This is a genomic window from Mesorhizobium sp. M0761 (genome assembly GCF_040320205.1).
Classification (GTDB): Bacteria; Pseudomonadota; Alphaproteobacteria; order Rhizobiales; family Rhizobiaceae; genus Mesorhizobium.
In genome coordinates, this window is record NZ_JAMYPF010000007.1 from 55,562 (window position 1) to 111,482 (window position 55,921).

The 55,921-nt window shown below is 64.7% G+C and carries 54 protein-coding genes (2 of these 54 cut by a window edge); 29 read left to right on the plus strand and 25 right to left on the minus strand.

Annotation, left to right across the window (positions count from 1 at the left end; translation table 11 throughout):
* On the minus strand, window positions 1–153 hold the start of the coding sequence (locus NKI32_RS13770) for a cation:proton antiporter domain-containing protein (RefSeq protein WP_353002839.1). Its footprint begins 2,142 nt before the window's first position; 153 of the gene's 2,295 nt are visible here — the first part of the coding sequence; the start codon lies at window positions 151–153; the stop codon falls past the left edge of the window.
* Window positions 154–392: 239 nt separating this feature from the next.
* Here NKI32_RS13770 and NKI32_RS13775 point away from each other — a divergent pair, with 239 nt between their 5' ends.
* On the plus strand, window positions 393–1,124 hold the full coding sequence (locus NKI32_RS13775) for a DUF2270 domain-containing protein (protein ID WP_023673885.1): 732 nt from the start codon (window positions 393–395) through the stop codon (window positions 1,122–1,124).
* A gap of 37 nt (window positions 1,125–1,161) precedes the next feature.
* Here NKI32_RS13775 and NKI32_RS13780 read toward each other — a convergent pair whose 3' ends face one another.
* The gene (locus tag NKI32_RS13780; RefSeq protein ID WP_023685493.1) at window positions 1,162–1,506 is read right to left on the minus strand and encodes a PQ-loop domain-containing transporter; all 345 of its coding nucleotides are present in this window, start codon (window positions 1,504–1,506) and stop codon (window positions 1,162–1,164) included.
* Between the two features lie 284 nt (window positions 1,507–1,790).
* On the opposite strand from NKI32_RS13780, the gene NKI32_RS13785 reads away from it, so the two are divergent.
* On the plus strand, window positions 1,791–2,096 hold the full coding sequence (locus NKI32_RS13785) for a hypothetical protein (protein ID WP_023689804.1): 306 nt from the start codon (window positions 1,791–1,793) through the stop codon (window positions 2,094–2,096).
* A 52-nt stretch (window positions 2,097–2,148) separates the two neighbouring features.
* On the opposite strand, the gene NKI32_RS13790 is transcribed toward NKI32_RS13785, so the two are convergent.
* The gene (locus tag NKI32_RS13790) at window positions 2,149–2,781 is read right to left on the minus strand and encodes a Vgb family protein (RefSeq protein WP_023730380.1); all 633 of its coding nucleotides are present in this window, start codon (window positions 2,779–2,781) and stop codon (window positions 2,149–2,151) included.
* Window positions 2,782–2,810: 29 nt separating this feature from the next.
* A complete protein-coding gene (locus tag NKI32_RS13795; RefSeq protein WP_353002840.1) occupies window positions 2,811–4,031 on the minus strand; it encodes a helix-turn-helix domain-containing protein in 1,221 nt (406 codons plus the stop codon).
* Window positions 4,032–4,420: 389 nt separating this feature from the next.
* Here NKI32_RS13795 and NKI32_RS13800 point away from each other — a divergent pair, with 389 nt between their 5' ends.
* The 3 genes from NKI32_RS13800 (at window position 4,421) to NKI32_RS13810 (ending at window position 6,585) form a co-directional block, all read left to right on the plus strand.
* On the plus strand, window positions 4,421–5,173 hold the full coding sequence (locus NKI32_RS13800; RefSeq protein ID WP_023695474.1) for a DUF899 domain-containing protein: 753 nt from the start codon (window positions 4,421–4,423) through the stop codon (window positions 5,171–5,173).
* Between the two features lie 86 nt (window positions 5,174–5,259).
* Complete coding sequence (locus NKI32_RS13805) at window positions 5,260–5,532, plus strand: hypothetical protein (RefSeq protein WP_353002841.1); 273 nt, start codon at window positions 5,260–5,262, stop codon at window positions 5,530–5,532.
* A 48-nt stretch (window positions 5,533–5,580) separates the two neighbouring features.
* Complete coding sequence (locus NKI32_RS13810) at window positions 5,581–6,585, plus strand: zinc-dependent alcohol dehydrogenase family protein (protein ID WP_023708699.1); 1,005 nt, start codon at window positions 5,581–5,583, stop codon at window positions 6,583–6,585.
* Window positions 6,586–6,603: 18 nt separating this feature from the next.
* On the opposite strand, the gene NKI32_RS13815 is transcribed toward NKI32_RS13810, so the two are convergent.
* From NKI32_RS13815 to NKI32_RS13825, 3 genes are all read right to left on the minus strand, one after another.
* Window positions 6,604–8,466, minus strand: coding sequence for an ATP-binding cassette domain-containing protein (locus tag NKI32_RS13815; protein ID WP_084566284.1), 1,863 nt, complete (start codon window positions 8,464–8,466; stop codon window positions 6,604–6,606).
* Window positions 8,467–8,537: 71 nt separating this feature from the next.
* Window positions 8,538–9,683, minus strand: a complete 1,146-nt coding sequence (locus tag NKI32_RS13820; RefSeq protein WP_032895848.1) for a sugar ABC transporter substrate-binding protein — start codon at window positions 9,681–9,683, stop codon at window positions 8,538–8,540.
* A gap of 158 nt (window positions 9,684–9,841) precedes the next feature.
* Entirely contained in the window at window positions 9,842–10,498 is a 657-nt protein-coding gene (locus NKI32_RS13825) for an SGNH/GDSL hydrolase family protein (RefSeq protein ID WP_023695479.1), read from the minus strand.
* A 166-nt stretch (window positions 10,499–10,664) separates the two neighbouring features.
* On the opposite strand from NKI32_RS13825, the gene NKI32_RS13830 reads away from it, so the two are divergent.
* The 3 genes from NKI32_RS13830 to NKI32_RS13840 all read left to right on the plus strand — a co-directional run bounded on the left by NKI32_RS13830 (window position 10,665) and on the right by NKI32_RS13840 (window position 15,013).
* Entirely contained in the window at window positions 10,665–11,900 is a 1,236-nt protein-coding gene (locus NKI32_RS13830) for an ROK family protein (RefSeq protein ID WP_023695480.1), read from the plus strand.
* Window positions 11,901–12,143: 243 nt separating this feature from the next.
* Window positions 12,144–14,693 carry a caspase family protein gene (locus NKI32_RS13835; protein WP_023695481.1) on the plus strand — a complete coding sequence of 850 codons (2,550 nt, stop codon included), beginning with the start codon at window positions 12,144–12,146 and terminating at the stop codon, window positions 14,691–14,693.
* A 14-nt stretch (window positions 14,694–14,707) separates the two neighbouring features.
* Entirely contained in the window at window positions 14,708–15,013 is a 306-nt protein-coding gene (locus tag NKI32_RS13840) for a hypothetical protein (RefSeq protein WP_023695482.1), read from the plus strand.
* A gap of 24 nt (window positions 15,014–15,037) precedes the next feature.
* Here the strand turns inward: NKI32_RS13840 and NKI32_RS13845 are convergent, their stop codons facing one another.
* Window positions 15,038–15,400, minus strand: a complete 363-nt coding sequence (locus tag NKI32_RS13845; RefSeq protein WP_023695483.1) for a hypothetical protein — start codon at window positions 15,398–15,400, stop codon at window positions 15,038–15,040.
* A gap of 134 nt (window positions 15,401–15,534) precedes the next feature.
* On the opposite strand from NKI32_RS13845, the gene NKI32_RS13850 reads away from it, so the two are divergent.
* Window positions 15,535–17,631: an alpha/beta fold hydrolase gene (locus NKI32_RS13850; protein ID WP_031195131.1), complete on the plus strand. Its 2,097-nt coding sequence runs from the start codon at window positions 15,535–15,537 to the stop codon at window positions 17,629–17,631.
* 9 nt (window positions 17,632–17,640) lie between these two features.
* On the opposite strand, the gene NKI32_RS13855 is transcribed toward NKI32_RS13850, so the two are convergent.
* A complete protein-coding gene (locus NKI32_RS13855; RefSeq protein ID WP_023709407.1) occupies window positions 17,641–18,258 on the minus strand; it encodes a TetR/AcrR family transcriptional regulator in 618 nt (205 codons plus the stop codon).
* A 442-nt stretch (window positions 18,259–18,700) separates the two neighbouring features.
* Here NKI32_RS13855 and NKI32_RS13860 point away from each other — a divergent pair, with 442 nt between their 5' ends.
* From NKI32_RS13860 to NKI32_RS13870, 3 genes are read left to right on the plus strand one after another with little or no spacing between them, the layout of a single operon-like run.
* Window positions 18,701–19,195 (plus strand): (2Fe-2S)-binding protein, encoded by a 495-nt coding sequence (locus NKI32_RS13860; protein ID WP_353002842.1) that lies wholly within the window; start codon window positions 18,701–18,703, stop codon window positions 19,193–19,195.
* Entirely contained in the window at window positions 19,192–20,175 is a 984-nt protein-coding gene (locus tag NKI32_RS13865; protein WP_353002843.1) for an FAD binding domain-containing protein, read from the plus strand. The genes NKI32_RS13860 and NKI32_RS13865 overlap by 4 nt, the downstream gene beginning before the upstream one ends.
* The gene (locus tag NKI32_RS13870; protein ID WP_353002844.1) at window positions 20,172–22,472 is read left to right on the plus strand and encodes a xanthine dehydrogenase family protein molybdopterin-binding subunit; all 2,301 of its coding nucleotides are present in this window, start codon (window positions 20,172–20,174) and stop codon (window positions 22,470–22,472) included. The genes NKI32_RS13865 and NKI32_RS13870 overlap by 4 nt, the downstream gene beginning before the upstream one ends.
* Before the next feature lie 182 nt (window positions 22,473–22,654).
* On the opposite strand, the gene NKI32_RS13875 is transcribed toward NKI32_RS13870, so the two are convergent.
* Window positions 22,655–23,665: a zinc-dependent alcohol dehydrogenase family protein gene (locus NKI32_RS13875; RefSeq protein ID WP_353002845.1), complete on the minus strand. Its 1,011-nt coding sequence runs from the start codon at window positions 23,663–23,665 to the stop codon at window positions 22,655–22,657.
* A 106-nt stretch (window positions 23,666–23,771) separates the two neighbouring features.
* On the opposite strand from NKI32_RS13875, the gene NKI32_RS13880 reads away from it, so the two are divergent.
* On the plus strand, window positions 23,772–24,743 hold the full coding sequence (locus NKI32_RS13880; protein ID WP_353002846.1) for a LysR family transcriptional regulator: 972 nt from the start codon (window positions 23,772–23,774) through the stop codon (window positions 24,741–24,743).
* 69 nt (window positions 24,744–24,812) lie between these two features.
* The gene (locus NKI32_RS13885) at window positions 24,813–25,313 is read left to right on the plus strand and encodes a hypothetical protein (protein WP_245259886.1); all 501 of its coding nucleotides are present in this window, start codon (window positions 24,813–24,815) and stop codon (window positions 25,311–25,313) included.
* A 140-nt stretch (window positions 25,314–25,453) separates the two neighbouring features.
* On the opposite strand, the gene NKI32_RS13890 is transcribed toward NKI32_RS13885, so the two are convergent.
* The 3 genes from NKI32_RS13890 to NKI32_RS13900 are packed head-to-tail and all read right to left on the minus strand — an operon-like array spanning window position 25,454 to window position 28,214.
* Window positions 25,454–26,344 (minus strand): ribokinase, encoded by an 891-nt coding sequence (locus NKI32_RS13890; protein WP_023747838.1) that lies wholly within the window; start codon window positions 26,342–26,344, stop codon window positions 25,454–25,456.
* A complete protein-coding gene (locus NKI32_RS13895) occupies window positions 26,341–27,216 on the minus strand; it encodes a MurR/RpiR family transcriptional regulator (protein WP_353002847.1) in 876 nt (291 codons plus the stop codon). The genes NKI32_RS13890 and NKI32_RS13895 overlap by 4 nt, the downstream gene beginning before the upstream one ends.
* A complete protein-coding gene (locus tag NKI32_RS13900; RefSeq protein ID WP_353002848.1) occupies window positions 27,213–28,214 on the minus strand; it encodes a TIM barrel protein in 1,002 nt (333 codons plus the stop codon). Before NKI32_RS13900 ends, NKI32_RS13895 begins: the two co-directional genes overlap by 4 nt.
* Window positions 28,215–28,447: 233 nt before the next feature.
* Between NKI32_RS13900 and NKI32_RS13905 the strand changes: the two genes are divergently transcribed.
* Genes NKI32_RS13905 through NKI32_RS13930 form a run of 6 tightly spaced genes read left to right on the plus strand, consistent with a single transcriptional unit; the run spans window position 28,448 to window position 34,334 of the window.
* On the plus strand, window positions 28,448–29,050 hold the full coding sequence (locus NKI32_RS13905; RefSeq protein WP_023685467.1) for a CDP-alcohol phosphatidyltransferase family protein: 603 nt from the start codon (window positions 28,448–28,450) through the stop codon (window positions 29,048–29,050).
* A gap of 41 nt (window positions 29,051–29,091) precedes the next feature.
* Complete coding sequence (locus NKI32_RS13910) at window positions 29,092–30,873, plus strand: bifunctional alpha/beta hydrolase/class I SAM-dependent methyltransferase (RefSeq protein WP_502897955.1); 1,782 nt, start codon at window positions 29,092–29,094, stop codon at window positions 30,871–30,873.
* Between the two features lie 4 nt (window positions 30,874–30,877).
* Entirely contained in the window at window positions 30,878–32,248 is a 1,371-nt protein-coding gene (locus NKI32_RS13915; protein ID WP_023742398.1) for a phosphatase PAP2/dual specificity phosphatase family protein, read from the plus strand.
* Window positions 32,249–32,258: 10 nt separating this feature from the next.
* Complete coding sequence (locus NKI32_RS13920) at window positions 32,259–32,693, plus strand: hypothetical protein (protein WP_023693832.1); 435 nt, start codon at window positions 32,259–32,261, stop codon at window positions 32,691–32,693.
* 3 nt (window positions 32,694–32,696) lie between these two features.
* Entirely contained in the window at window positions 32,697–33,365 is a 669-nt protein-coding gene (locus NKI32_RS13925) for a lysophospholipid acyltransferase family protein (protein ID WP_023672504.1), read from the plus strand.
* A gap of 39 nt (window positions 33,366–33,404) precedes the next feature.
* Window positions 33,405–34,334, plus strand: coding sequence for a phosphatidate cytidylyltransferase (locus tag NKI32_RS13930; protein ID WP_031193489.1), 930 nt, complete (start codon window positions 33,405–33,407; stop codon window positions 34,332–34,334).
* A gap of 10 nt (window positions 34,335–34,344) precedes the next feature.
* Here the strand turns inward: NKI32_RS13930 and NKI32_RS13935 are convergent, their stop codons facing one another.
* From NKI32_RS13935 to NKI32_RS13960, 6 genes are all read right to left on the minus strand, one after another.
* Window positions 34,345–35,952: an FGGY-family carbohydrate kinase gene (locus NKI32_RS13935; protein WP_023742397.1), complete on the minus strand. Its 1,608-nt coding sequence runs from the start codon at window positions 35,950–35,952 to the stop codon at window positions 34,345–34,347.
* 104 nt (window positions 35,953–36,056) lie between these two features.
* Window positions 36,057–36,785 carry an SDR family oxidoreductase gene (locus NKI32_RS13940; protein WP_023754634.1) on the minus strand — a complete coding sequence of 243 codons (729 nt, stop codon included), beginning with the start codon at window positions 36,783–36,785 and terminating at the stop codon, window positions 36,057–36,059.
* A gap of 28 nt (window positions 36,786–36,813) precedes the next feature.
* Window positions 36,814–38,073 (minus strand): sugar ABC transporter permease, encoded by a 1,260-nt coding sequence (locus NKI32_RS13945; RefSeq protein ID WP_023695496.1) that lies wholly within the window; start codon window positions 38,071–38,073, stop codon window positions 36,814–36,816.
* Entirely contained in the window at window positions 38,070–38,894 is an 825-nt protein-coding gene (locus NKI32_RS13950) for an ATP-binding cassette domain-containing protein (protein WP_023695497.1), read from the minus strand. Before NKI32_RS13950 ends, NKI32_RS13945 begins: the two co-directional genes overlap by 4 nt.
* Before the next feature lie 151 nt (window positions 38,895–39,045).
* Window positions 39,046–40,110 (minus strand): ABC transporter substrate-binding protein, encoded by a 1,065-nt coding sequence (locus tag NKI32_RS13955; RefSeq protein WP_023672498.1) that lies wholly within the window; start codon window positions 40,108–40,110, stop codon window positions 39,046–39,048.
* Between the two features lie 229 nt (window positions 40,111–40,339).
* Window positions 40,340–41,224, minus strand: coding sequence for an AraC family transcriptional regulator (locus NKI32_RS13960; protein WP_023702911.1), 885 nt, complete (start codon window positions 41,222–41,224; stop codon window positions 40,340–40,342).
* A gap of 308 nt (window positions 41,225–41,532) precedes the next feature.
* Between NKI32_RS13960 and NKI32_RS13965 the strand changes: the two genes are divergently transcribed.
* From NKI32_RS13965 to NKI32_RS13980, 4 genes are all read left to right on the plus strand, one after another.
* Window positions 41,533–42,594, plus strand: coding sequence for a maleylacetate reductase (locus NKI32_RS13965; protein WP_353002850.1), 1,062 nt, complete (start codon window positions 41,533–41,535; stop codon window positions 42,592–42,594).
* A 232-nt stretch (window positions 42,595–42,826) separates the two neighbouring features.
* Window positions 42,827–43,708: a metal ABC transporter solute-binding protein, Zn/Mn family gene (locus NKI32_RS13970; protein WP_353002851.1), complete on the plus strand. Its 882-nt coding sequence runs from the start codon at window positions 42,827–42,829 to the stop codon at window positions 43,706–43,708.
* 26 nt (window positions 43,709–43,734) lie between these two features.
* Window positions 43,735–44,529 (plus strand): metal ABC transporter ATP-binding protein, encoded by a 795-nt coding sequence (locus tag NKI32_RS13975; protein WP_023735454.1) that lies wholly within the window; start codon window positions 43,735–43,737, stop codon window positions 44,527–44,529.
* Window positions 44,513–45,340, plus strand: a complete 828-nt coding sequence (locus NKI32_RS13980) for a metal ABC transporter permease (RefSeq protein WP_023685454.1) — start codon at window positions 44,513–44,515, stop codon at window positions 45,338–45,340. The genes NKI32_RS13975 and NKI32_RS13980 overlap by 17 nt, the downstream gene beginning before the upstream one ends.
* 763 nt (window positions 45,341–46,103) lie before the next feature.
* Here the strand turns inward: NKI32_RS13980 and NKI32_RS13985 are convergent.
* Entirely contained in the window at window positions 46,104–46,457 is a 354-nt protein-coding gene (locus NKI32_RS13985; RefSeq protein WP_023688994.1) for a cupin domain-containing protein, read from the minus strand.
* 298 nt (window positions 46,458–46,755) lie between these two features.
* On the opposite strand from NKI32_RS13985, the gene NKI32_RS13990 reads away from it, so the two are divergent.
* Window positions 46,756–48,711 (plus strand): acyltransferase family protein, encoded by a 1,956-nt coding sequence (locus NKI32_RS13990; protein WP_353002852.1) that lies wholly within the window; start codon window positions 46,756–46,758, stop codon window positions 48,709–48,711.
* A 50-nt stretch (window positions 48,712–48,761) separates the two neighbouring features.
* Here NKI32_RS13990 and NKI32_RS13995 read toward each other — a convergent pair whose 3' ends face one another.
* Entirely contained in the window at window positions 48,762–49,754 is a 993-nt protein-coding gene (locus NKI32_RS13995) for an HNH endonuclease (protein ID WP_352638774.1), read from the minus strand.
* A 242-nt stretch (window positions 49,755–49,996) separates the two neighbouring features.
* Between NKI32_RS13995 and NKI32_RS14000 the strand changes: the two genes are divergently transcribed.
* Both NKI32_RS14000 and NKI32_RS14005 read left to right on the plus strand, forming a co-directional pair.
* A complete protein-coding gene (locus NKI32_RS14000) occupies window positions 49,997–51,271 on the plus strand; it encodes a DUF763 domain-containing protein (RefSeq protein ID WP_353002853.1) in 1,275 nt (424 codons plus the stop codon).
* Between the two features lie 117 nt (window positions 51,272–51,388).
* Window positions 51,389–52,186 carry a COG3904 family protein gene (locus NKI32_RS14005; RefSeq protein WP_353002854.1) on the plus strand — a complete coding sequence of 266 codons (798 nt, stop codon included), beginning with the start codon at window positions 51,389–51,391 and terminating at the stop codon, window positions 52,184–52,186.
* A 56-nt stretch (window positions 52,187–52,242) separates the two neighbouring features.
* On the opposite strand, the gene NKI32_RS14010 is transcribed toward NKI32_RS14005, so the two are convergent.
* Complete coding sequence (locus NKI32_RS14010) at window positions 52,243–53,127, minus strand: NmrA family NAD(P)-binding protein (protein ID WP_353002855.1); 885 nt, start codon at window positions 53,125–53,127, stop codon at window positions 52,243–52,245.
* Between the two features lie 204 nt (window positions 53,128–53,331).
* Here NKI32_RS14010 and NKI32_RS14015 point away from each other — a divergent pair, with 204 nt between their 5' ends.
* A complete protein-coding gene (locus NKI32_RS14015; RefSeq protein ID WP_353002856.1) occupies window positions 53,332–53,646 on the plus strand; it encodes a hypothetical protein in 315 nt (104 codons plus the stop codon).
* Between the two features lie 65 nt (window positions 53,647–53,711).
* Here NKI32_RS14015 and NKI32_RS14020 read toward each other — a convergent pair whose 3' ends face one another.
* From NKI32_RS14020 to NKI32_RS14030, 3 genes are all read right to left on the minus strand, one after another.
* Entirely contained in the window at window positions 53,712–54,317 is a 606-nt protein-coding gene (locus tag NKI32_RS14020) for a DUF6456 domain-containing protein (protein ID WP_353002857.1), read from the minus strand.
* 94 nt (window positions 54,318–54,411) lie between these two features.
* The gene (locus tag NKI32_RS14025) at window positions 54,412–55,107 is read right to left on the minus strand and encodes a GcrA cell cycle regulator (RefSeq protein WP_353002858.1); all 696 of its coding nucleotides are present in this window, start codon (window positions 55,105–55,107) and stop codon (window positions 54,412–54,414) included.
* An 85-nt stretch (window positions 55,108–55,192) separates the two neighbouring features.
* Complete coding sequence (locus NKI32_RS14030) at window positions 55,193–55,567, minus strand: hypothetical protein (protein WP_353002859.1); 375 nt, start codon at window positions 55,565–55,567, stop codon at window positions 55,193–55,195.
* An 80-nt stretch (window positions 55,568–55,647) separates the two neighbouring features.
* Between NKI32_RS14030 and NKI32_RS14035 the strand changes: the two genes are divergently transcribed.
* On the plus strand, window positions 55,648–55,921 hold the 5' portion of the coding sequence (locus NKI32_RS14035; protein ID WP_353002860.1) for a LexA family transcriptional regulator. Its footprint extends 389 nt past the window's final position; only the first 274 of its 663 coding nucleotides appear in the window; the start codon lies at window positions 55,648–55,650; its stop codon lies off the right edge, out of view.

Genomic DNA, 55,921 nt, shown 5'->3' on the forward strand with positions numbered 1-55,921 from the left:
GCGGCCGACGAGAAGCAGAAGGAGGATTTCGAGAACGAAAATGCCCTCGCTGGACATGCCGGTCTTTTCGGCTGCCAACGATGCGGCCGGCATGAATGCGAAAGCTGCTGCGGCAAGCGCGACCGACCGGCGCCGGTTGACCACGAAGGACATGCACCCCCTCATTGTGCCCGGTATAACGTTTTGAGGGCGAGATCGGTTGCACGCCACGCTCCCTTAGCGCGCCGCAGGTTCCTCCTTACCTGAATCGCATAACGGGCCTATCTGACTGCGGATAAACCGCCGAGACCCGGGCCGGCGACGGAACATTTTCAACCGATTGCGCGTTGCGCGGATGGGGATGACCGGCGTCGTTTCGGCCGGCCATGGCGTTGGGAGGCGCGTGGCAAGGGATGTCCCAGGTCAAGACCGTGAAAACCGACGAAGCGGCTGCAGCGCCGCGGGCCTCTGATGCGTTCGCGCTGAAGCTCACCTCATCGGAATTCGTGGCCACCATGTCGCATTTCCACCGCGCCGAAATCGCCCGCATGGCCGGCTGGCGCGACCGGCTGGACCGTACCAGCAACTGGGCGATTACTGTCGTCGCCGCCATGCTCTCAGTCTCACTCTCGACGCCCAGCGCCCATCACGGGGTGCTGCTCTTTGCCATGCTGCTGACCACGCTGCTGCTATGGATCGAGGCGCGGCGCTATCGTTTCTTCGATGTCTACCGGGCCAGGGTGCGCCAGTTCGAGCGCTATTATTTCGCGCAGATCTTCTCGCCGCAGCCCGACTACGCCTCCAACTGGCTGGCCATCGTCGGCGAAGGCCTGCGTTCGCCGCGCTTCCTGATCTCGCAACGCGCGGCGTTGGTGCGCCGGCTGCGCCGCAACTACATTTTCATGTACACGATCCTGATGCTGGCGTGGGTGCTGAAGATCACGACGCCCAGTCTGCAGCGCGAAGGGTCGCCGATAGGCTTGGGCGCGTCATTTCTCGACGCCGCGCGCGTGGCGCAGCTCGGCCCGGTTCCAGGCATCTATGTCGTGTGCATGGTCGGGCTGTTCTATGTCGGCCTGCTCGCAGCCGCTTTCCTCATCTCAAGCGACGAGGGCGAGCTTTCGCATGGCACCGTGCATGTCTGAGAGCGGCCTCGAAAAGCGCAATCTGCCGCGGTGATCTTCAGCAGACATTGTCGACCAACAGAGCGGTCGCTTCCGACCGGCTTGCGGCTTCCTCAACCGGAAGCCGTGCGCGATGGCGCTTGTAGGCGGTGAGCGCGATGACCAGCACGCAGCATACGGCGTTCAGCCAGTTGATCGCCGCCAGAGCGGGATCGTTCAGATTGATGTGGGCGTAGAGTCCCGTCGTGGCGTTGGCGCCTGTCCACAACAGCCAGGTCGCGTAGGAAATCGCCGACGCCCCGTGCCTGTCCCGGGCCACCCGCACGATCTGCGGCAGGTAGGACACCACGCGCAAGCCATTGAAAATAGTGAAGAGATAAAAAGACAGATCTGCAAGTGTCATCCGAAACCCCTGTCATGGCCGGACGTCCCATAGCGTTCCTTGCAGTGGCGGCATGTGAGCCCGTTCACATGCCGGCTTCGATTTTCCTGTTGCGGCCCGGCACCCGGATTCTTTGGCCATGTGGGCGTTCGCCGTGAGCCAGCCCGACGAGGTCGACATGAACCAGATCCTGTTTCGGCCGACGGCGCGGGAGTACTAAACAGATCTCGTGCTTGGGCAAAGTTCGGGTTGACCGCTGCCAAGAGCGCGGCGACTATCCCTGCAACGTGCAGGAGGACATGAGAATGGACGAACCCGATCGCTGGCGGCACATGGCGAGCGCGCCCAAGGACGGCAGCCGCATCCTGGTCACGGTCAGGCCATCGGAACAGGGGCCGGCCGAGGTCGACCTCGCTTACTGGTCGCGCGCCGACCAGTTCGGCACGGAGGGCTGGCGCTCTTCCGATTCGTCGCCAGGACGGGTGATCGAATACCCCGAACCGGAGTTGAAATGCTGGATGCCGCTGCCGACGGCCAATCTGAGCCGGGCTTCAATGCCAAGTCCGTGGCAAGGCGAAGACGTCCCGCTGCTCGACGGCTCCGGGATATGATCTCGGCGGGATGACCGTAGGAAATACGCTGCCGGCCCAATACTTGACGGCCTTACTTCGGCCGACGCACCGATCGCACCATGCCGCCGGGGCCGCTGCCGCAAAAGAAGCGGTCGCCGCCGTCGGATTCGAGCCCGGAAACGCCCACCCCCGCCGGCATGTCGAGCCGTTCCAGCACCTTGCCAGTTTGCGGATCGACGCGCCGGACATCGCTCTGGTCGCCTTCCCAGGTGCCGTGCCAGAGCTCGCCATCGACCCAGGTCACTCCGGTGACGAAGCGGTTTGAGTCGATGGTGCGCAGGATTTTCCCGGTCTCGGGATCGATCTGGTGGATCTTGCGCTCCCGGTTCTGCCCCACCCAGAGCGTGCCCTCGGCCCAGGTCATGCCGGAATCGCGGCCGCCGCCGGGCGCCGGGATGGTGGAGAGCACCTTGCCGGTATCGGGGTCGATCTTCTGGATGCGGTCCCCGGCGAGCTGGAACAGATGCCGGCCGTCATAGGCGGTGCCGGCATGTGCCGCGACATCGATCGAGCGCAGCGTCTCGCCGCTTGCCGGATCGAAGGCGGTCAGCCGCTCGCCCGTCGCAAACCAGACATTCTGTCCGTCGAAGCTCACGCCGTGCACGGTGTCGACATCAGGAAAGGGCCCGTATTCGCGCAGGATTTCCGCTGCTGAATGTTTCATGTCCTGGTCCTCGATCATGGTCACCTTTCCTAGCCGTTCGGCAGCGGCGACGGGAGTAACAAGGTGGTCGTGAAACCAGCGACCGGTGGCGTCATCCAGCGCCGCGCCCGGCCGTGGCCGAAGGACTGCACTTTGCCGGTCTCGGCCAACTGCTCGAGCGCCCGCTGTACGCTGCGCTGTCCGGCGCCCAGCGCCAGCGCCAACGCCGAGCTGGCCCAGGATTCACCATCGGCCAGGAAGGCCAGCACCGCGGCGTGCCGCTCCTCGATCGGCCGCGCCAGCACCGCCACGGAGCCTGCTTCGCGCGGCTTTAGCGCAAAGCCCTGGCTGGTCGCGCCGATGCCCGCCAGCGGCCGCAATTCGGCGCGCAGCCGGCCGATCTCGACCCGCAGCCTGGCGCGATGCGATTCATCGGCATGCCGGCCGCCAAAGGCGCGGGCAATCAGCGTCGCCCTCGGCACATCCGCCGGCCAGGCTTCGGCAAGCGCGCGCGCCAGCGCAAACAGCACCGGCCGCGTTGCCAGCGAGATCGTTGTTTCCTGCTTGTGCACGATATAGCGGAACGTATCGACGACCAGCGCGCGCGACGCCTGCAGCGCCTCGACTTCTTCGAGCAACAGCGGATGCTCCTCGCCGCCTGCGATCAGCCGCGCCGCCGGCGTCTCCAGCGCCAGGAAGGCGCTGTCGACCTCCGCCATGAGACCCGGAATGCCGGCCCGGCGGGCGGCATGGCGCGCCCACTCAAGGGCTGCGCGCGCGGCCTTCGTCTTCAGGCGCCGCATGGCGATGCCGGCAACCGCGAGTTCATGCGCGGCGCGTGAGGCCGGCGGAAGCGGCGACGGATCGAGCCCAGCCAGCACGTCTTCAGCTTCGTCGAGGCGGCCGATCAGCAGCAGGCGGCGCACTTTGAGATGCCCGGCATGCGCCGCGTTCAGCCGGTCGCCATGCTTTTCCAATGTCGACCGCGCCGCGTCGAGCGCCTTGGACGGCCAGCTGAGATCACGCGAAACAAGCGCGATCTCGGCTTCGGCGACAACGCACCTGGCGCGCGCCACCGCCTCCTTTGGACCGAAGGCACGGCCGGCCCTACGCAACAGTACTTTGGCGCGATGGAAATCGCCGAGCTGCGCCATGGCAATGCCGCGCAACGCCAGCGCCGGGGCATCCTCGCGCAAGGCGACGCGGTCGAGTGCCGCCAGCGGGTTGCCCGCCGCCAGCGCCAGCCCTGCCGCGGTGATCAGCGAGTCCATGCAAATCCCGTCACATTTGTAACTCCCACCGCTCCCCTTACCGGCCCTAACTTAAGTCACCACCGCCAAGCAGCAAGCCGCGGACGGCGACCTAGCCATCTGGACTGGTTGAAGACGCCCAGGCCTGCGTTGACGGCAATATTCGCATTCGCTAGCCTGAGCATCTCAGACAGTCGCGTTAAGCTTCTCAATAAGGAAAAACCGACCATGCCTGCTTCCGAGGACCTCGAGCCCACCGTGCGGCCTCGCCACCCCTGCTGCGGTGGCCCGCCTGCAAATGCCGTCACATTTGTAACTCCGCCCTCTCCGCCTCGCGGCCCTAGCCTGCCTCACGATCAACAGGCAACGACAAGCCACAACGGCTCAACAACTGGCAAAGGAAACAAGCGATGACCAAGCACGTGGCAATGAAGACCCCACCGGTCGTTTCAAGGCAGGAATGGGAAGCCGAGCGCGAAAAGATGCTGGTGAAGGAAAAGGCAACGATGCGCGCCAGGGACGCGCTGTCGGCCGAGCGCCGGCGCATGCCATGGATGGAAGTAGACAAGGCCTATGTGTTTGAGGGTCCCAACGGCAAAGCGAGCCTGCTCGATTTGTTCGAGGGCCGGCGCCAGTTGATCGTCTACCGCGCCTTCTACGAACCCGGCGTCCACGGCTGGCCCGAACATGCCTGCCGCGGCTGTTCGCTCGGCGCCGACCAGGTCGGCCATCTCGCCCATCTCAACGCCCGCAACACCACGCTTGCCTACGCCTCTCGCGCGCCGCAGGCCGACATTGCCAGCTTGAAGCAGCGGATGGGTTGGGAGATGCCCTGGTACACAATCACCGACAGTTTCGACAAGGATTTCGGCGTCGACGAATGGCACGGCCACAACGTGTTCATCCAGGACGGCAAGAAAGTGTATCGCACCTACTTCATCAACAACCGCGGCGACGAGCAGATGGGCACGGTCTGGAGCTACCTCGACGCAACGCCGCTCGGCCGCCAGGAAATCTGGGAGGATTCGCCCGAAGGCTATCCGCAGACCGAGCTCTACAGCTGGTGGAATTGGCACGACAATTACGACGCCGCACCCGACAAGACGTGGGAGGAAGTGTCGGCGGCCGGCGAAGCCGCGTTCCGCAACAAGGACGGCAAGTAAGGACCTGGAGCGGCGCCCATCCAGCTTGGTTTCCTGTCCCTCACGGGACAGGAAAGCCGGGCATTGATCATCAAGGGATTATGACCATGAGCGATATCAGCACAGGCACCGGCAGTGAGGTCCCTCAACGCTCCGATGCAGTTTCTCTCCGCACCGCCGAGTGGCTATGCCTCGCCGCGGCCCCTGTTTTCGCCGTGATGGCGCTGCTCACCTGCATTCACGCTGGCGACGGCGCCATGTCGTGCCTGGGGGCCGATGCCTCCCCGCTCACCGGCATGCCGCTGATGTATCTCTTGATGAGCGCCGTCCATCTGGCGCCTTGGCTGCGCGTGATTTCCGGCCGGCCGGTCCGGCGATAGGCTGGACCGCCGCCGCCATGCTAACGCTCTTTACGTCGGAGAGAGACAATGAAGCTGGTCAGGCTGAGAGCGCCGGGCGGGTTGGACAAGCTCGACCTGGTCGAGGAGGATCAGCCCCGGCCTGGGCCGGGCGAAATGCTGGTCAGGATTCGCGCCTGCGCGCTGAACATGCGCGACGATTTCGCCGTACAAGGCAAGGTGCCGCTCGCCGACGGCCGCGTGCCGCTGTCGGATGGCGCCGGCGAGGTGATCGCCATCGGCGACGGCGTCGACACGTTCAAGCCGGGCGACAGCGTCGTCAGTGTTTTCTACCCCTGGTGGCTGGCCGGCGACATGAGATCCGATACAAGCCGCGACATTCCCGGAGACAGTTTCGACGGCTTCGCCAGCGAGTATGTGTGCATGCCGGCGCACGCATTCACCAGGGCGCCGGCGGGCTATACGCATCTCGAGGCGGCAACGCTGACCTGCACGGGCGTCACCGCCTGGCGCGGGCTGGTGACATGCGGCAAGGTAAAGCCCGGCGACACGGTGCTGATCCTTGGCACCGGCAGCGTGTCATTGTTTGCGCTGCAATTTGCCAAGGCTGCCGGCGCAAGGGTCATCGCCACCTCGTCCGATGAAGGGAAGCTGGAGAAGCTCAGACGACTCGGGGCCGACAGCGTCATCAACTACAAGGCGGTGCCGCAGTGGGGCGGCAGGGCCAGGGAACTGACGGACGGACGCGGCGTCGATCATGTGATCGAGGTCGGCGGACCGGCGACGCTGGCGCAGTCGATAGCGGCCTGCCGGACAGGCGGGCATATCGCACTCATCGGCGTCCTGACCGGCTTTGCAGCAGAAGTTTCAATCCCGGCGCTGTTTTCAAACCAGATCCGCATCAGCGGAATTTCCATCGGCAGCAAAGCCGACCAGCAGGACATGATCCGTGCGATAGAGGTCAACCGCCTGAAGCCTGTCATCGACAGCAGCTTTCCACTGCAGGATATCGCCGCCGCCTTCAGGCACTACGAAGCGCAAAGGCATTTCGGCAAGGTCTGCCTCGAGCTTTAGATCCTGCGATCGGCATTCCTACCCAGCGGCCGGCGCCAGCGTCCCGCTTGCCATCAGGCCCCAGAGCTGATCGGCGGTCAGCTGTTTGGCCGAGCCGTCGTAAGCCACCCTGCCGAGGCTGAGCACGACGATCCTGTCGGCCAGCGCCCTGACCGTCGACAGGTCGTGCGTGACCAGGATGACGCCGGTGCCGCTGGCGGCGATCGAACGGATCAGCTTGACGACCTGCGCGGTCTGCTTGACGCCGAGCGCGGCGGTAGGCTCGTCGAGGCAGATCAGCTTGACGTGATCGGCAAGCGCGCGGGCAATGGCGATGGACTGCCGCTGGCCGCCCGACAGCGAGCGCACCAGAACGTTTTCGTCGCGAAGCGTGACGCCCAGCGCGGCAAGCCGGGCACGACACTGCTCGGCGGCCTTTCGGTCGTCGCGAACCGGGAAGACACCGAGCCAACGCCGCGTTTCCTCACGCCCGAGGATCATATTGTGGGCGACGCTGAGGTTCGGGCAGAGCGCCAAATCCTGATAGACCGTCTCCAGGCCGGCGCCGCGTGCATCCTGCGGGCTCCTGAAGGAAATCGGCTGGCCCTCGAGGGTCATCGCGCCGGCATCGGGCTGGATGGCGCCCGAAATAATCTTCACCAGCGTCGACTTGCCGGCGCCATTGTCGCCGAGCAGACAGACGATCTCGCCTTTGCCGACCGTGAAACTCGCCTCTTCCAATGCCGTCAGCGCGCCGTAGGATTTGCGGGCGCCGGCAATCGAGAATGCCGGACCTTGCGGGGCTTCTGCATTGCCCGCCGTCACGGCAGGGCCGGCCGAGGCGACGGCACCATTGTCCGCCACCGTGAAGTTGGTCGCGGCGGCCCGAGCGCGCCGGCCGCGAAAACCGATCGCAGCCTGGTCGGCCACCAACGCCAGCAACAGCATGCTTCCCACCGAAATGGATTGCCACCATGATTGCAGGCCGACGAAGATCAATCCTGCATTTAGGATGCCGATGGTGGCAACACCGATGGCGATGCCGAGCGGCCTGCCGGAGCCGCCGGAAAACGCAACGCCGCCGAGAATTGCAGCGGTGAGCACGTCGAGCTCGAAGCGAACGCCGATGGTCGGCGTGATGCTGCCGAGACGACCGGCGATCAGAACCGAGACCAGGCCGATCAGCAAGCCATTGGCGGCGTAGAGGCCAACCACCGTGCGCCCCACCGGAATGCCGCAGAGTTCGGCTGCGCGCGGGTCGCCGCCTATGGCGTAGAGCCTCAAGCCGGTGACCGTGCTGGTCAAGACAAAGGCTCCGATGACAAAGACAGATGCGGCGATGATCACGGTGTACTGGATGCCGAAGATCTTGCCCCGCCCCAATTCGAGCAGAGCCTCGGGAAAACCATAGACCGCGGTGCTGGAGACGACGAAGGCAAGGCCGCCATAGAGCGCCAGCATCGCCAGCGTGACGATCAACGGCGAGATGCTCAGCCTGCGCACCAGCAGACCGTTGAGCAGACCGAGCAAAAGGCCCAGACCCAGGCCGACGCAGATTGCCAGCGGCGCGCTCTGCGTCGCCACCGCAACCTTGGCAGTGATGATGCCGATCAAGGCGACCATGCTGCCGATGGAGAGGTCGACATAGCCGGCGATCAGCAGCGCGGAGGTGCCGAGCACGGCGATCAGGATCGAGGTCGAGTTGACGCCAATGACGACGAAATTGTCGAGGCTGAAGAAGGATTTGTTCAACAGCGAGAAGGCGATGATCAAGCCCAGCGCGACCAGCGCCAGCCCGATGCGGCCAGACGCTTCGCCCGGCGCCTTGACGCCCGGCAGCAAGGATGAAAACCGGCCCGTTTGCAGCGGTGTCGTCCCCGTTCGAAGGCTGTCTGTGCTCATGCTAGCCTCTGACTGAAGCGGGCGGTTTCAGGTCAGGCTGACCCGCCCGTATCGCGCGGGAAAAACAGGCGCTACTTTGCCTCGGATGACCAGGGGAAATTCACATACTGGTCGCGCGTGTCGTAGCAGATGTTGCCGTACATCCTGAGATAGATGTCGCGGCGCTTCGGGTCCTTGTAGACCGCGGCCGGGTCGGCGACATCGGCCTCGTACTGGGCCATGTAGTCGCTGGTCAGCGCCACGGGCAGGATATCCATCGCCTGCGGGATGCTCTTGCCCTCCAGCCAGTCGGCGGCATGCTGGCCCATGGCATAAGCGAAGACCGGCGACGCCAGGCTGATGCTTGCCTTGTAGGGACCGCCGCCTTTCTTGATCGCGGCGACTGCCTCCGGTTCGCCGTCGATGCCGCCAAGGAACTGGTCCGGCCGCGCCTTGCCCGCCGCTTCCAGGGCAGCCAGCGCGCCGAGCACGACCGTGTCGGCGCCGAGCACGACATCGACGTCGGGATGGGCCTGGAGAATGGTGCTCATCGTGGCAAAGCCGCCTTCCTTGTTGACGGGATTGGGCGAGATGTCGGCGACGATGGTGACGCCTGGCATAGCCTTGAAGATGTCGCGCATGGCGGCAAAGCGCGGCGCCAGGAATTCCATGCTGTCATGCGACAGGATGACGACATTGGCCTTGCCGCCGAGCTTGTCCTTTATGTAGGCCGCGGCCGCTTCGGCCAGCACCTTGCCGGTCTCGTATTGCGGCGCGTTGAGCAGCGACGTCGCCGGCGGCGGCACGATGGTGCCGACATAGGCGCCCGACCAGATAAGCTCCTGCAGGCTGCGGCTCATCGAGGCCGGGTCCACGGGGGCTGCGACCAGACCGCCGATCTTGGAGGCGAGAAACAATTGCACCTGCTCGACCCCCTTGGCGGCGTCATTGTTGGCAAGCGCGCGGCGATATTCCAGGCCGCGATCCTTGGCGGCGGCGGCCAGGCCGCGGTCGACGCCCTGCATGAATTCACGCTCGTTGTCCTGCGCGAAGGCCAGCACCTTGCTCAGGCCGGGCGGTGGGCTGCAGGCCGGCGCCTTCGGATCGAACGGCGCAAATACCGCCGGCTTGGTGAGCCCGGCCGGGCCGTCCTGCGCGCTTGCCAGAATGGTACCGCCCGCGAGCACACCGGCAACGCCGAGCAGCGTCGCCAGCATCATGTTCCTGTCAGATCGCATTTTACTTCCTCCCTGTCGTTGATTGTTGCCGCGCATCGCAAGCCTCGCGGTCGCTACTCTTCCCAGTCTCCCCAGATACCCACCTTCCCGCTCGCAAGTCAAAACTTTTTCCAGTGGAATTAATTAATCAGAGATAGTCGGGTGACTCGCCCACGCGATCACGCCTTGGCGATCAGCGACTGGACGACTTTGGCCAATTCCGTGCCGAGCACGCGATGCGCGTCGCTGTCGAGGTGAATGCCGTCTACCGCGCTCGACTCGACGACATCGCCGGCGTTGAAGAACGCGGCGCCGGCGCGCCGGGCCGCATCGCGGAACAGGCCGGCAAAGTGCATCGACTTTGCGGCGCCGCCCAGGAACATCTGGCCGAACCAGTCGACCTCCAGCATCGGCGGCGGCGCTACTATCAGGACCGCGGGCGCCACGCCCGCGGGGCCAGCTTCGCTGCGCAGGACAATTCTGGCCAAGATCTCAATGGAATCAGCGACGTCATTCGGCGTTACCGAGAACCTATGCTTGAGATCGTTGGTGCCGAGCATCAGGATGACGAGGTCGAGCGGCATATGCGTTTCCAGGCACACCGGGAGCGATTTGAGCCCGTTCTTGTGGAGACCTTCGATCGGATCGTCGTGCACGGTGGTGCGCCCGCCCTGCCCTTCTTCGATCACATCCCATCCGTTGCCGAGCTGGCGGCGCATGATGCCCGGCCAGCGGCGGTCGGGCGTGAAGCGGTGCCGTCCGACGCGGGCCAGGGTGGGAATGGCGCCATAGGTATTGGAATCGCCAAAGCACATGATGGTCCGGGTCTGCGTCACGGCATTGCTCCTCCAGGCTTGTATACTTTGAACGACAGCAGGCCGGCTGGCGTCAACTACATTTTTCCATCGGGTGGATTTAAGTGTTGCCTTGCCAGGCCCGCATTGCTACGTCAGCGCTTTGATCGGCTCGCCTTGCGGCCAAACTCCTTGCGCAGGGGAAAGCGTGACCGGCACCAGCTTCTTCAGTCTCGAAAAGATCGCCGAGGGGCGCAGCGGCGGAACCACGCAGGCCGAGAGCCGCATTTACAACGAACGCCTGATCGTCTCGCTGATCCGCCGGCACGGCCAGCTGGCCAAGACCGATTTGACGCGGCTGACCGGGCTGGCCGCGCAAACCATCACCACCATCGTCAACCGCGCCGCCGACAACAAGCTGCTGCTGCGCCTGGAGCCTTTGCGCGGACGGCTGGGGCAACCCTCGGTTCCCTATGCGTTGAACCCGAAAGCCGCGTACGCCTTCGGCCTCAAGGTCGACCATCGCAGCGCCGATGTCGCCCTGGTCAATTTCGTCGGCAACGTGATGGCGTTCGAACGCACGCTGTTCGACTATCCGACGCCCGTCGAGGTGATGAAATTCGCCAAGGGCGCCATCGCGCGCATGTGCCGCAAGCACAGATCGATAGAAAAAGACCGCATCGCGGGTCTTGGCATCGCCTCGCCATTCCATCAGTGGAACCTAAGCGAAGAGGGCGCGGTGCCGGCGGGCAGGCTGGATGCCTGGAAGGAAATCGACATTCGCGCCGAACTGGACCGGGCGTTCGACTGGCCGGTGTTCCTCTACAACGACGCCACGGTGTCGGCCGCGGCCGAACTGATGTTTGGCGCCGGCGGATCCCGCGCCGACTTTCTCTACGCCTATGTCGGGCACTTCATCGGCGGCGGCCTGGTGCTCGATCATCACTTGTTCCCCGGCCGCAACAAGCTGGCCGGGGCGCTGGGCGACATGCCGGTGCCCGCGCCGGGGCGCAAGGGCGACCGCATGATGCCGTTGCTGCGCGTCGCTTCGCTGCATTCGCTCGCCGGCAAGCTCAACGACCAGGACAATGGGGACAAGGATGCCGGCCGCATCTGGTCGTCGCCTGACGATTGGGGAGACCTTGGAGAGCCGCTCACCGCGTGGATCGATGAGGTTTCGGACGGGCTTGCCTATGCCGCCCGCAGCGCCGTTGCCTTGCTCGACATCGACAATGTGGTGATCGATGGCGCCATACCGAATGGCGTGCGCAAGGAGATCGCCAAGGCCATGCGCAGAAAGCTGGCACGGATCCTTGTCGATCGTCCCGAGCCGTTCTCGGTCATCGAAGGGACGTTTGGCCATCTCGGTCCCGTCATCGGCGGCGCCAGCATTCCGCTGCTGGTCAAATATTCGAACGACAAGGACCTGCTCTTCAAGGAGTAGGGTTGCGGCTGGCCGGCCGGGCGGATCACCAAAACAGCGATCTGTGAGACTTGTCACATACCCGATCTCGAAGCGCGTGCTACTGCCACCCTACGGTCAACCAGCGCTGAAAGAAATCGGCTGCCATGGTCTGGCGGTGACGGGGCTTTCACTTTATCCTGTGGCAGGTTGCATACTCTTAACGGACCTCATGCCGCAGAATGCCTTCGTCGGCGTAAGGCGGCAGTTGCCAGGAGTTTTGCCATGCTCCGACTTTGTGGATTCATCGCGGTCTTCATCCTCGCCGGCCTCACGACGTTCGAGGCCTGCGCCGATCGAAGGGTCGCGCTTGTTATCGGCAATTCCGAATACCGCAACATTCCGGCGCTGCAGAACCCGGCCAAGGATGCCCAGAACGTATCGGCCACGTTCCGGCTGGCGGGCTTCGAGGTTTTCGTCGCCGAGAATCTCACCAAGCAGCAGTTCGAAGGTCAGTTCCGGGACTATCTGGCCGCCGCCGACGGCGCCGATCTCGCCGTCGTCTACTATTCCGGGCACGGCTTTCAGATCGGCGGCGAGAATTTCCTAATACCGGTCGACGCCTCGTTGAAGAAGGCGGCCGATATCGAGGTCCAGGCCATCAAGCTCAACGACGTGCTGGCGCAGCTGCGCTCGAAGTCGAAGATCCAGGTGATCATCCTCGATGCCTGCCGCAACAACCCCTTCCCGCGCAACAATTACTGGCTGCGCGACCAGCTTGTCACCGCCGGCAATACCGGGCTGGCGCAGGTGCGAAGCTCGCTCAACACGCTGATTGCCTTCGCCACCGAACCAGGCGCGGTCGCCTATGACGGCAGCGGCGACCTCAGCCCGTTTTCATCGGCCTTTTCGCGGCGCGCGCTGGCGCCGAACCAGGAGATCCGCACGGTCATGTCGGCGGTGCGCCGCGATGTCGTGCAGGCCACCAACGGCATGCAGGTGCCATGGGAAAATTCCTCGCTGATCGACGACGTGGTGCTGGTGCGCCGCAACAATCGGCCTTCGCTGCCGCCAGTGCTGGAGAAGGTGGTGCTGTCGGGGGTCGGTCCTGTCGCTCTCGGCCTGCCGGAGCCGGTCGATGTCGATGGCGGCGCTATCAGCGTCAGCATCGAACGGCCGCCGGCAATGGGCCGTCTGGTGCTGGACGGCAAAGACGTCGCGGTGGGCGAACCGATCCAGGGCAAGGACCTGCCGCGCCTGCAGATGGATATCCCCAAAGGAGCCGCCACGCAGGACGAGGTGGATATGCTGGCCTATGCCACGCATGACAATTGGGGCGGCGGGAGCCAGGGCATATTGGTGTTCCGCGTCAAGAGCGGCGAAGGTGCGGCGGGTCAGCAGATCATGGCTTCGCTCGAGGCCGAGCAGAAGCAGCAGGTGCTGGAGCGCGGCATCCACATCACCGGCGCTGCCGAAGCAATCGAGAACCGCAAGCTTGATATTCCCGTCGGCGTCGGCCCGGTCGCGCTCAATCTGGATTTCCCCACCGACGATCCGGCGGTCAGCCTGAAGGTCTCGGGGTATCCGGCAACGGGAACGCTGTCATTGCCTGATCGAACCTTGTCGCCGCAATCCAGCCTTCTGGCCGGTGAAGTCGACCATCTCCGTTACGAGCCGCAGATCGGCGCCGGCGCGCCGGTCGAGGTCGGCTTCGAAATCCGCGCCGACAGCAGCTCCGCCAAGCCGGCGACGATGAAGCTGTCGCCGACGGTCGAGGCTTGCGACACCGCCGCCGGCGAGCCTCTCGACCTGCAAGGCGTGGTGCCCGGCCTGCTGCCGAACGAGATCGGCGCCGGTGCGGTGGCAGCCTGCGAGGCGGCGGTGAAAACCTATCCAGACGTCGCCCGCTTCCACTACGAGCTCGGCCGCGCGCTGCTTGCGGCCGGCAGGGTCGGCGAGGCCAGGGCAGCCATCGAGCATGCCGCCAAGAAAGGCCATGTGCGCGCCGTCTTCGAACTCGGCTATCTCAACGCAACCGGAACCGGGACGGCCATCGACCGCACCCAGGCCAACGCTCTCTACAAGGCTGCCGCAGACAAGGGCGATCCTTACGGCATGACCTCGTGGGGACGCGCGCTGTTCAATGGCTATGGCGTCAACCGCGATACGGCCAAGGGCCTCGACCTGCTGCTCAAGGCGGCGGCCATGGGGCACACCTATGCCATGAACGATCTTGCCGCCATCTTCACCGAGGGCCGCAACGGCGTGCCTGCCGATCCGGCCCGCGCCGTCGCCTTCCTGCAAGCGGGGGTGCAGCGCCAGGACATGTATTCGATGAACCTGCTCGGCCGCAATTACCTGGCCGGCCAGGGCATCGACAAGGATCCGAAGACGGCGCAGGCGTTGTTCCAGCAGGCCACCGATCTTGGCCAGCCCTACGCTCCGGGCAGCCTCGCCCGCATGTACAGGGACGGCGCCGGTGTGCGCCAGGACCCGGCGGAAGCGCAAAGGCTGTTCGAACTGGCGACCACGCGCGGCGATCCGTCGAGCGCCTATGATCGCGCGGCGCTTGAAATGGCGAAAGGCGACAAGGCCGATCAGGCTGTCGCGGTGCGCTTCCTGGCATTCGCCGTCGCGCTCGATCTGCGCAAGGAGCTGCCGGACGCCAAAAAGGGCCTGGCGCAGTTCGGCACCAAGCCGAAAACGGCAGCTTTGGACGCCCTGCGTCGAGAGCTCAAGTCGAAGATTCCCGCGTCCGGTTCGCTGGACACGCAACTGGTCAATGCGGCCCGGGGGGTCTGGGAAGAAGCCAATCCGCGTCGGGATTTGTTCTGAACAATAAGGAGGCCATGGTGGGCAAGGCATTCAAGCAGACATTCGGGCAGGCATTCATCGGGATAATTCTATCCGGCGTTCTGGCCGGGCTCATGGGCTGCACCTCGGTGTCGCCGATGTTTGAGCCGGCATCGCCGGTGAAACATCGCAAGGTGGTTCGCGCAGCACCCCAGCCAAAGGTGGTCAGATTCAAGAAGGCGGCCACCGGCAAAGTGATCAAGCCGGCCGAGGAGATCCCGCAAAAGCCGCCCGTGATTCCTTCTCTCGGCGGCAGCGGAAGCGGCGGTGGGGCTGGCGGCGGCGGCGGCGGTTGGGGATGAGATCGTCGACCAAGGGCGCTGCACTCAGCGGCCCCAAAGGGTCTTGCTAAGATCCGCATGAGCCTTGGACAACGTCAAGCCGAAATCGTCCATCCCTGTCGCGGCATCGGTTGGCCAGCGGACAATTCGGCGCAGCGCTGCACGGAAAAGGCAGCGGACGAACGCTGCCAGTGCAGAGGCCACGACCGCCGCCGGATCGAGTCTGCGAGCCGCCAATGCCCGATGGGCCTGTTGTGTTTCGAGATAGCGGGCCAGCGCAACATCGTGACGCGATGGTGCGCCAAGCTCCTGCCGGTCGCGCCCGGGGTCGTCATGCCAGATGGGCCACTCGGTCGGGCCAGGGTGATGCACGGTATCCTCCTGCGAAAAGAGATCCAGTGCGAACAATCTCCTCAAGCGCCGTGAGCAACGCGTGGGAACCTGCGTGATGGAATCGTGAAAAGCGCCTCGGCGGCGGAATAAGTGTTGAAATGGACCGAGCTTGAGCGGATCGTCGTCGCGCTGTGACCGTGGCGGATCCGATGACCGGACCTTATCTTCACCTGCTGGGTGGTTTCGACTTTGCCGGCGTCGGGGCCACGGTTCCAGCCATCAGCCGCAAGGCGCGTGCGATGGTCGCCTATCTCGCGCTGCAGTCGGGGCATTCGCAGTCGCGCGAGAAGCTGGCGACCCTGCTCTGGGGCATCAACAGCGAGGCGCAGGCGCGAATGAGCCTGCGGCAAGCGGTATCGTCTGTCAGGAAGGCCATGCAGACGTGCGGCGGCGGCCGCTTCCTCACCGATGGCAACAGCGTCGCTCTGCATCTCGACGGCCTTGATTTCGACGTCGCGCGGTTCGAGGCGCTGGTCGCCAGCCCGGCACCCGAAGACCTCGAACTGGCGCTCAATGTCTACCGCGGCGACCTGCTCGACGGCTTCGGCCTGAAGGAGGAGCCATTCGAGGACTGGCTGAGGATCGAACGCGAGCGGCTGCGGGCACTGGCCGTCGCGGCGCTCGACAGGCTCGTCGCGCATTATGCAGCGACGAACGATCCTGCCGCATGCGTGCGCGCGGCGGCGCGCCTGCTGGCCATGGACCCGTTGAGGGAGGATGTCCACCGTGCCCTGATGCGCGCCTATGCGGCGCAAGGCAGGACCAATCTCGCGCTGAAGCAATATGAGCACTGCCGCACCGCGCTTCTACGCGATCTCAAGCTGCAGCCGGAGCCGGAGACGCGGCAATTGTTCGAGACGCTGCGCACACGCCGCACAATGGCGCCGGCACGGCCACCCACGACTGATGCGGATGACGCTACCGGCTTCAGCCACGAACTCGCAGCCCCCCCGACCCACTATGTCAAATCGGCCGGGATCAACATCGCGTATCAGGTGACCGGCGACGGTCCGGTCGACCTGATCCATGTGCCGGGATGGGTCTCCAACCTCGACCACGCCTGGGGCTCGCCGCGGCTTTCGCATGTGCACCGGCGGCTCGGCACTTTCTCGCGCCTAATCCGCATGGACAAGCGCGGCACCGGGCTCTCGGACCGCAATGTCGGTCTGCCGACCCTGGAAGAGCGGATGGAAGATGTGCGGGCAGTGCTGGATGCGGTTGGCTCGAAGCGCACGGTGCTTTTCGGCAGCTCCGAGGGCGGCCCGATGTGCATGCTGTTCGCGGCGACCTATCCCGAGCGCACAGCGGCACTCGTGCTCAATGGGGCCTACGCCCGCGGCAGGTGGTCACAAGACTATCCGTGGGCGAAGACAAGCGAGCAGGTGGAAGAGGATCTGGCGATCGTCGAGAAAGAATGGGGAGCGGCGGCGGATATGAGCAACGCGGCGCCCAGTCTGATGAGCGACACGTTCGAGACAGAATGGTTCGCCGCCTATCTCAGGAATTCTGCCTCGCCCGCCGACGCGATCGCCCTGTGGCGCTGGGGAGCCGAAATCGATGTTCGCGACATTCTGCCTGCTGTCCATGTTCCGACACTGATCATGCAGACGACTGGCGACGGCTGGGTGAAGCGGGAAGAAGGACGTTACCTGGCGACGCACATCGAGGGCGCCCGATACATTGAGTTCGCCGGCCGCGACCACGTCATCTGGGGCGAGAATTCCGATCGGATCGTCGACGAGATCCAGGCTTTCGTCACCGGCGCCTTGCCGGCGGCCCCAGGCGAACGGCTGCTTGTGTCGGTGCTGTCCCTCGATATGACGGGCTCGCCTTTCGGCATCGACCCGGCCGAGCGGCACGCCGAAGCGCTCCGTGGCGAACTCCTCGCGGCCGAAGGCAGAGAGATCAGCCGATCGGACGGCAAGGTGCTCGCGGTGTTCCAGCGGCCAACGCGGTCGATCCAGTGCGCGATCGCCATCCGCGATCGCTTGCGGCAATCCGGTGTCGAGGTCCGCTCGGCGGTGCATATCGGCGAGTGCGAGCAGCGGGGCCATCAATTTTCAGGCGCGGCGATCGAACTGTCATCGCGTCTGCTTGACCATGCGCGGCCGGGCGAAATCATCGCATCAAGGACGGTGCGCGATCTCGTGGTCGGCTCCGGCCTGCGGTTCGAGGAGCGTGGCGAAATGGCGGCAAGCGGGCTGCCCGGCGCGTTTCGGTTCTATGCGGTCGATGGTTCGGCTTGAGCCGCTAGGTCACCTCTTCCCTGCCCCGAACCGCAGCCCGTCCATCAGCAGCTTGACCAGCCGGCGCGAGCGGTCGCGCCAGTCCTTGGTGTCGGGGGCCGAGTAGATGCCGCCGAGTGCGTGCAGCACATCGGAGGCGTCGACGTCGCTGCGGATCGAGCCTTCGGCCACCGCCGCCTCGACCAGTTGCCGCAAGGCCAGCGACACCCGGCCCGACATGTCGGAGAACACGGCGGAATTGGTGTTGAACAGGATGCGCAGGCTGGCCGCCAGGCCGCGCTTGGTGGCGATGTAGTCGACGAAGCGCTGCATCCACTGTTCCAGCGCCATGTCGGCCGAATGGTGGCTGGCGAGGTCATCGGCCGCCGCACAGAGCGCCTCGACTTCACGCCGGTAGACCACTTCGACCAGATGCTCGCGGGTTGGGAAATGCCGGTAGAGCGTGCCGATGCCGACGCCGGCCTGGCGCGCGATCTCCTCCAGCGAGGCATCGACACCGTGCTCGGCAAAGGCCGCTGCCGCAACCTCGACCAGCCGGTCGCGGTTGCGCTGCGCATCGGCGCGCAGCGGCCTTGGCGCTGCGGCTTCGCGCTTCTCGTCGGCAATTGCTTGCGACTGCTCGGTCAATTTTTTCTCCACTGTCGATATATGGGGGCTTGAACCCAAAGGGGTAAGTCCCCAACTAGATAAACGGAGGCGCCTCCGTTTTAGTGGAGCAGTCTTATCATATAATCAGGGGAGCCGGTATGTCACGTGTTGAGATTGTGAAGACTGAAGCATCCCTGCCCGCTGGAGAGTTGGGGCGGCAGAGCTGCCAATCTCCCCACTCGTGGGGGAGATGTCCGGCAGGACAGAGGGAGCGCTGTCCCGCCGACCAACACCCGCTTGGAAAGGTCTATTTCGACGCATGTAAATCGGGAACGTCGCATTCCTTCGCGCCCCCCTCTGCCCTGCCGGACATCTCCCCCACAAGGGGGGAGATTAGGCGCACCGTCGCCTCTTCCCTTGTCCTCTCCCACTCGAGCCCATTTCAATCCCCTAGCGTCAAGCAACTGGAGCCAGACGCCTCATGACCGACCAAACCAAATCCACCACTATCCCAATCCGTCTCACCATCAACGGACACAGTCACGAACTGCAGGTCGAGCCGCGCGTCACGCTGCTTGACGCCTTGCGTGATCGCCTCGACCTGACCGGCACCAAGAAGGGTTGCGACCAGGGCCAGTGCGGCGCCTGCACGGTGCATGTCGAGGGACAGCGCGTGCTGGCCTGCCTGACGCTTGCAGCACAGGTCGAAGGCCGCGAGATCACCACCATCGAAGGATTGGCCGGCGATGACGGCACGCTCAACGCGGTTCAGGCTGCTTTCCTCGACCAGGATGCTTTCCAGTGCGGCTACTGCACGCCGGGACAGATCATGTCGGCGGTCGCTTGCATCCGCGAGGGCCATGCCGGCTCGGATGACGAGATCCGCGAATACATGGCCGGCAATCTGTGCCGCTGCGGCGCCTATCCGCACATCGTTGCCGCCGTGCGCCAGGCGGCACTGGAGGTCGCGTCATGAGGGATTTTTCCTACGTTCGCGCCGATAGCATCGATGCGGCACGACAGGCAGCCGCCCTGCCTGGGGCCATGCTGCTTGCCGGTGGCACGACGCTGGTCGATCTCGCCAAATGCGGCGTGGCCGAACCCGACAGCCTGGTCGACATCACCCATCTCAAAGGGCTCGACGCCATCAAGGTCGACGCTGACAGTGCCATGATCGGCGCGCTGGCCAAGATGAGCCACGTCGCCGACCATGCCGAGATCAAGAGCCGCTTTCCCGCGGTCTCCGAAGCGCTGTGGCAGGCGGCTTCCGCGCAACTGCGCAACATGGCGACCATCGGCGGCAATCTGATGCAGCGCACGCGCTGCCCCTATTTCCGCGATCCCGCGAATTTTTCCGCCTGCAACAAGCGCTCGCCCGGCAGCGGCTGCTCGGCGATCGGCGGCGTCACCCGCGGCCATGCCGTGCTCGGCACCAGCGACGCCTGCATCGCCATGTATCCCGGTGACCTCGCCACCGCGCTGGTCGCCTTCGACGCCGTGGTTCATCTTGGCGAACGCCAGGTTGCCGTCGACGACTTCTTTCTCCTGCCCGGCGCCACGCCCGACAGGGAACATGCCATCCAACCGGGCGAGATGATCACCGCCATCAGCATACCGGCTTCCGGCACTGCCCGGCGTTCGACCTATCTCAAGATCCGCGACCGGCAGTCGTATGAGTTCGCGGCTGCAAGTGCCGCAGTCGGCATCGACTTCGAAGCCGATGGCCGCACCATTCGCGACCTGCGCGTCGCGCTGGGCGGCGTCGCGACGAAGCCGTGGCGGGCGCACGCCGTGGAAGCGGCGTTGAAGGGCAAGGTGCTCAGCGAAGACAGGGGGCGGGCAGCCAGCTTGCTCGCCATGGAAGGGGCGATCGACCACGGCGCCAACCACTACAAGATCGAACTGGCGCCGCGCGTCGTTGCCCGCGCCATCCTCAAGACGGGAGCCATGTCATGACCATTCACGACCCGAGGACACGGCACGGCGACGCTTCGGACGGCACTGCCGATCAGGTTGGCGGGCGGCTGTCGCGCGTCGACGGCCCGGCCAAGATTACCGGTGCGGCAAAATATGCCGTCGAGCAGCAGCTCGACGGGCTAACCTACGGCGTCCTGGTCGAAAGCACGATCGCATCAGGCAAGGTGCGCTCGATCGACACGTCAGCCGCCGAGGCGGCACCTGGTGTGCTCAAGGTGCTGACGCCGGACACCATCATGCCGCTGAAGACTGCATCGGACTGGTTCGGCACACCGCCGCCGGACAAGCCCTACTGCCCGCTGGCGCGCGATATCACCTTTTCGGGCCAGCATGTCGCCGCGGTCATCGCGGAGACCTTCGAGCAGGCCGTTGCGGCCGCAGCCCTGGTCAAGGTCAGCTATGACGAGGCGCCGGCCATCGTCGACCTCAGCGACGCCAAGGCGGGCGACGGCATTCCGATCGCCGCCATGACCAAGGAATGGGGCGATGCGCAGGCCGCTTTCGCCGCTGCCCCGGTGCGCGTCTGCGGCGCCTATAACACGCCGCGCGAATACCAGGCGCCGATGGAGCCGCATGGCCTCATCGCCCGCTGGGAGGGCGACCGGCTGACCGTGTGGGAACCGAGCCAGTGGCTCGACGGTATGGCCCGCACCTATGCCGAATGGTTCGGCGTGCCGTTCGAAAATGTACGGCTGGTCTCGCCCTATATCGGTGGCGGCTTCGGCTCCAAGGCGCTGGCGCTCGGCCACGGCGCGGTAGCGGCTGACGCAGCCAAGATGCTGGGACGGCCCGTGAGGGTGGTCATGACTCGGCCGCAGACTTTTACCGGCTATGGCGGCCGCGCCGCGACGCGCCAGACGGTGACGATCGGCGCCAACCGCGACGGAAAAATCCAGTCGATCGTGCATCGCGGCGTCAATGAAACGTCGATCGACGGCATGTGGGTCGAGCCGTTGGGCGTGGTCACCTCGATCATGTATGCGACGCCCAACTTCTCCTCGAAGCAGAATGTCGTGCGGGTGAATTCGGTGGTGCCCGGCGCCATGCGCGCGCCGGGCGAAAACCCTAGCGCCTTCGGCATCGAAAGCGCCATTGACGAGCTCGCCTACGAGGTCGGCATCGATCCGCTGGAGATCCGGCTGAGGAATTACGCCGAGGAGGATCCGCACGCAAAAAAGGCTTGGTCGACGCGGCAGTTGCGCGAGTCTTTTGCAGTCGGCGCCGAACGCTTCGGCTGGGCCCAGCGCACGCCCAAACCGCGCTCGATGCGCGACGGCAACCAGCTGATCGGCTGGGGCGTCGCCGCCGGCACCTATCCGGTGCGGCGCGCTTATGGCGAGGCCATCGTGCGTATCCTTGCCAACGGCTCGGTCGAGGTCGAAAGCTCCTCGATCGACATGGGCCAAGGCACGTACACGATCCTGGCGCAGACGGCGGCCGAAACGGTAGGCGTGGCGGCCGACCATGTCGTCGTGAAGCTCGGCGATTCCCGGTATCCCCGCGCCGGCGTGGCCGGCGGGTCGCGGCTGGCCGGCGTGATGACGGGCGCGGTCTACAAGGCGGCGACATCGGCGCTCGACCAGCTGGTTGGTCTGGCGATCAGCGATCCGCGCTCGCCCTTCCACGCGCTGCAGGCCAACACGCTGGTCGTCGCAAACGGCCGCATCAGGTCGCCGCGCGGCGATGGTCCCGATGTCTCGATCGCCGACCTGCTCGCCAGCGTCGGCCGCGACCGCATCGAGGCCACCGGCGACACCATGCCGGCGAACTCGACGGCCGCCGATCGCTACAAGAACTACACCACCATCGCGGCGGCGCTGCCGCACACCGAGGGCGACTATTCGCGGCACTCCTGGTGCGCGCATTTCATCGAGGTGCGCGTCGACGAGGATTTCGGCACGGTGCGCGTGTCGCGCGTGGTATCGGCGCTGGATTCGGGCCGGCTCTACAACCCCAAGCTGGCCGAAAGCCAGTGGAAGGGCGGCATCATCATGGGCATCGGCCAGGCGCTGCTGGAAGAAGGCATTGTCGACCGCAGGCATGGCCGCATCGTCAACAACAATCTCGGCGACTATCTGGTGCCGACCAATGCCGACATCCCGGACATCGAGGTGATCTCGGTCGGCATTCCCGACCTGCACTCCTCGGTGCTCGGCGGCAAGGGCGTCGGCGAACTCGCCATCGTCGGCGTGGCGCCGGCGATCGCCAATGCGGTGTTCCATGCGACGGGAAAAAGAGTGCGGGACTTGCCGATCACGCTGGAGAAGTTGATCTAGGAAGCGGCGTGCGTAATCTCCCCCCTTGAGGGGGAGATGTCGCCGAAGGCGACAGAGGGGGGCGCCTCTCGTAGAGCGCCAACCTCCTTCCGCCGCAGTAGGTCGAGCCCGGTCGGACCGACCCCCTCTGCCCTGCCGGGCATCTCCCTCAAGGGGGGAGATTGGCAGGTCGCGCGCCTCGGCTACCAGTCGAGCTTGAACGCAAGCTTGCCGAAATGCTGCCCGCCTGCCGCCATGTGCGCGTAGGCTTCGGCCGCCTGCTCCTGGCTGAACACCTCGTCGACGACCGAGTCGATGCGGGCGGCGGCGATGGCGCGGACGGCGGCGCGAAGGTCAGATACCGACCCGGTGTTGTTGCCGACCACCTTCAGCGCCTTGATGATGATCGGCAGCAGGTCGACCGTGGCCTCGGCGCCGGTGACGAAACCGATGGTGAACAGCGTGCCGCCAGGCGCGGTGGCGTTGACGGCGCGGGCGAAGGTGGCGGTGCCGGCGGTCTCGACGACGAGGTCGGCGCCGAGGCCGCCGGTCAGTTCCAGCACCTTGCCGTCCCAGTCGGGCGTCGCGCGGTAGTTGATGAGATGATCGGCGCCGAGCGCCTTCGCCCGCCCCAGCTTCTCGTCCGACGAAGAAGTGATGATGACGGTGGCGCCGGCGGCTTTCGCCAGCTGCAGGGTGAAGATGGAGACGCCGCCGGTGCCGAGCAGCACGACGACCGAGCCCGGCCCGACATCGGCGGCGCAGACCGCGTTCCAGGCGGTGGTCGCGGCGATCGGCAGTGTCGACGCCGCCTCGAAGGAGAGACGAGCCGGTACCGGCACGAGCGAGTTGGCCGGCAGCGCGACATATTCGGCGAGCGACCCCGGCAGCGAAATTCCGCGCATCTGTGTCATCTCGTTAGGCCGGGGCGGACCGCCGATCCAGCGCGGCTTGGCATGGGCAACGACGCGATCGCCGACGGCGAAATCCGTAACGCCCTCCCCCAGCGCGACGATCTCGCCGGCGCCGTCGGCGACGGGAATGAGCGGAAAGCCGGGCACGCGATAATTGCCGCTGGCCACCGCCACATCGACGAAATTCAGGCTCGCGGCGCGCTGGCGGATCAGCACTTCGCCGCGCTGCGGTTCAGGCGTGGCAATGGTGGTGGCGCGAAAGGCGTCCAGTTTGGCGGCGGTCAGTTCGATGGCTTTCATGGCTCACGCATTCCTGTTTAAGGGGTCAATCGTCAGGATTGAGTGAAGCTATCTGCTGCGCTACAAGCAGATAATCCGGAATTTTTACATTTGAGTCCTGTGCTTTATGCAGCAATCACACGACCCCGCCAGCCTTGCCGAAATGGCCGCCTTTGCGGCCATCACCGAAGCGCGCTCCTTCACCAAGGCAGCGTTGCGCGTCGGGCGCGACTCGACGGTTCTGTCACGCCGCCTGCAATCGCTGGAGCAGCGGCTCGGCGTGCGGCTGCTGCACCGGACCACCCGAAGCGTATCGTTGACCGAGGCGGGAGCGGAGTTCCTGATACGCGTCCGCGCCATCCTGGCCTCGGTAGACGAAGCCGAGGCTGCTGCTTCCGCGCATGCCAGCGGGACGCCGCGCGGCTTGCTGCGGCTGGCGCTGCCGGGAACCTTTGGGCGTATGTGGATCGGGCCGCTGTTGCCGCACTTTCTAGCGACGTTCCCGGATGTCCGCATCGAGGCCGAGTTCTCCAACCGGTTCGTCGATCTCGTTGCAGAGAACTTCGATGTCGCCGTCCGTCTCGGCGCGCTGGAGGACTCGCGCCTGGTGGCGCGCAAGATCGCGACACGGCGGCGGTTGCTGTGCGCTGCTCCCTCCTACCTCGCCCGCAGGGGCGCGCCGGAAGCGCCGGAAGCGCTGACCGAACACGCCTGCCTCGGCTTCTCCGGCTTCCAGACCTTTCCCACCTGGGAGATGACCGACAGTTCGGGCCGCCGCGTTAACGTCGAAGTCTCGGGGCCGATGGTTTGCGACGATGCCGAAGTGCTGGTCGAAGCCGCGGTGCAAGGCCTCGGCCTGATGATGAGCACCGATTGGCTGGTCGGGCGCGAACTCGCCGACGGACGGCTGGTGCCATTGCTGGAGGACTGGACGCTGGCCGACGAAGGCGCTGTCTATGTCGTCATGCCCTCGGCCAGGGGACAAGCCGCCAAGACACGCGCCTTCGCCGACTGGATCGGTAAGCGCTTCGCGCCGGAGCCGCCCTGGACGTCGAGGCCGGTCTCAAAGGCTTGCTCAATGGGGCGCGCCGGGGGCTAAGACGGCATGCCGCTGTCACCAGGCCCTTTGTCCTGTATGATCTCGTTGAATGTAGCTTGGGAGGGGATCATGCAAAGTGCATTGGCGAAGTTCATCATGGCAAGTTCCGTTCTGGCCGCGCTGCAAGCCGCGCAGCCGGCTTTTGCCGCGTCCTGCAACTGGAGCGCCAAGATGGAAGAAGACGAAGGCGGCAGCGTGCTGACGGCTTCGGTGTGCGGCGGACCGAAGGCCGATGCGCATCTGATGCTCGTCTGTTTCGACAAGCCGGTGCTGAGCTACGATCTGGGTGCGGCCGGCCAGCAGCTGGAGCCCGGCATCAGCGCTTCCTTCACCTTCAAGGGCGGTGACAAGAGCGTGACCAAAAAGCTCGACCTCGAGGCCATGTATAATTACTTCACGGCTGAGCTGAGCAAAGACGATCCACTGCTCGGCCTGTTGCGCGGCAAGGGCGACGTCACGGTTACGGCCGACAAATATGGCGAGAACAGCTTTCCGCTGACCGGCTCGAGCGCGGCCATCGGCAAGGTGCTGACGCAGTGCGGCAAAGGTTCGGCCGGCGACGCGGACTGAAGCTCCCTACTTTCGACCACGCAGCTTGGTCCCGCGCCTCCGTCAGGGCAAAGCCAAGTAGGTTCTCGCCGCGCCCGGTTTGCCGTTTGGCTCATCGACGGGGGCACGGGTTTTGGAGGCGCAACATGCGGCCTGAGTTTTCAACGCGAGCTGCGCTCTCCCTCCGGTGTCGCCACCAGCGAGGCGGCGGCGGCATTGGCGGTGGCAATCGCCGCTTCCACCGGATGGCCACGCGCGAGGCCTGCCGCGAAGGCGCCGACGAATTCGTCGCCGGCGCCATGGGTGCTGACGACTTTTACCGGAATGGCCGCCAGCGCGAAGGCCGCGCCGATCCGGTCGCAATAGGCGACGCCTTCGCCGCCGGCGGTGACGATCGCCGAGGGGTAGGTATCGATCAGCCGCCGCGCGGCTTCGGTTGCGCCGGCGAGCGTATCGACGACCGGAACGCCGGCCAAAAATTCCGCTTCGATGGCGTTGACGATGACGATGTCTATCAGCGCGGTCAATTCGGCCGACAGTGTTCGCGCCGGTGCGGCGTTGAGCACGACGCGGCCGCCGGATGCCTTCACCGCGCGCGCGGCAGCGATGTTTGCGGCGTCGGGCACTTCGTTTTGCAGCAACAGCACTGCCGTCTGTACCACCACCTCCCTTGCTGCCACGACGTCATCATCGTCCAGCGTGAGATTGCTGCCGGAGACGATCACCGCACCATAGTCGCCATCGCTGTCGAAGATCGCCACGCTCATGCCGGAGCCTGCGCCTGCCGCCACGCGCACGAAGCGGCGATCGACGCCGGCGCGATCTAGATTGGCCAGCAGCGCCGTGCCGAAATCGTCGTCGCCGACGGCGCCGATCATCGCCGCACGCACGCCGGCGCGTGCCGCCGAGACCGCCTGGTTGCCGCCCTTGCCACCGCATTTCGGCTGCCAGGCATGGCCGGTCACCGTCTCGCCCTTGCGCGGACGGTCGGGCGCGTCGACCATGATGTCGTAGTGCAGGCTGCCGAAGACGGTGACCAGCGGAACCGTCATGTGCCCCGGTCTTTTCGTTTCGAGGTGACGGCCGACATGGTGCGGCCGAGATTGCGCTCCGCCGCCTGATAGTCGCGCTGCGCCACCGCCACGAACAAAGCGTCGAGGATGTTGAGCTGCGCGATGCGCGCCGCCGCGTTTTCGCCCATCAGCGGCGAGCCTTGCGCCGTCGAGCACAGCACGATGTCGGCAATCTGGGCCAGCGGCGAGTTGTCGTAGTTGGTGATGGCCAGCGTGCGGGCGCCGCTCTTGCGGGCAAGATGGATGGCGTCGATGACGGCCGACGTGTTGCCGGAATGCGAGAAGCCGACGGCGATGTCGTCGGCGCCGAGCAGCGAGGCCGACATCAGCATCATGTGCGAGTCGTCATAGACCGATGCGCGGATGCCGATGCGCAGGAATTTGTGCGAGACATCGCGGGCGATCTGGGCGGAGCCGCAGACGCCATAGAAATCGCGGTTCCTGGCGCGGTAGAGCAGATCGGCGGCACGGTCGAAATCGTCCATGTCGAGGATCGCGAGCGTCTCCTCCAGCGCCTGGATCGAGGTGCGGAACACTTTCTGCACGATCTCGGCCGAGCTGTCGTCGACCGACAGTTCCTGGTGCATCTCGGCGGTCGGGAGGCGGCTGTATTCATAGACGGCGGTGCGGAAGTCGCGGTAGCCGGAGAAGCCGAGTTTCTTGGCGATCTTGACCACCATCGCCTCCGACACGCCGGCCTCCTCGGCGATCTGCTTGAGCGGAATGGTCTCGTCGAAACCGCGCCGGCCGAAGACGGTTTCCACCACCTTGGCCTCAAGCGGGGTGAGATGCGGCATCATCATGCGGATGCGCGGCCCCACGGCTTTCAGATCGAGATTGCTCAACGTCATCCACGTCCCCTCGTCTCCGGCCCGAGCATGGCTTCCTGGACGATAGCCTGCGACGTCACGGCGTCCTGGCTGGCCATCGCGGCGGACAGGCGGTTATCCTTCTCCAGCCGGTCGACAACGCGCAGCAGGCGCTTGACGGTGGCGATGTTGACTTCGCATTCGCGCACCGGATCGAGCCCGGTCATGTCGGGGAAAGTGTCGAAGTAGATGGCGCCGGCGTAGCCGTCGCGACGGATCTGGCACAGCAGTTCGATGGTCTGCAGCGTGTGCACCGCGCCGACCATCAGGCCGTCGTCGCGCTTGGCATAGCCATCGTTGAGATGGACGCCGAGCAGCTTGCTGTGGCGAGCGATCAGCGCCGCGGCGAAGGCCGGCTGTTCGTCGGCATAGAGCACATGGGCGAAATCGAGCGTGACGCCGAGATTGGGTAGGCCGACCTCGCGGATCGCCAGCAAGGTGGTCGGCGCATCCGGCATCAGCGAGTAGGAGCGCGGTTCGTTAGGCTTGTACTCCAGGCTGATCTGGCAGCCGGGATCATGCGCGGCAACTTCACGAATCCCCTCGATTTCGTGCTGCCAGAGCGTCGCATAGTCAGTTTGAAATGCATAGTCGAAGCCATCCTGGCCCAGCCACAGCGTCATCAGACTGGCGCCGGCCGCGCGCACCGCATCGATACCGGCCTTGGTCAAGTCGATGGCTTCGCGGCGCACCGCCGGGTCCGGATTGGTGAAGGCGCCGAGCTTGAAGGCCGGATTGGAGTAGTAACGCATGGCAAAGCCATTGATGGAAAGCCCGAAATCGCCGAGCTTTCGGGCGATTTCAGCCGGCTTTTCACTGACATGGTCGGGGAAATTAAGATCAAGGTCGGTCAGCCCGTCGACCTTGGCCGCGCGGGCTGCCATCTGCAGCATGGACGGCTTGCCGGTAAGATCAGGCCATTCGGCTTGCGGCCGCGAGGCGAAGGAATTCAGGCGGGTGGCGAAGCGACTGTTTGTCATGATGGACCTTTCAGTGATTTACTTCAATACGAATATTTGTAAAGTTCTCATTTGCGAGGCGGTTTGTAGCGCGCAACATCCTGCTTGGCCGAGATCTTCGGCTGCGCCTCTGCATCCATGCCGGGAGTTTCGAGTCCCGCAACGGTGCGGATGCTGGTGCAAGCCCTTGCGCCCTGCCTGCCGATTGACCAATCTCGCCGACACTGTCATGAGCCGCGGTTGGGGGATCGCACATGCCAACGCTTTATCAACTGAAACCGGCCTTTCAGGCCAGGCTGCGGCCGCTGGCCGACCGGCTGGCCGATGCCGGCGTCACCGCCAACCAGATCACGCTTCTCGCCGCCGCGCTCTCCACCGCCACAGGCCTGGTGGTCGCGGCCTTTGCCTTCCATCTCCTGGTGTTCCTGTTGATGCCGGTGGTGCTGTTCGTGCGCATGGTGCTCAACGCCGTTGATGGGATGCTGGCCAGGGAACATGGACAAGCATCAAAACTCGGCATGTATCTCAACGAACTCTGCGACGTCGTCTCGGACCTGGCGCTGATCCTGGCCTTTGCCACCTTGTTCCCGGCCTGGGGTGTCGTCGCCTTCGCTATTACCGCCATGCTGGTCGAGTTCGCCGGCGTGCTTGGCGTTGCCGCAGGCAGCGGGCGCAACTATGCCGGGCCGTTCGGCAAGAGCGACCGAGCCCTGGTGCTCGGCGTCATCGCCTTCCTCATCGCCTGCGGCCTGTGGTTCCAAGCGATTGTGCCCTTTGTGTTTCCGGTCATGGCTACACTGTCAGTCGTAACCGCCATCAACCGGATACGCGGCGGCCTTAGAGCGGGCGGCGCATGATGCCAAAGCGTCAGGCACCCGACCGCCAGAGGGAAACCATGATCCACCAGACCATTGCAGCCGGAGCACCGGCAAGCCTCGAACGCATCGCGCAGGAGCGCACGTTCAAGAGCCATGACGGCACCGAGATCTTCTACCGCTACTGGCCGGCCGCCGGGTCGACGCCAAAGGGTGCGATCCTTCTGTTCCATCGCGGCCACGAGCATGGCGGCCGCATGGCGCATCTGGTCGACGAACTCGCCATGCCCGACCATGCCTTCTACGCCTGGGACGCGCGCGGCAATGGCCGCTCGGCCGGCGAGCGCGGCTATGCGCCATCCTTTGCCGCCCTGGTTCGTGACATCGACTGCCTGGTGCGCGAGATCGGCCGGGATGGTTTTGGCCAGCGCGACATCGCGCTGATCGCGCAGTCCTTCGGCGCCGTGCTGGCCGCTGCCTGGGTGCATGACTATGCGCCCGACATCCGCGCGCTGGTGGTGGCTTCACCGGCCTTTTCGGTCAAGCTCTACGTGCCCTTCGCCAAAGAGGGCATTGCGCTGTGGCAGAAGCTCAAGGGCCGCTTCTTCGTCAATTCCTACGTCAAGGCGAAGTTCCTGACGCATGATGCCGAGCGCATCGCTTCCTTCGACGCCGATCCGCTGATCACGCGACCGATCGCCTCCAACATCCTGGTCGAGCTTTACGACCACGCTGCCCGCATCGTCTCGGACGCGCGCGCCATCACCGTGCCGACGCAGCTCTTGATCTCCGGCAGCGATTGGGTGGTGCGGCATGGACCGCAGCACGAATTCTTCGTCAATCTCGGCAGCAGCGCCAAGGAGCGGCATGTGCTGCCCGGCTTCTTCCACGACACGCTGGGCGAGCGCGATCGCAAGCAGGCGCTGGACTTGATCCGGCCGTTCCTCGAAAAGCAATTTGCCACGCCGGAGAAAACCATCGACTTGCTTCAGGCCGACCGCGCCGGCTACACCCGCGACCAGGCCGAGAGGCTCGCCTCGCCGCTGACGCTGTTGTCGCCCAAGGGAATTTTCTGGGCGATGAGTCGCGCCTCGATCCGCATGGGCGCCTGGCTGTCTTCGGGCATGAAGATTGGCATCGCCACCGGCTTCGATTCCGGCTCGACGCTCGACTATGTCTACGAGAACGACGCGCGCGGCACCGGCTTCATCGGCCGCATGATCGACCGCACCTTCCTCGACGCCATCGGCTGGCGCGGCATCCGCCAGCGCAAGCTGCATCTGGAAGAGCTGATCGGCAACGCCGCCGCCAGCCTGAAGGCAGCTGGCCGTCCCGTCAACATGCTCGACATCGCCGCCGGCCACGGCCGCTATGTACTCGATGCCGTCGCCAAATGCACTGAACCACCAGCAAGCGTGCGGCTGCAGGATTATTCCGAGCTCAATGTCGGACTGGGTTCGAAGCTGATAGCCGAGCGGCAGCTGCCGACCAGCGTCACCTTTCATCAGGCCGACGCCTTCGATGCCGACATGCTGGCCGGGCAAAAGCCGGCGCCGGACCTCGCCATCGTCTCCGGACTTTACGAATTGTTCGCCGACAATACGATGATTTCCCGCTCGCTCGGCGGGCTGGCGAGCGCCATGCAGTCCGGCAGCCTGCTCGTCTACACCAATCAGCCATGGCATCCGCAGCTGGAGATGATCGCGCGCAGCCTGACCTCGCATCGCGGCGGACAGGCCTGGGTGATGCGGCGGCGCACGCAGGGCGAGATGGACCAGTTGGTGACGGCTGCCGGTTTCGCAAAGATCGACCAGCGCATCGACCAATGGGGCATCTTCACCGTCTCGGTCGCACGGCGCGTCTGAGACCATGGCCCTGCCTGTCACTGACCCTGCCCCGGCGCGGGAACCCTATTTGGGCATCGTGCTGAGGGCAGCCCTTTGGCTGGCGCTGCTGGCGCCATTCTTCTATTCGACCTATGGCTTTGCCAACTGGCTGGCGTCGCGGCGCGACCATGTCGGCAGCATCGTGTTTGCCTGGGAATACGCCATCCCGTTCGTCGCCTGGACGATCGTGCCCTATTGGTCGATCAATCTGTTCTACGGCCTATCGCTGCTGCTCAACACGACCAGGCGCGGCGTCGACCGGCTCGCCGGCCGCTATCTCTCGGCGCAGATCATTGCCGTCGCCTGCTTCATCGCGTTCCCGCTGACGGCGACCTTCGTGCGGCCGGAAACCACCGGCCTGCCGGGTTTTCTGTTTGCGGTGCTCGGTGGTTTCGACAAGCCGTTCAACCAGGCGCCATCCCTGCACATCGCGCTGCTGGTGATCATCTGGGACCATTGGCGTCACGTTCTGGCACGCCACCGTCTCGGCGGCATTCTCCGCCCCGTCTGGCACGTCTGGTGTTTTCTCATCGGCGCCTCGGTGCTGACGACGTGGCAGCATCATTTCATCGACATTCCGACCGGCGCGCTGCTCGGCCTGTTTGCGCTATGGCTGTTTCCGTTCAAGGGCGAATTGCCATTCTGGGGTTTTCGGTTGACCGCCGACCCAAGGGCGCGGCGGCTGGCGGGTTATTACGGGCTGGGGGCGGCCCTTGCCCTGGCCGGCGCTGCCGAGGGCGCGTTGGTCTCCGCCGATTTTCTCATCCTGTTGTGGCCGGCATTGGCGCTGGCCATCGTCACCTTCGGCTATGCTGGGGCCGGCGCCAAAGTGTTCCAGAAGGCAGCCGATGGTAGCGTCTCACTGGCCAGCCGTATCCTGCTCCTGCCCTACCGGCTTGGCGCCCGGATCAATGTGTGGGTATGGACCCGCCAACTGGCGCCGCAAGTGGAGATCACCGACGGTGTTTTCCTCGGCCGGTTTCCGAGTGCCGACGAGGCCAACCGCTTCGGCACAGTGATCGACCTTGCCGGCGAGATGGAACGGCCGCGCGGCGTGACCTGCCGCTGGATCAGCTACGCGATGCTCGACCTCGTGGCGCCGCCTCACGACAGGCTGGAGCGAGCGGTGGCGGCGATCGAGCTGGCGCGCCGGCGCGGCACCGTCCTGGTCTGCTGCGCGCTCGGCTTCCAGCGCAGTGCGGCCATCGTCGCCGACTGGCTGGTGGTGACGGGGCGCTCGTACACAGCTGCACAGGCGCGCAAGAAACTCGCCGCGTCGGGCAGGCCCGTGCACCTTCAGATCGGGCTGGATGAACCGGGGCTGGAAGAACCGGGGCTGGAAGAACCGACATGAGTTGGCCGGCATGAGTGGCGACAATTTTCCCGAGAAGGCCGAAATATTCGCCGCCGGGCTGATGGTGCAGGCGGTGTGGCCGATCCTGCTGGTGGTCGCGGCTGTGATGGCAGCGCCGGTCATCGGCCTGGTGGCCGGACCGCAGACGACAGCGCTGTCCGCGGCGGCCTGGCTGGTCGCGGCGGCGAGCGCCGTGGCCACGCTGGCTCTTTCGGCCTTGCTTTTGTTCGATGCGCTGCTGTTCCGGCTGATGGCAAGCCACGCCAGCGAGGCCGCCGGGGGTGCCGCGGTCGACGATGTGCTGGCGCGCATGCGCCTGAAATCCACCACTGCCGGCGGCCGCTCGCTCGACCATCGCATGGCAGGCACGCGCCGCCTGCTGACAAGGCAGCGCATGGCGCTCGCCATGTTTGCTGCGGCATCCCTTTTCGCAGCATTTGTTTGAGCCATGACAAAACTTCACCTGCGCGCCAACACCTTCACCTTGCTGCAGACGGTGACGTCGGTCGGCCTGTCGGCGGCGGCCTGGGTGGTAACCGGCGTCAGACCAATCTGGAACGGCAGCCAGCCGTCGGAGCGGCAGCGCATCTACTTCGCCAACCATGCCAGCCATGGTGATTTCATCCTGCTGTCGGCCTGTCTGAGTGAGAAGGTGCGCGCCCGGACCCATGCGATCGCGGCGGCCGAATATTGGGGCAAGTCGCGGCTGCGCCGCTTCATCGCGCAGGACATGCTGTCGTCCGTGCTCATCCACCGGCAGTGGACCGACGAAACGCAACACCCGATCTCGATCATGCTGTCGGTGCTCGACGACGGCCACTCGCTGATCCTGTTTCCCGAAGGCACTCGCAACACGACGGAGGCGGATCTGCTGCCGTTCCGCTCCGGCCTCTACAATCTGTCGATGGCGCGGCCCGATGTCGAACTCATCCCGTGCTGGATCGAGAACATGTCGCGCGTGCTGCCCAAGGGCCAGTTCCTGCCGGTGCCGCTTCTGTGCCGCGTCGTCTTCGGTCCGCCGGTGGCGATCGCGCCCGGCGAAGAACGCCGCACCTTCCTCGAGCGCGCGCGCCAGACGCTGCTGTCGCTCAACCCGCGTCCCGATCGGGACCACTAGCATGACCAGGCAAAGAGACTTCGTATGACACTGCCGCCAATGCATGAAACCGTCATCCTGCTGGCCGGCCTGATCTGCGTGCTGACCATGGCGAGCATCGTTGCCGGTATCCTCTCATGGCGGGCGCCGAAGCCGCTGCCCTCGACGCTCGTCAACTTGAACCAGCGCATCAACGCCTGGTGGGTGATGGTGCTGGCGATCACCGTCGCCTTCTTCTTCGGCCGCACCGGCATGACCATCCTGTTTGCGCTGATCTCGTTTGCCGCGCTGCGCGAGTTCGTGACGCTGACGCACAGCCGGCGCAGCGACCACTGGGTGCTGCTCGGCATGTTCGGCATCATCATTCCCTTCCAGTACTGGCTGGTGTGGACCGCCTGGTACGGGCTCTTCACCATTTTCATCCCCGTCTACTGCTTCCTCTTGATGCCGGCGGTCACCGCGCTCAACGGCGACACCGAGCGCTTCCTCGAGCGCGTGTCCGCGCAGCAATGGGCGGTCATGATCTCGGTCTACTGCGTCAGCCATGTGCCGGCGCTGCTGACCCTCAACGTGCCCGGTTTCGAGGGCCGCAACCTCCTGCTCATCGCCTTCCTGATCATCACCGTGCAAGGCAGCGACGTGCTGCAATACATTTTCGGCAAGCTGTTCGGCAGGCATCTTCTGTCGCCCTCCGTCTCGCCCTCGAAGACCTGGGAAGGGCTGGGCGGCGGGCTGGTGGCATCGAGCCTTCTCGGCGCGCTGCTGTCGTTCCTGACGCCGTTCTCGCCGCTGGCGGCGGCAGGCGTCGCCTTCATCGCCTGCCTGATGGGGTTCCTCGGCGGGTTGGTGGCGTCGGCGATCAAGCGCGACCAGGGCGTCAAGGACTGGGGTCACCTGATCGAGGGTCACGGCGGCATGATGGACCGCGCCGACAGCCTGGTCTTCGCCGCACCGGTGTTCTTCCACATCGTCCGCTATTTCTGGACGTGAGCGAAGCCGTTCAATCGCGGATGGCCCGGCCTGCCTGCTGCAGCAATTCGAAGGCGGCGAAGCGCTTGTCGTGCCAGGGCACGAGGTCGCCACCGGCCGGGCGATAGATGTCGCCGATGCGCGACATGCCGGTCATCGCCGCGATCACATCGGGAAATTTTTGCGCCGCCACCGCAGCCAATATGGCTGAGCCGAGCAGCACCGGTTCGGGCGAGGTCGAACCGGCGACGGTCAGGCCTGTGGTGTCGGCCAAAAGCTGACGTACCAGCTCGCTTTGCGCCGCACCGCCGCTGACGACGATAGTGTCGATGGCAATGCCTTTTTTGGCCATCGCCGCCAGGATCTGGCGAACGCCGTAGCCGATGCCCAGCAGGCCGGCGACATAGAGCGCGACCAGACTGTCGAGGGACGTGTCCATGCCAAGCCCGGCGATCAGGGCCTTGGACTCAGGATCGGCGAAGGGCGAGCGGTTGCCGAGGAATTCCGGCACGACATGCAGTCCATCGGCTAGGTGCGCTACTGCGGACAGGTCGGCGGACTGCTTCGCCGCCTGCTGACCAAGCCAAGCGGTCAGGCCGAGACCTTCCGCCTTGGCTTTTGCGGATGCCTCAGCCGTGGCCGGATGGAAAGCGACGAGGTGGTCGATTGCAGCACCCGCCGCCGATTGCCCGCCTTCATTGAGCCAAAGCCCCGGCACCATCGAGGAAAAATACGGGCCCCAGACGCCGGGCACGAAGGCCGGCTCGCTGGTGCTGGCCATGGTGCAGGCCGAAGTGCCGAACACATAGGCCATGCGCGACTGCAAGGTGCCGACCGAGCCCTGCCCGCCAACCGTGCCGACGCCGCCGGCATGGGCATCGATCAGGCCGGCCGCAACCGGCGTTCCCGGCAGCAGGCCGAGATCGGCCGCGGCGGCCTCAGTCAGGCCTTGGGCAAGTGCCGTGCCGCCTTCGACGATTTCGGTGCCGATGCGGGCAAAGCCTTCATCGGCGAGCGCGCCGAGGCCGATGGCACGGAAATAGGCATCGTCCCAGCGCCGCTCATGACCGAGATAGGTCCATTTGCAGGTCAGCGTGCAGATCGAGCGCGCCAGGCTGCCGGTTGAGCGCCAGGTCAGATAGTCCGTCAGGTCGAAGAAATGCTCGGCCGCATCGAAGGTGGCGGGCAGGTTCTCGCGCAGCCACAGCAGCTTCGGCGTTTCCATTTCCGGCGAGATGGTGCCGCCGACATAGTCGAGCACGGCGTGCTTGCCGGCATTGATGCGCTGCGCCTGGTCGAGCGCGCGGTGATCCATCCAGACGATGATGTTGCGCTGACTGTCGCCGGAACTGCCGACCTGCAACGGCGCGCCGTCCTTGCCGACCACGACCAGCGAACAGGTGGCGTCGAAGCCGATGCCAGCAATGTCGCGCCCAGCGAGCCCCGACTTGGTCACCGCCTCGCGCACGCTGGCGCAAACCGCACGCCAGATGTCCTCGCTCGACTGTTCGGCGATTTCGCCGGGCTCGATGAACAGAGCGATGTCGCGCTTCGCCGAGGCAAGCATGGTGCCCTTGCTGTCGAATACCCCCGCCCTGGCACTGCCAGTGCCGACATCGATGCCGAGGAAGTGGGACATGGGAACCTCAGAAGTTAGGCAGTAGGCAGTAGGCGAGATGGTCAGCAGTGAACGGCCAGTTGCAAGAGCCTCTCCCCATTCCCTACTGCCTAATGCCTACTGCCTCACAAATCATTGCTCTGCGGCAGGATCACCAGATCCCGGATAGTGACATTTCTCGGCCTAGTCAGCATGAACAGCACGGCTTCGGCGACCTCGACCGGTTGAATCAGGCCGCCCTTGGCCAGTTCATCCTCAAGCTTGTCCTTCGGCCAGTCGCTGATCAGCGCTGTCACCACCGGCCCCGGCTGCACCGCGCCGAGGCGCAGGCCGTGCGGGGCGACCTGCCGGCGCACCGTGTGGACGAAGGCCTGCACGGCATGCTTGGAGGCGGTGTAGATCGGCTCCCAGACCACCGGCACCAGTCCGGCGATCGAGGACGTCACGATGATGTCGCCGGTCTTTCGTTCGACCATATGCGGAAGCACGGCGTGTATGGAACGGAACACCGCGTTGATGTTGAGGTTCAGCATGCGGTCCCACACATCGGGGTCGCCTTCGAGCACCGGGCCTCCGACATAGGCGCCGGCATTGGCGTGGAAGATATCGAGCTGGCCGGCCTTGTCCAGGATTTGCGGCATCATCGTCGCGACGCTGGCCGGCTCCATCAGATCGATCACCAGCGGGATCGCGTTGGGACCGAGTTCGGTGCAGACGCTTTTCAGCGCGTCGGCGGCGCGGTCGACGAGCATAACGCGAACGCCGGCGGCAATCAGCGCTCTCGCGCATTCCAGGCCTATGCCCGACGCGGCGCCGGTGATCGCCGCGACCTTTCCACTCAAATCCTGAGCCATTCTATCCTCGTATCGATTGCGGTTGCGTTCAGGCGCGGCCGTGGGAAACCCGCGAGCGGCGTGCCAGGGAGTCGACGATGACCGCAATTGCCAGAACGGCGCCGGTGATCATGTAGCGAAGCGACGATGACAGATCGAGCAAGGTCAGCCCGCTGGCGATCGACTGGATGACGATGATCCCGAGCAGCGCGGAATAGGCGCTGCCACGGCCGCCAAACAGGCTGGTGCCGCCTATGACCGCCGCCGCAATGGCGTTGAGGTTGACGTCGCCGGTGCCGGCCTGCTGGCTGGCAGAGGCCAGCCGCGCCGCCGACAGCACGCCGCCAAGGGCGGCGAACATCGAGCACATGACGAAGGCGCTGAGGTAGATCGAGCGCACCTTGATGCCGGCGCGGCGCGCCGCTTCGCGGTTGCCGCCGACGGCGGTCATCGAGCGGCCCCATTGGGTGCGGGTCAGCGCATAGTTCATCGCCACCACCAGGCCGACGAACAGGCCGAACATCCACGGTATGCCGCGCGCCTGGTTGAGATAACCGACGATCAGTTCGAGCAGGATGGTCAGGGCGGCGACGCGCACGATGAGGCCGCCGACAGACGGCGCCGACAAATTGACGGCCCGGCGGCGGCTGACGGTGCGCAGGCCGGCGATCAGCATGACAATGCCGGGCAATGCCGCCAGTGCATAGGACAGCCAGTCCGGCATGACCAGCAACTGGCCGAAATTCACCAGGTTCGAGCCATAGGGCAGATTGATCGAGCCGGTGGAGCCCAGAATATACAGCTGCAGGCCCAGCACGGCGAGCAAGCCGGCCAGCGTCGAGACGAAACTCGGCATGCCGAGCCGGTTGAACAGCAAGGCATAGAGCGCGCCGATGAAGCCGCCGACGGCGATCGCGGCGAGGATGGCGAGCGCCACCGGCCAGCCCTGGTTGACCCACAGCGTGCCGACCATGGCCGAAGCAAAGCCGCTGATCGAGCCGACCGACAGGTCGATCTCACCGACCATCAGCACACAGACGATACCGAGCGCGATGACGCCGACGGTCGAGCAGTCGAACAGGAGATTGACCAGATTGCTCGACGAGACGAAGACCGGATTGAGGGCAGTGAACACGCTCCAGATGATGACCAGTCCGACAATCACCGGCAGCGAGCCGAGGTCGCCGGAGCGGACGCGGTCGAAGAAGGCGCTGATGGCGCCACCAACGCCGGCCTGGTGCTTGACGCGGACGTCGCTGCGGTCGAGCGCCGTCGACGAGGAGGTGTCCTGCTTGGGCTCCGCGCTCATGGCCGCTGCTCCTGATTGTTCGCTTGTTCGGCGGCCTTGCGCCGTTCGGCGCGGCGCGACACTGCATTGTTGGCGGCGCCGGTGATGGCGCTGACCAGTTCCTGGTTCGAGGCGTCGGGTTCGAAGACGCCGTTGTTGCGGCCGAGCCTGAGCACCACGATGCGATCGGCGACGGCGCGCACGTCCTCCATATTGTGACTGATCATCAGCACGCCGAGCCCACGTTCGCGCACCCGGTCGATGAGGTTCAGCACTTCCGCCGTCTGGGCGACGCCAAGCGCGGCGGTCGGCTCGTCGAGGAGGATGACCTTGGGGTCGAGCAGCAGCGAGCGGGCGATCGCCACCGTCTGGCGCTGGCCGCCGGACAGCGAGGCGACCGCCTCGCGGACGCTTGGAATACGCGCCGACAATTCGTTGAGCAGCGTCCAGGCGCGAATTTCCATCGCCACCTCGTCCAGCCGCAGCGGGTTGAGCTCCTTGCCGAGAAAGATGTTGGCTACGACGTCCAGGTTTTCGCACAGCGCCAGATCCTGGAAAACGGTGGCGATGCCGAGCGTCAGCGCGGCGCTCGGGTCGGGCATCGTCACTTGCCTGCCGCGGAAATTGATGGTGCCCGAGCTCGGCTGGTGGACGCCGGCCAGAATCTTGACCAGCGTCGACTTGCCGGCGCCATTGTCGCCGACCAGCGCCACCACCTCGCCGGCATGGACATCGAGATCGATATCGGTGAGCGCCGAAACGGCGCCGAAATTCTTCGAGATGCCGCGCAGGCTGAGCACCAGCTCGCCTGCCGAAACCGGTCCGTCAGAGATGTCAGACATGGTGGCAAACCTTTCCGGATGGACGGTCAAGAGTGACTGCGAACTTCCGGCCGCCGCAAGGGCGGCCGGAAAGCAGGATCAGGATTCTAGGTCATCCTTTTATGCATGTCTTATCCCAAAACCGCTGCGCGATTTTGGGCGACCTGCATTGTCACTTTGTGATGCCGAGCTTCTTGCAGCCTTCGGCATAGCGGTCGACGCAGAGCTCTTCGGCGGTGTTGATCTTCTTGTCGATGATCTCGGCCTTGAGGTTTTCCTGCGTCACCACCGCCGGCGTGAACAGCTGCGATGGGGTGTCGTAGAGGGTCATTTCGGCCTTCGGCGTCTCGCCCGACAGAAGCTGGACGGCGACGTTGGCGGCAGCCGCCGCAACGATCTCGCTCGGCTTGGAGATGGTGTTGTACTGATCGCCGGCGATGATCAGCTGCAGTGCGGCGATCGTCGCGTCGTTGCCGGTCACCGGCGGTACCGGATCGACACCGGCGGCCTTGAAGGCGGCGATGGCGCCACCACCGGTGCCGTCATTGGCCGCAACGACGCCGACGATCTGCGTGGAGAAGCGGGTGATCTGGCCGCTTGCCCATTGCTGCGCCTTCGGCGGCGCCCATTCCGGCGTGTCGTATTCGGCAAGGATCTTGTAGCCGCTGTTGTCGAGGCTGGAATGGATGCCCTTCTTGATCAGCCCGGCGGCCGCGTCGGTCGGCGATCCGTTGATCTGCAGCAGGCCGCCGCTGGCGGGGTCGACCTTCAGCGCCTTGAGGTGTTCGACGAGCGAGTCGGCAATGGCCTTGCCGATGCCTTCATTGTTGAACGAGACGTAGAAGTCGGCAGGTGCGGTCGGGATCGGGCGATCATAGGCGATGACCTTGACGCCCTGGCTCTGCGCCAGCTTGACCAGCGAGGCGGCGGCGGTCGAGTCGACGGGGTCAAGCACGATCGCCTTGGCGCCTTGCGAGATCACCGAGTTGAACTGCTGCTGCTGGCGCGAGGCGTCGGCATCGGCGTTCTGGTAGATCACCTTGCAGCCGGGGCAGAGTTTTTTCATCTCGGCGACGAAGCCGGGATAGTCGTGCTGCTCGTAGCGCGTCGAGGCCTGGTCGGGCATCAAGAAGGCGACCGTGGCGTCGGTAACCGGGGCGGCAAAGGCAGCGGTGCCGCCAAGAAGAGAAAGAGTGAGCGCGATGGCTCCCGTCGATTTCCAGGCAAATCTGGTCATTTCGATAGCTCCGTTTCAAGGAATGGTTTCATGAAGCCCTGGACACCACATGGCGCCGGGCCTTGACTGCAGTCGGGCTGTTGCGAGGAACAACGGAGCACTTGATCCGTGCTGCGCATCCTCTTGATATCTCTGGATTTCGGGACAAGCGATCTCCAGCACGGGACGCCTCCAACGCACCCCGCGTTCTTACCTCAGTAAATGTCTAGGCTCCTCCCGGTCCTCCCTGTTAGGCGGCAATCTCCGCGCTGACGTTTTCCGCCAGCAGGGCCCTGAAGCGCGAAGGCGACATGCCTTTCTGGGTCAGGAACTGGCGGTTGAAATTCGAGATGTTGTTGTAGCCGGCGGCATAGCAGATCTCGGTGATCGGCATGTCGGCCTCGCTCATCAGCAGCTGGCAGGCAAGGTTGATGCGCAGCCGGTTGACATACTGCACCAGCGCCATGCCGGTGTGACGGCGGAAGCTGCGCGAAAACGCGCTCGGGCTGCGCCCGGCGATCGCCGCCAGATCGCTTTCGCTGAACGGCTCGGTCAGGTTGGCGTTGATATAGGCAAGCGCCTTGTTGACGCCGGCCGACATGAAGCCTGAGGGATCTGGCAGATAGCTGGCGCTGGTCAGCGTCCGCACATCGGCGGCGCGGCTCAGAATATCGATCAGCTCCATGAACAGCGCGATGCGGCGAACGCCTTGCGCTTCGACCAGTTCGGCCAGCACAGGTGCGGCGAGCTTGGCGGTAGCGGTGGAGAACAGCGCGCCGCGGCGGCTGAGCTCGAGAATGTTTTCACAACCGGCAAGTTCCGGCAACGCGGCGGTGGCGTCGGCAATGAACTCTTGCGAGAACTGCACGACGCGGCCGCGCAGCGGCACGCTGGCGCCTGCCGGCACGTCGCTGACCCAGTTGTGCGGCAGGTTCGGGCCGGTGAGCACGAGATTGCCGGGCTCGAACTCGCCGATGAAGTCACCGACGAAATAATGGCCCGTGGTGGCGACGACGTGATGGATTTCGTATTCGGGGTGGAAGTGCCAGCGCACCGTGTGGAAGGGGTAGCCGTGGGCCCAGGCCTTGAACGACTCGCCGCGTCTGATCTGGACGACTTCCAAGTCCGGATTCATGTCAGTTCCTCCCGGCGCCGGTCCGGTCATGCGACCAGTTGCAGTGCCATCTCCCGCAGGCCGCGTTTGCCGCTCTCTGCAGTGATCGAAGCTTAGGCGGCAATTCATGCAGCCGCCACCACGGTGTGTCCACCTCACTGATACTTTTTTGACGTTTTTGTGGTCAAGGCGATACGTTTGCGAGTACGCGGGAGAGATCAGGCCCCGCTTGCGAGACGGTAACGACGCAAACGTGTCGCCGGCGACGAGAGCTGGTCGTTCGATTTCGGCTCCGTCACAGTGATAGTATGCAAAGGGAGCGGATCGGCATGACAAGGACGTTCACCTACTCCGGCAGCCCTGCGTATATTGTCTTCGGCAATGGCGCGTCGTCCGAGGTGGGCACCTGGATCGAAAAGCTCGGCTGCAAGCGCGCGCTGGTGCTGTCGACGCCGCATCGGGCTGCCGACGGCGAGGCGCTTGCCAAGTCCCTCGGCGCGCTGGCGGCCGGCATCTTTTCGGGCGCCGCCATGCACACGCCGGTCGAGGTAACCCAAACGGCAATGGCCAAGGCAACCGAGGTCAAGGCTGACTGCGTTGTCGCGCTTGGCGGCGGCTCTACCACCGGTCTCGGCAAGGCGATCGCCTGGCGCACCGACCTGCCGCAGATCGTCATCCCGACCACCTATGCCGGCTCGGAGGTGACGCCGATCCTCGGTCAGACCGAGAACGGCGAAAAAACCACAATGCGTGACGCAAGGATCCTGCCGGAAGTGGTGATCTACGATCCAGAGCTGACCGTCGGCCTGCCGATAGCGATGAGCGTCGCGTCAGGACTCAACGCCATGGCGCACGCGGCCGAAGCGCTTTACGCGCAGGATCGCAATCCGATTTCCACCCTGATGGCGAAAGAAGGATTGCGCGCCATGAAGGCGGCGCTGCCGGTGTTGACCAAGGAGCCTGGAAATATCGATGCACGCGGCGATGCGCTTTACGGCGCCTGGCTGTGCGGTACGGTGCTCGGCGCCGTCGGCATGGCGCTGCATCACAAGATCTGTCACACGCTCGGCGGCTCTTTCGACATGCCGCATGCCGAGACGCATGCGGTGATGTTGCCGCACACGATCGGTTTCAACGCCGTCGCGGTGCCCGACTTGTTGAAGCCGGTCGCCGACTTGTTTGACGGCAGCGCCGGTAGCGGTCTCCACGATTTCGCCAAGGCGGTCGGCGCGCCCCTTACATTGAAAGAACTCGGCCTCAAGCAGGCCGATCTCGACCGCGCCGCCGAGATTGCGACCAGGAACCCATACTGGAATCCGCGGCCTTTCGACCGCGCCGCAATCCGCGCCCTGTTGCAGGACGCGTGGGAGGGAAGGCGTCCGCAAAACTGACGTCAACAAGCAAGGAACTTACCCGCCGCGAATTCATCAGGATACCGCCATGAGTGGCTCCGCCTGATCGGCGCAGGCCGCTCACGGTTTTGTGCGCGTGAAAAACTGCGCGGCTCGAAAAGCCCATTGACATCAGCCGTATTTTCGACGCAAACGTTATATTGTTACTGTTATACAGTTACACAGCCCGCCTCTCCGGCGACATACATTTCAGACTGCAAGGAGACCACGGATGCGTCGCATTCCCTTTCTCGCCGCGCTGCTCGTCGCGGTGCCGCTTTTGACCGGCACGGCTGCCCGCGCCGAAGACAAGCTGACCATCGTGGCGGCCGAGAATTTCTATGGCGACCTTGCCCGCCAGATCGGCGGCAGCAACGTCACCGTCACCAGCATCCTGGCCAATCCCGACGACGATCCGCATCTGTTCGAGACCAGCCCGTCGACGGCGCGCACCATCGCCGATGCCAAGATCGTCATCTATAACGGCGCCGATTACGATCCGTGGATGGACAAGCTGCTGTCGGCCTCGACAGCCAAGGATCGCACGACCATCGTCGCCGCCGACCTGATCGGCAAGAAGTCGGGCGACAACCCGCATCTGTGGTACGACCCGGCGACGCTGCCGGCCATCGCCAAGGCGCTGAGCGCCGACCTTGCCAAGCGCGATCCGGCCAATGCCGTGTATTATGAGGCGAACCTGAAGGCATTCCAGACCTCGCTCGAGGCCATTGACAAGGAAATCACCGACGTCAAGAACACCTATGCCGGCACCGAAGTGACGGCTACCGAGCCGGTCTTCGGCTACATGGCGGAAGCGCTCGGTCTCAAGATGCTGAACTACGATTTCCAGGTGGCCTTGATGAACGATGCGGAGCCGAGCGCCACGCAGGTGGCGGCGTTCGAAAACAGCCTGAAGGACGGCTCGGCCAAGATCCTGTTCTACAATTCGCAGGTGATCGACGAGGCAACGACAAGGCTGCTCGACATCGCCAAGCAGAACAAGGTCACGGTCATCGGCGTCACCGAGACGGAACCGGCGGGTCAGACGATCCAGACTTGGTTCGGCGGCCAGATCGACGCGGTCCAGAAGGCGCTCGCCGCCCGCACACAATGAATGTGACTGCGAATGAATGTGACTAAATGAACGCAATCGAATTCGACAAGGTCACGCTGACCTATGGGGGACGCCGGGTTTTATCCGACGTCTCCTTTTCTCTACCGCAAGGCGCCTTTGTCGGCCTGCTCGGCGCCAATGGCGCCGGCAAGACGACGATGCTGCGCGCCATTCTCGGCCTGATCAAACCGGCCGGCGGCGCCATTTCGGTGCTTGGCAAATCGCCGACGCGCGGCAACGCCGACATCGGCTATATGCCGCAGGCGCGGCGCGCGCTTGGCGATGTCGGCGTCAGCGGCCTCGACTTCGTGCTGAGTGCCGCCGGCGGGCATCGCTGGGGCTGGCCCGTCGCATCGGCTGCCGAGAAGGAGGCGGCGTGGAAGGCACTTGAAGAGGTGGGCGCCGGCAGCCTCGCGCGCCGTCCCTTGGGCGAGCTTTCCGGTGGCGAGCGCCAGCGCATCCTGATCGCGCAATCGTTGATCGGCAATCCGCAACTGCTTTTGCTCGACGAGCCGCTGATCAGCCTCGATGCGGGCCATCAGCGCGCGATCATCGACCTGGTGCACGACATCGGCGAGCGGCTCGGCATTGCCGTGCTGTTCTGCTCGCACGAGATCAACCCGCTGCTGCGCGCCGTCGACCGCGTGCTCTATCTCGGCAACCGCAAGGCGGCGATCGGTTCCGTCGACGAGGTCATCAGCGGTCCGGTGCTGTCGAAACTCTATGGCACGCATATCAATGTGGTGCGGGTTGCCGGCCGCATCTTCGTCATGGCCGACGATGTCGAACTGGAGAGCGGGGCGCATGTCCACGATCTTTGACTATGAATTCATGCGCAACGCCTTCTATGCCTGCACCATCGTCGGCATCGTTTCGGGCGCGGTCGGCTATTTCCTCGTGCTCCGGGGCCAGACCTTCGCCGGCCATGCGCTCTCCCATGTCGGCTTTCCCGGGGCCACCGGCGCCGGCCTGATCGGGCTGTCGCCGTTTCTCGGCCTCACCGTGTTCACCGTCGCCGCCGGCATCGGCATCGGCCTGCTCGGCGAACGCGCGCATCGCGACGTCGCCATCGGCATCGTTTTGACGCTGTCGCTCGGCCTGGGCTTGCTGTTTCTGCATTTCTACACCGCCTTCGCCTCGCAGGCGACCAACGTGCTGTTCGGCAATGTGCTGGGCATCAGCCTGCGCACCGTTATCGTGCTTGCGGTGCTGGCGGTGGCGATCCTTGTCGCGCTTTTGCTGATCGCGCGGCCGCTGCTGTTCGCCAGCCTGCAGCCGGAACTCGCCGAAGCGCGCGGCGTGCCGCTCACTCTTGTCTCGACCCTGTTCATGGTGCTGGTCGCCGTCGCCACGTCCGAGGCGGTGCAGATCGTCGGCGTGCTGCTCGTCTTCGCGCTGATGGTGGCGCCTGCAGCCACCGCGCTCAGGCTTACCAGCGGCGTCGGAGCCGGCGTGCTGACGTCCATCGCGCTTGCCGTGATCATCGCCTGGATCAGCCTGACGCTCGCCTTCCTGACCGACTGGCCGACGAGCTTCTGGATCACGGCGCTGGGCGCGGCGGCCTATGTCGTCAGCGGCATGGTCCGGCGCCCGTCCGTCCGAGAGACTCAGAGCGCCGACGCCGGCCCCTGAGGCTTGCCCTCCGGCGGGTCGATCGGGCCGGCTGGAGTGCAAAACTGACGTGAGGGAAATACACCCAAAAAAAGTCAGGTTTACAAACCGGCTCCTGAAACGTTTCAGCCGCGAAAGACAAATTCATCCAATCGCCTAGATCGCGACCTCTGTCGCGCCAAAGGGCCGCTCCGGAGCGGCCGGAACACCCGGAAAACCGCCATTTCAAGCGCATTTTGCAGCGGCGAATGGCGTCCGCGCGGCCGGTTAGAAGCTGGCCGGGAGGTGCAAAGGCGACCCCCCGCGGCCATCGCGGGCGGCGTTGACAGACCGCGGTGCTGCATGCGTATAGCAAGCCATGGGTCACGCCATGGCCGTGGCGGTTGAGACGGGGCTGGGGGGTTTCGTAACAACAGCATTGACGGCCCGGCGCCGGACGGGCGGCATGCACTCTCGAAGTGCGCCGCTCGCTCTTGGCTGACGCGCCGGCGACCGGGCAGCAGTCCTGGCCTGCGTTATCTCGACCAGGCTCCGCAGAACGCCATCGTCTCAGCTTTTCGATCCGCATCGGTTCGAAGCGAACGAGGTGACGCCCTCTTAACCGATATTCGCTTCGCTACGTCCCCCTCCCCCTGCTGGGCGAGGGGGACGCTGGCGATGAACCGCGCCGGCCGAGGTGTATCGGCACCGATCAGGAACTGCCGACGACGCGATCAAGCAAGCCTGACGACGAGCCGATCAGGCGACCCTGGCGACGTCGATCAAGCAAGCTTGACGACGTCGATCAAGCAAGCTTGACGACGAAGTGCTTGGTTACCGGCTCGAGGATCTGCCAGGTGCCCTTGAAATCGGCTTCGACCACGAACGCATCGCCCGGACCGACCTCGACAGGCGTGCCGCCATCGGGCGTGATTATGATGCGGCCGGCGATCATGTGCACGAACTCATAGTCGGTGTAGGTGGCGTGATAAGTGCCGGGCGAGGCCCGCCAGGTGCCCGACAGCACCTTGCCGTCGGCGGTGGTGTGCTGCACGGCGGTCTGCATGGTCGGCCGGCCCGCGACAACGATCCAGCCCGGTAAGTCGCCGCCCTCGGCATGCTCGACAGCGCCGAATTTGAAAATGGTGGTGTTGGTCATGGGAGGCTCCGTTTGAATTGCATGGCTGCCGGTTGGATAGCCGATGCGTGTGACGGGAGCAACGCAAGGGCCGACGTGTGGCGTCGGAGATTGGCGAACGGCGCGCGCTAATCTCCCCCAATGTTGCACTGCGTTAGATTTGTTGCATTGCGATATCGACCCATAGGGCGGAGTCTTGGTCCGACTGTCAACGGTTGCAGCGCCGTGTCCCGTTGGGCGCGAAGCTGCCGCACGTATGATCCCGGCGCGATCGTTACTCGCCGAGGCGGGGTCATGCACCAGCACGAGGTGGCAAATCGTGTCAGCATCGTTCCGGCCCGATATCGAAGGACTGCGTGCCTTGGCGGTGGCAGGCGTGATCGCCTTTCATTTCGGCTTCACCGGCCTGCCCGGCGGCTTCACCGGCGTCGACATCTTCTTCGTCATCTCGGGCTATCTGATCACAAAACACCTGCTTGCCGAAATCACCGAGACCGGGCGGCTCAACCTGTGGCGGTTCTATGCCAGGCGCGCTCGGCGGCTGTTGCCGGCGTCGCTGTTCGTCATCCTCGCCACACTGGTGGCCGGCGCCTTCATCCTGTCGCCGGAGGAACAATCGCTCTATTCCAAAGGCGCCATGTTCGCCTCGGCCTACATGATCAATCTGTGGCTGATCCGCTGGTCGTTCGATTATTTCGCCGCCGATGCGGCCAGCAACCCGTTTGTCCATTTCTGGTCGCTGTCGGTGGAGGAGCAGTTCTATGTCGCCTGGCCGGCGCTGCTTGTGCTGGCGGCATGGCTGCGCCCCGGCAAGCGCGGCGCGATCCTGGTGATCGGCATTGCCGGCCTCGTCTCGTTCGCCGTCTGCGCGTGGCTCACCACGGTCTCGCAGCCCTGGGCCTTCTATTTCTCGCCGCTACGCGCCTGGGAGTTCGCCGCCGGCGGACTGGCCAGCATGGTGCCGCAGCAAGTCTGGCAAAACCGCCCGCGGCTCGCCACGCCGCTGGCGTGGCTCGGCCTAGCGCTGATTGCCGGCGCCTATCTTTCCTTCAGCGACGAAACGCCCTTCCCGGGTTTCCTCGCCCTGGTGCCGGTGGCCGGCACCGTGCTGTTGCTGCTGGCAGGAGCGGCGCACGCGCAGCAGGAGAGCGCTAAGAAAAGCCCGATCGAGGCACTGGCGCTGGCGCCGCTGCAATGGGTCGGCAAACTCTCCTACTCGCTCTATCTCTGGCACTGGCCGGTGATCGTGTATGCCACGATGCTGACGCCGGAACTTTCGCCGCTGCAGCGGCTCGGCTGCTTGGCGCTGACGCTGGCGCTGTCGGGGTTCACCTATCATGTCATCGAAAACCCGATCCGCCGCAATGGCTGGCTGATGGCCAGTGCGGCGCGGGCGCTGGTGCCGGCCGTCCTCCTGACCGGCACCGGCGTCGCAGCCGCCTACGCCAATGCCAGGCTTGCCGTCCACGATCTGGACCCTGAGCAGCGCAGCATTGCCGCCAGCGCCGCGCAGCCGTCCACGGCGCGCGCGGCCGGCTGTATTCTCTCCTTTGAGACGGTGACGCCGAAGGCCTGCGTGTTCGGCAACAAGGACGCCGGGCGCTCGATTGCGCTGTTCGGCGATTCGCATGCCGACCACTGGTCGACGCCGCTGATCGAGGCGGCGGCCAAGAACAATTATCGCCTCGTCACCTATCTCAAATCGTCCTGCCGTGCCTCGCGGGTGACGACCTGGAACTGGCGGCTGAAGCGCGACTACACCGAATGCGACCAGTGGCGGGAGCAATCGGTCAAGGACATTATCGCGTTGCACCCGCACATGGTGGTGATCTCGGAATTCTCGATCGGCAATGTGATGAAGGAATCGCACAAGGAACTGAAGCACGCCGATTGGAACGAGGAGTGGAAGGCCGGCCTGCGCTGGACGCTGGCGGCATTCAGCCGGGCCGGGATCAAGGTCGCGGTAATCCGGGACGTTCCCTACAATGGAAGCTATGCCGACAAATGCGTGGCGCGGGCGCTGTGGCGCGGGCAGGTGCCTGAAGTCTGCGACACGCCGAGGGACGCGGCGGCGAACGACGACATCGCCGCGGCCGAGCGCGACGTCGTGCGCAGCGTGCCCGGCGCCACCTATGTCGACCTGACCAGCCAGTTCTGCGACGCCCAAACCTGCCACGTGTTCATCAACGGCCAACTCGCCTTCCGCGACCGGCACCACCTGGCGACGCCATTTGCTGAATCACTGGAGCCGGTCTTGGAGAAGGCGGTGTTTTAGGGGGCGGCGAGGTAAGGGGACCTGACGGCTGACCGCTCAGTTGATGGGAGCTATGCCACAAACACATCCTCTCGATGGTGAGCGAGGTAAGCCTGCTGCGGCGGGGTGAAGGTGCTAGTGCGCCAGACGGCGGGGGCTTCGGCAAAGCCGAAACTCTGCATCACCAATTGCTCGAAACCGAGCCGCCGCAAATCAGTCTTGTCGACGCGCTGGGATATGAGGACCTGCCCGCTATCTTCAAAACTGATGAAGCCACGGTCAAAGAGGTGGTCGGCATCAGGCGTGAGGAGCAGCCCGTTCATGCCGTCCAAGCGCTCCTGCGCGGAAGCGCATAGGCGCCAAGGCTTGATGTGGCTTGCAATCAGCAACGAGGGATTGGTGACCCCTGTGAGTCGGCACGAGCGCTCCATGGCTTCGACATTGGAACGAAATTTACCTTGGCCGCGACGAGCTTGAATGACGCTCGTCTTTACAGTGTCCTCGAGTTGGAGGTCGTCTCGGATACGGCGCTCAACGACGTCCTCTAAAACTTCATTGACGACTTCGAAAGTGAGACTGTTTGCGCCACCACGCCTCAGAGCTTCGCGGTCGAAAGCTGTACCCGCGACAATGGTGTGAAACACCTCTTGCGATACGCTCGCGAGATAGGCGTTTTGACGGCCTGATCCGGAGTTTGGGTCGATGGGCGAGTATCGGGGAGGCAGAAGCGGACCCAATTCGCCAATTATGTCCGACGGGCGCACCGTCGGCAGGAGCGGCGCCCAATACACCGGGAGAAGCCAACCTTCCTCGTTCCAATTGGCTCCAGTGTTCTTGAACTCCGGTGGTTTCGGTGCTGTGAATGCAAACTCCGCTACCCGACCAATATAGCGCACGGCTTGACCGAAAAAAGACAACACGAGGTCACCAGGTGTCGCCCGACGCATATTTTTGTAGAACTCGCTGCGTGCCCCATTCTTCTGAGTTTTGGGCGACCAGAGATATTGCCCGTCGATCTCTTGGCGGGCGGTCTGACTGTGATTTACCCACCAGAATTGCGACATCGTTTTGGTTTAATAGTTGCCGTCGGCTGGATAAGCTCTATTCGAGACCTGTCTCGCCTTCAAGCAGGGAGCCGACCTTATTGCCAGGTGCGACAGGCGGCGTAACTGCATCTTTCGGCGAGACACCAAGAAGAGCGTAGGGCGACGATAGTCGCCGCCCCCACCCCGCTTGCAAATCGCCCCCCAAATGCCATCTACATCACAGGCGCACCGCCGGTGCGCGGCATCCACGGAGCATTCACTTGACGCAGCGAAGCGGCAGTGCGGACTTGCCGCTGCATGGCGGGCGGGTTCCGAAATGGCTGGGCGATCGCATGACGCGGCTGGGCGCGGTGCTGTGCGAGGCGATCATCCATCACTATGGCCGCGACGAGCTGTTGCGGCGGCTGGCGCATCCGTTCTGGTTCCAGTCTTTCGGCGCCGTCATGGGCATGGACTGGCACTCCTCGGGCATCACCACCTCGGTCGTCGGCGCGCTGAAGCGCGGGCTGAACCCGATGTCTCGCGAGCTCGGCATCCATGTCTGCGGCGGGCGCGGCGCGCATTCGCGCAAGACGCCGCAGGAGCTGACCGCGATCGGCGAACGCGTCGGCATCGATGGCGCGGCCCTCGCCACCGCCAGCCGCCTCGTCGCCAAGGTGGACAGCGCGGCGGTGCAGGACGGCTTCGACCTCTATCTGCACGGCTTCATCGTCACCGATGACAGCCGCTGGGTGGTGGTGCAGCAAGGGATGAATGGCGACAGCCGCCAGGCGCGCCGTTATCACTGGCTGTCGGAAGGGCTGACCAGCTTCGTCGACCAGCCGCACGCGGCGATCGAGGGTGAGCGGCAGGGCGAGATCGTCAACCTCACCGACCATCGCGCCGAGCCGTCGCGGACCGGACAGCTCGACCTGTTGAAGACCATGAGCCCGGAGCGGATCCTTGACGAGCTTGCCGTGCTGGAGCCGCCGCCGAAAGCGGCGCCCGCGAAACCGCCGGGGCAGCCGATGCTGCCCAATCTGGTGATGCCGGCGCATCACGATGTGCGCGAGAGCGACATCGTCATGCACCGGCTGCACGGCAACATCTCGGCGGCCATCGAAAGCGGGCCGGCCAATTTTCCCGAACTGCTGCTGGTGCCCGGCGTCGGCGCGCGCACAGTGCGGGCGCTGGCCATGGTGGCGGAAGTGGTGCATGGCGCGCCTTGCCGGTTCTCCGACCCGGCGCGCTTTTCGCTTGCCCATGGCGGCAAGGACCGGCATCCCTTCCCGGTGCCGCTGAAAGTCTATGACGAGACGATCGCGGTGCTGAAATCGGCCGTCGGCAAGGCCAAGCTCGGCCGCGAGGAAGAGCTTGGCGCGCTGAAGCGCCTGGATGGCGAAGCGCGGCGGCTGGAGCGCTACGTCACCGGGCCGAGCCTTAAGGAGATCGTCGCCGGCGAGTTCGACCAGTCGCACCTGCTTGGCGGGCGCAGTGTGTTTGGATGGGAGACGGCGGCGGAAAGCGACGACGGTTCAGACAGGGGCCGCCAGTAGCGGCCTGTCCATCATGCAGAGATAGTGCGCGGCCGATAGAAACACGTGCTCGGCTTGTTTTGATAATGCTTGCAAAGATCCATTTCTCAAGTGATGCTCTGCCAGGCGAGGCTCGGCATGAAGACATTCGCATGGACGTTGGTTTTCGTGCTGCTGGCGATTGGCGGCGCGATCGCCCAAACGACGCCTGAGCCTGCCATACTGGCATATACACCGGCGATGCACTTCGTCGTTGTACGCAACAGCACGCCAGGATGCGAGCCGACATGCCCGGAATGGATTTCGGCGGAAGGTCACATCGTGGCCGGCACGCCAGCTTTGCTGAAGGCCTTGCTGAAAAAACTCGGCCCCCGCAAATTGCCTTTGGCGTTGAATTCCCCGGGCGGCGAGACCGATGCGGCGATGGCGCTTGGCCATATGATCCGCGCCAGCGGGCTCGACACGATGGTTGGCAAGACGGAGTTCTCCGAATGCGCGCCAGACACAAAAGCCTGCGGGCCGGGCGACCTCCGCTTCGGCGTCGCCAACCCCGTCGGCGCAGTCTGTTCGTCAGCTTGTACGATGGTTCTTGCTGGCGGCGTACGGCGCCTGGCAGACAGCCGCGCCTTTGTCGGCATTCACCGGATCATGCTGCCGACCGCCAAGAAAATCCACGGCAAGAAGACCATCGTCCTCGTTCCGATACCCAAATGGTATGAACGCAAGGTCGACAGCTATTTCACCGAGATGAAAGCAGGTTCGTGGATCGTATCGGCCATGCAAAAAATACCCGACGACAGCATACGATACCTCGTGACATACGAACTTTTGGACCTGAATCTGATAACCGAAACCGGTCACGGCGACACGCGCACCTCCATCGATATCTGCAAGACCACGCCGCCGGCGGGCAACTGCCGAACGGTCAGGCAATAGGAATAGCGGGCCACGTAGTCGTCGAAGCGCCTGTTTCTCAACAGCAACCCTTCACTTTACGCGGCACCCTTCAACAGGTCTTCCGGCCGGCCCTCGACCAGCGCAGCAATATAGCTTTCCAGGCTGGTCGTGCCGCGCTCCGGGTTTTCCGGCTCCGCCGGCTTGTCCAGCGTGGCCCCGGTCATGCGGGCATAGGACTCGGCCGCCGTTTTGGAGAAGCCGAGTTTTTCGTAGGTTTCTGTCCAGCGCTCGCGCGGCACCGTGACCACGCGCACGTTTTTGCGCAACGCCGCACTGAAGGCTGCGGCGACATCGGCGGCTGAGTAGCGCCGAGGGCCCTCGATATAGTGCGTGCCGGTCTTGTCCGCCGGCTCCAGCAGACGTCTCGCCGCGGCCTCGCCGAGATCCTGCGGCGCCACCATCGGCAGCTCGAAATCCGCCGGGAAGAAGGAGGTGATGACGCCGTCGCGCCGCGCCGTCTCCAGGGCCTGATCCCAGTTGCTCATGTAATAGGCGGCGCGGTTGATGCTTGCCGGAATGGCCTGGGCCTTCAGCTTCTGCTCGAGGCCGTAAAGGACGGTGAGATCGCCGACACCCTCGCCGGCCTGCGCGCCGTAGGTCGATTCCGCCACCAGCTTTTCGAGGCCGGAGCCCTCCAGTGCCGCCGCAATCGCGGCAACCGTCTTGCGCTCCTCGGCGTCGGTGTCGGTCGATGGATCGGCCGGCGGGTTGAGCAGAAACGCCCGCTTGCCGCGCCGCAAGATTTCACGCAGTGCCTCGACATCGAGCACATCGGCAACCGCAGCCTCCGCGCCCTGTTCAACCAACCATGCGGCCTTCGCCTCGTCGCGCGTCACCACCGTGACATCCTCGCCCTGCCGCAACAGCGCCATTGCCGCCGTCGAGCCGACATGGCCGGTACCTCCAAGAATGACATGCATGGTCTCGTCCTTCCCTTGCTGATTTCATGCCGGATTAATGGCTGGGGCGGCGAAGGGTTCAAAAATCGGGGGACGATGCTGACAGGAGGTGACGCTGGCTTTCCTCGCAATGCACGGCGCAGGGGTCGTTCGCATCTTGCAAAATTATGGAACGAGGTCGTGCCCAGCGAGTTATATTAGCGCAACCTTGAATAGGAGGCAGCTATGAGAAAGCTCCTGCTTGCTTCGGCTATCGCTATCACTGCGGCGGCGGCGATGATCGCCCCGGCGAATGCCGGCGGGCGCGTCGTGATCGGCATCGGCAACGGCAACGGCTACTATGACGATGACTACAATGACAGCTATGGCGACTATTACGATCGCTACGCTCCTCGCCCCTACTACCAGTATAATGCCTACGATAACGGCTTCAGGTACCACAGGTATCACAGGCACCATCGCCATTGCCGCATAGAGTTGGTCAAGCATTGGCGCCATCATCACAGGATCGTCGAGGAAATTCGCGTTTGCGAACGGTGATCCGATAGGGTGAAACCGGTCGGCCGGCATCTGCCGGCCGGCCGCTTCCTGCGCGGCTGCCGGCCTTATCGCGGCTTCCGCATCAGCATCGTCCCGTAACCCACGGCCAAAAGGTCGAGCCCGACCTTCAACAGCTTCACCACCACATCTCGTCCCTCGCCGGTGCGTTCGGCGAGCGCCTTCACCGACTGGCCTTCGAGGCAGATTTTGCGAACCACCTCCGCCACTTCCCAGTGGGCCATGGCGGCGATGGCATGGGTGTGGGCGCGGCCGGCGTTGAGCACGCGGTCGGGGATGCCGCCATTGATGCGGCCGCCGTCAATGCGCTCTTCCCACGGCATCGGCCGCAGCCCGTCACGCGAGGCGCGCTCGAAATCGTCGCGAAACCGCTGGCCGGCCTCACGCTGCTGGCGGGTCAGCGAGGTGATGCCGACCAGCGGATCGACATTGCGCACCCGCACGATGCCGCCGGTCGCGGTGTAGCCGTCATTGGAGACCTCGTAGACGCGCCGCGCCTCTTCGGTGCCGACGCTCAACCGCTTGCGGCCGAAGCGATCGTCCTTCAGCGCGAAATCATGGCCGATCTCGCGGCGGATGCGCACCTGCTCGGCTTCGCCCGCTGGCAGCTTCGGCGGCTGCGACTTTGCCTTCCTGGCAATCTTGCTACCCATGTATGATTCCTCCTGGTTGCGAATGGGGTGGCGTAGCAGAACCTGGGTTCCTCGCCCCACGGAGTGGGGAGAGGAACAGAGCCTCACGGGTCGCTCACACCATCTCCGCCACAGGCCGGTGGAAGCGCGCCTGGTGGTATTCGCAGTAGCTTTTCAGCGCCCTTGTGCGCAGGCCGCAGCACAGCATCTCGAGCCCCGGCCGGCTGCCGGGAGCATCGTTGTCGGGGTCTTCCTCCAGCGTCAGGTCGAGCGGCGCGCGGCAGCGGTCGAACAGGCAGTCGATGAAGCGCATGGCGGCGACATGCGGCTGACGCCCGAGCGAGGCAGGGCGCGGCGCCGGCACATTGAAGCGGTAGATTTCGCCGTCCACCACCAGCCGTCCTTCGCCCCGGATCGAGGGCGCCGGACGGGCTGGCAACAGAGGCCTGGCCGCCGATGGCTGACGGGTCGGTTTGGCGGCCGGTTTGACCGGCGCGGCCTGCTTCGAAACTCCTACTTCCGTTACGGGCTTGCTTGGCTGCGCCGGCGGATTCCTCTTGGCGGTATTCTCGTTTGCCGCAGTCTTCCCCGTCGCATTCTTCCTCGGTCGGCCGCCGGACCTGCCGCCTCTGGGGTTGGCGAAGCCGATGGTCTTCAACGCGCTGTTGCGGTGGACGATGCCGATGATGGCATTGCGCGAGACCGGACTGCCGCGCAGCGCCGTGAAGCGGACGGCGATCCCTGTGGCCGACAGGCCATCCCTCAGCCAGACGGCGATCTCCTGCAATTCGGTCTCGGTATAGGCAGTCATGTCGGTATCCATTGATTGCGCGCGCAAAGGCGGAGCGCCGGCCCGAGGGCCTACGGGAAAAAATCAGAGCGGATGGTCGGTGCGGTCAGCCGATACTGGCGGCCGGCAGCGAGCCGGCGAGATGCCGCAAGGCGGCTTCGGCGGCCGCTTTGGTGAGGGCGGAAACCGCCCTGCCCGTCAGCCGGTCGAACAGGATGACGGTGCCATCTTCCGTGCGGATGCAGGAAATACCCTGCCCGCCGGAGACAGCCCTTGGCGCACCGGCGGCGCCATGGGCCGAAGAGGTGGCCGGAGCCGGGAGAGGAGCGGCTCCGGCCGTTCCGGTCGATCGGGGGAACGACGGTTCGACCGGATCCGGGGCAAGAGCCCCGGTTTGCGTCCGGACCGGGGAGGAGGACAGCCCGGACGATGGGAGAAAGCTGAGGATGCCTGCGGAAACGCTTGCGGTTTGTTCGATCATGCGCTAAGCGTACGATATGTACGAAACGTACGCAAGCGAAATCGTACGTATTGGACGATAAATTTCAGGCAATTTGTACGATGCAGGAACCGAAGCACAGATTGCAGCAGGCACGGGCGGAGGCGGGTTATGCCTCGCCGAGCGACGCCGCGCGGGCATTGCGCGACATCAACAAGAACACGCTGATCAGTCACGAGAACGGCAACCGGCCGCTGTCGCGCAAGGCGGCGGAGAAATACGGCCGCCTGTTCGGCGTCGATCCCGGCTGGCTCTTGTTCAACGGCGACGGCGGCAGCCTTTCGGGTGGCCATTTCGGCTTTGACGAGTCGGGCCGGCAGATCCCGATGCCGTCGC

Coding starts and splice junctions, on each gene's coding strand:
- NKI32_RS13850 (WP_031195131.1), top strand. CDS start 15,535: ATGACCGGACCTTATCTTCACCTGCTGGGTGGTTTCGACTTTGCCGGC.
- NKI32_RS13780 (WP_023685493.1), bottom strand. CDS start 1,506: ATGACACTTGCAGATCTGTCTTTTTATCTCTTCACTATTTTCAATGGC.
- NKI32_RS13785 (WP_023689804.1), top strand. CDS start 1,791: ATGGACGAACCCGATCGCTGGCGGCACATGGCGAGCGCGCCCAAGGAC.
- NKI32_RS14005 (WP_353002854.1), top strand. CDS start 51,389: ATGAAGACATTCGCATGGACGTTGGTTTTCGTGCTGCTGGCGATTGGC.
- NKI32_RS13995 (WP_352638774.1), bottom strand. CDS start 49,754: ATGTCGCAATTCTGGTGGGTAAATCACAGTCAGACCGCCCGCCAAGAG.
- NKI32_RS13885 (WP_245259886.1), top strand. CDS start 24,813: ATGCAAAGTGCATTGGCGAAGTTCATCATGGCAAGTTCCGTTCTGGCC.
- NKI32_RS13925 (WP_023672504.1), top strand. CDS start 32,697: ATGACAAAACTTCACCTGCGCGCCAACACCTTCACCTTGCTGCAGACG.
- NKI32_RS13870 (WP_353002844.1), top strand. CDS start 20,172: ATGACCATTCACGACCCGAGGACACGGCACGGCGACGCTTCGGACGGC.
- NKI32_RS13920 (WP_023693832.1), top strand. CDS start 32,259: ATGAGTGGCGACAATTTTCCCGAGAAGGCCGAAATATTCGCCGCCGGG.
- NKI32_RS13980 (WP_023685454.1), top strand. CDS start 44,513: ATGTCCACGATCTTTGACTATGAATTCATGCGCAACGCCTTCTATGCC.
- NKI32_RS13970 (WP_353002851.1), top strand. CDS start 42,827: ATGCGTCGCATTCCCTTTCTCGCCGCGCTGCTCGTCGCGGTGCCGCTT.
- NKI32_RS13945 (WP_023695496.1), bottom strand. CDS start 38,073: ATGAGCGCGGAGCCCAAGCAGGACACCTCCTCGTCGACGGCGCTCGAC.
- NKI32_RS13935 (WP_023742397.1), bottom strand. CDS start 35,952: ATGTCCCACTTCCTCGGCATCGATGTCGGCACTGGCAGTGCCAGGGCG.
- NKI32_RS14015 (WP_353002856.1), top strand. CDS start 53,332: ATGAGAAAGCTCCTGCTTGCTTCGGCTATCGCTATCACTGCGGCGGCG.
- NKI32_RS13930 (WP_031193489.1), top strand. CDS start 33,405: ATGCATGAAACCGTCATCCTGCTGGCCGGCCTGATCTGCGTGCTGACC.
- NKI32_RS13955 (WP_023672498.1), bottom strand. CDS start 40,110: ATGACCAGATTTGCCTGGAAATCGACGGGAGCCATCGCGCTCACTCTT.
- NKI32_RS13890 (WP_023747838.1), bottom strand. CDS start 26,344: ATGACGGTTCCGCTGGTCACCGTCTTCGGCAGCCTGCACTACGACATC.
- NKI32_RS13815 (WP_084566284.1), bottom strand. CDS start 8,466: ATGAGCACAGACAGCCTTCGAACGGGGACGACACCGCTGCAAACGGGC.
- NKI32_RS13875 (WP_353002845.1), bottom strand. CDS start 23,665: ATGAAAGCCATCGAACTGACCGCCGCCAAACTGGACGCCTTTCGCGCC.
- NKI32_RS13985 (WP_023688994.1), bottom strand. CDS start 46,457: ATGACCAACACCACCATTTTCAAATTCGGCGCTGTCGAGCATGCCGAG.
- NKI32_RS13775 (WP_023673885.1), top strand. CDS start 393: ATGTCCCAGGTCAAGACCGTGAAAACCGACGAAGCGGCTGCAGCGCCG.
- NKI32_RS13835 (WP_023695481.1), top strand. CDS start 12,144: ATGCTCCGACTTTGTGGATTCATCGCGGTCTTCATCCTCGCCGGCCTC.
- NKI32_RS13880 (WP_353002846.1), top strand. CDS start 23,772: ATGCAGCAATCACACGACCCCGCCAGCCTTGCCGAAATGGCCGCCTTT.
- NKI32_RS14020 (WP_353002857.1), bottom strand. CDS start 54,317: ATGGGTAGCAAGATTGCCAGGAAGGCAAAGTCGCAGCCGCCGAAGCTG.
- NKI32_RS13820 (WP_032895848.1), bottom strand. CDS start 9,683: ATGCGATCTGACAGGAACATGATGCTGGCGACGCTGCTCGGCGTTGCC.
- NKI32_RS13805 (WP_353002841.1), top strand. CDS start 5,260: ATGAGCGATATCAGCACAGGCACCGGCAGTGAGGTCCCTCAACGCTCC.
- NKI32_RS13900 (WP_353002848.1), bottom strand. CDS start 28,214: ATGACAAACAGTCGCTTCGCCACCCGCCTGAATTCCTTCGCCTCGCGG.
- NKI32_RS13840 (WP_023695482.1), top strand. CDS start 14,708: ATGGTGGGCAAGGCATTCAAGCAGACATTCGGGCAGGCATTCATCGGG.
- NKI32_RS13905 (WP_023685467.1), top strand. CDS start 28,448: ATGCCAACGCTTTATCAACTGAAACCGGCCTTTCAGGCCAGGCTGCGG.
- NKI32_RS13960 (WP_023702911.1), bottom strand. CDS start 41,224: ATGAATCCGGACTTGGAAGTCGTCCAGATCAGACGCGGCGAGTCGTTC.
- NKI32_RS13915 (WP_023742398.1), top strand. CDS start 30,878: ATGGCCCTGCCTGTCACTGACCCTGCCCCGGCGCGGGAACCCTATTTG.
- NKI32_RS13895 (WP_353002847.1), bottom strand. CDS start 27,216: ATGACGTTGAGCAATCTCGATCTGAAAGCCGTGGGGCCGCGCATCCGC.
- NKI32_RS13940 (WP_023754634.1), bottom strand. CDS start 36,785: ATGGCTCAGGATTTGAGTGGAAAGGTCGCGGCGATCACCGGCGCCGCG.
- NKI32_RS14010 (WP_353002855.1), bottom strand. CDS start 53,127: ATGCATGTCATTCTTGGAGGTACCGGCCATGTCGGCTCGACGGCGGCA.
- NKI32_RS13865 (WP_353002843.1), top strand. CDS start 19,192: ATGAGGGATTTTTCCTACGTTCGCGCCGATAGCATCGATGCGGCACGA.
- NKI32_RS13965 (WP_353002850.1), top strand. CDS start 41,533: ATGACAAGGACGTTCACCTACTCCGGCAGCCCTGCGTATATTGTCTTC.
- NKI32_RS13950 (WP_023695497.1), bottom strand. CDS start 38,894: ATGTCTGACATCTCTGACGGACCGGTTTCGGCAGGCGAGCTGGTGCTC.
- NKI32_RS14025 (WP_353002858.1), bottom strand. CDS start 55,107: ATGACTGCCTATACCGAGACCGAATTGCAGGAGATCGCCGTCTGGCTG.
- NKI32_RS14030 (WP_353002859.1), bottom strand. CDS start 55,567: ATGATCGAACAAACCGCAAGCGTTTCCGCAGGCATCCTCAGCTTTCTC.
- NKI32_RS13975 (WP_023735454.1), top strand. CDS start 43,735: ATGAACGCAATCGAATTCGACAAGGTCACGCTGACCTATGGGGGACGC.
- NKI32_RS13860 (WP_353002842.1), top strand. CDS start 18,701: ATGACCGACCAAACCAAATCCACCACTATCCCAATCCGTCTCACCATC.
- NKI32_RS13795 (WP_353002840.1), bottom strand. CDS start 4,031: ATGGACTCGCTGATCACCGCGGCAGGGCTGGCGCTGGCGGCGGGCAAC.
- NKI32_RS13790 (WP_023730380.1), bottom strand. CDS start 2,781: ATGAAACATTCAGCAGCGGAAATCCTGCGCGAATACGGGCCCTTTCCT.
- NKI32_RS13800 (WP_023695474.1), top strand. CDS start 4,421: ATGACCAAGCACGTGGCAATGAAGACCCCACCGGTCGTTTCAAGGCAG.
- NKI32_RS13810 (WP_023708699.1), top strand. CDS start 5,581: ATGAAGCTGGTCAGGCTGAGAGCGCCGGGCGGGTTGGACAAGCTCGAC.